The sequence below is a fragment of the Flavobacterium azizsancarii genome (genome assembly GCF_027980145.1).
Taxonomy (GTDB): Bacteria; Bacteroidota; Bacteroidia; order Flavobacteriales; family Flavobacteriaceae; genus Flavobacterium; species Flavobacterium azizsancarii.
In genome coordinates this window covers 1-57,671 of record NZ_JAMZNK010000028.1, presented here as the reverse complement: position 1 = coordinate 57,671, position 57,671 = coordinate 1, and the positions used below count along the sequence as shown (strand labels likewise).

Genomic DNA, 57,671 nt, shown 5'->3' with positions numbered 1-57,671 from the left:
CTGGATTAATTCTTTCATGACTATCGTTTTAAGTTTGTAAATTCAATTAAAGGTACATTCAAAAAAAGCCTTTTAGGTTCCAAATCTAAAAGGCTTTTTTTATTTATAAAGTCCGGACCCCAATTCGCGGGACTATGATTCCAGATAGATCTTCAGGTTTTCGATGTCGTTCTTTACGATTTTCTCAAAATAAGGGTTCAGTAGTTTTGCGGCACCTTCACCGGCAAGTCCCATAGGGGCACGATAGGAAATGGTCACTTCTATTTCGGTATTTTTTCCTTTGGCTTTGAAGAGCACCTTGCCAAAATTTTTAACCGAGGCGTCTGGTAGGGACTGCCAGCTTAGGAGTTTTTCCTTTTGATCCTTAATGATATCTGCATTCCAGGTAAGTGTGCCAATACCGGCAGGACCTTTGGCAGTCCATTCGGATTTGGTATCACTTATGGTCTTAACGGACTGCAGGTGGTTCATGAATTTAGGCAGGTTCTCCAGATTGCGCCAAAAGGCGTATACTTCGCTGATAGGCTTGTTGATTACGGCGCTAGTTCGGATATTTACATTAGAGGGTTTGTCATTTTTCAAGTGGTCCACCGCGTTGTACACCGGGCAGTACCCGCTGAGACCTCTGGCGAGCATCGCCCCACCGGAGCTGATTTTAGCCAGGCTTTTGCTTTCTTGTGAAAGTCCTTTATAGAGCAGGTACGACCCGCTGGTAATCATTAGTATTCTCTCCAATGCCGAGACATTGACCGTGCTGTTGGATGCTGATTTAGTTGCCATATCGTATGTTTTTTATCATTAATTTATTTGAGAGTGTGAAATAATATATTTTGATCTGTCTGCCCTGGATTCAGTCAGTTGCGAAATCTTCCGATTCGCTGTAATTCTCATCAAAGTTTTCTTCGGGATTCACAGTAGTGTCTTCCTGCTTTGGGTGATTAGCATTGTGGTTGTTTGTTGTATCGTATTTTTTGTTGTCGTCAGTTATCATGTCCTATTGTTTAAAATTATTAATTATCAGGTTCCGAATTATGGCGCCATGATTCAGAGTGTTTGAATCCACGACTAATTCAAAATTAAGAACAAGGGGCGTATTTGTTCTTATAGAATTTTATCTAAGAGTTCTTTAATTATCAGTGCCTTATGAGTTTTACGCTTTTATAAAACGACGGTAAAAAAACGCAAAAACCGAAATTTCTTTAAGCTTTTCCGCTTTGGGATCATGGCATTTTTTCCTTTTTCATGCGCGAGGGGATCTGGCACAGTTTTTTTCCATCAGATTTAAAGTGGTCCTATGGTATGGTGAGGCATTTTTTTTATCTCAAGGCAATGCGTTGTTTTCATTTTGGAAAGGGAAATCTCTGTGGTTTCCAAGAATTTGTCCCCTATTCGGGCAGAAAAGACAAGGTTTTTTTCTTATAATATTTGAATGAAAAGGATCTGTTTTTTTAATTGTTCTTATTTTTTATGATGGAACCCAATAGTGCTGTTCTGATTTTTAGTAGTTTTAGGGCAGTAAATAATCAGGAAAGAGACTTGTTTTGGAAGGTGAATTAACACGATCCTTTGGCCTGTGAGAAGCAAAGGCATGGAAATGCAATAGAAAAAAAACATAAAAAACGTAAAAAATAATTTTTCTTTTAGTATATTGTTTTACAGAATCACACAATACCCAATACCATGGATAAAACTATAAAGCTTAGAGTGAAAAAGGCAATTGACAACAACGGGGAGCTTAAGGTATTAAAATTAAAAGGGACTTTGATTTCCAAGGGATTTACCCACATCATTCACATTGCCGACGAGAATGAGGATTTTTACCTCAATTCATTTTCCACTTCACCCGATCATAAAAAAGAGGTGGAAGATTTCGTACAGGATTATATTTCCAGCCACGACCTGGCAGATACCATTACCCTTGTTAGTACCGCGAAATAATTACCTAAAGGGAGAATATAAAAGAAATCAAATCTACAATTCTAAACCATTACCGCATCTTAAACCATTAGGGAAATTCAATTAAGGAACACTTAAGTTCACTGCTTTTTATGGGATCAGAAAAACATATCAAACTCTCGGAGCTCAACAGAAAAATCAGTGATGCTCTCTCGGACTGCTTCAAGGGGCAGACTTTTTGGGTGGTGGCCGATATTACCAATCATTCCTATAAGGCCGACAAAAGGATCCATTACTTTGAACTGGTAGAAAAAGGGAGTACATCCAACAGCATTGTAGCCAAAATTATAGGCAAGGCCTGGGGGACGGGGTCGATGCATCTGTCTGATTTTGAAAAAAATACAGGCCAGAGCTTCACCAATAATATTAATGTGTTGGTCTTGGTTAGTGTGGATTATCATCCCCTGTTTGGACTCTCGCTGAGTGTACTGGATATCGATACCAATTTTACTTTGGGTATCCTGGAACAGCAAAGAAATGCCACCCTTAAAAGGCTGGTGCAGGAAAATGTTTTTATTTCAAAGGAAGGTGAGCAGTATAGTACCACCAACAATCAGTTAAGACTACCGGCAGTTATTCAAAAGGTGGCAGTGCTCTCGGGAATCAATTCTGCAGGTCATGAGGATTTCAGACATACCCTTGAGCACAACGATTTCGGTTATGTCTTTCAAATTGATGATTACCCGACTATCGTGCAGGGAGATAATAATGCAAAGCTCTTCCTTGGTAAACTTATTGAAATCTACACTACCGGAATACAATACGACGCCGTGGTGATCACAAGGGGCGGGGGGGCGCAGTCTGATTTTCTGATCTTTGACAATTATAATATCGGAAGGGCGGTGGCCAAGTTTCCAATTCCAGTCATCACAGGGATCGGGCATCAGAAAAACGTGAGTATAACCGACCTTATGGCCCATACCCAGACCAAGACTCCTACCAAGGCCGCTGAGTTTATCATTGCCCACAACCGCGGTTTTGAACAGAAGATCCTTTTGCTTCAGAAGAATATCGTCATTAAATCACAGCAGCTCTTTCTGGTGAATTACCAGAGCCTTTCTAGTTTAAAGAGTACTATTTCCAATAGTGCCAGGGAGCTTATTACAGGGCATAAAGATGCTCTAAATACGATTAATCAAAACACGATCAACAGCTCTAAAACCATCCTGTACCAGCAGCACAAAATGCTGCTGAGCCTGTCCCATCAAGTTTCAGCAAAGCCCAAGATTATTCTTTACAACAGGATCAACGATATTGACAATACAATCCGTAACCTGAAAACATTCACTAGTGGCTACCTTCGCAACCAGAAAGGCTATTTGGGACATTACGCTGCGAGTATTCGGATGATGTCCCCGGAGAACATCCTTAAAAAGGGCTATGCTATTGTGAAAATAAACGATCAAATCATCAGTAATGCCAATACTATAACAGTGGGGGACAACATTGATGTGATACTCTCTGATATAATTTTTAAAACCACCGTCAAGCAAAAAACAAAATACAATGGAAGAGACACTGACTTATGAAGCTGCTTACAAAGAGCTTGAAGCAATTGCAAAGGAAATAGAGAATGAAACCATTTCGGTTGATGTACTGGCCACAAAGGTTAAGAGGGCTGCCGAGCTTATTACTTTTTGCCAGACCAAACTCAAATCAACTGAAAGTGAGGTCAACAAGATTATCAGCCAGATGGAGAATCCGTCCAAATGAAAATCTCAAGAATAATAATTTAATTGTTTTGGACGTTATTTGAATATATAATCCGATACAAAATAGGATATGCAGCGCAAAGCCAGTATCCGGCCTTATATGCCTAAGACCTAAAGCCCATTAAAGATATCTTTAACGGGCTTTTATTTGTATATTATATTTATTACAATGTAATGGAATACTTTTATTTGCGTTTGTGCGGCAAGACAAGGAATACTTCTGAGGTGCTGGTAAAAATCCTTAAGATGCCACCAGGGGGACACATCTCAAGGGAATCGTTAAAATTGTGTATCCCTATGCAAGAGCTGTTTTAAAAAACCTTCGTATTACTAATTTTTGCCCATAGTTTTCAGTCCACTCAGGCGGGGATCGGTTTCAAAAGCGTTTTGTTTCTTCTTGATTCATGGACAAAAGTAAGTGAAATGAATGTTTGTTAAGTCTCAGACTACTTTAATACCTTAGAATTGTAATCATTTTTTACATGTATTCGAGCATGGCTCTCTAGCAGGGCATTAGACCGTCCGAGGTAATAAGTGAAGTGCAGATTAATTCCAAAATAAAATTAGTTTGATTTGGAAAGCCATAAAAATTGAAATGATTTTTAAATTTCCTCTTGTGCACAAAAATACAAGCAGCACAAATTCTATAAAATTACTATTAGTGGTATCCAATATTCCCAACGCACAAAATTTTTCTTGTCATAATATATGGCAATTCTGCAAAACATCTCTATTGTTCTGATGAGGTAGTAGGAAGGAATGTTTTCTCTTGTCAATGTTGCTTTGATAGAGAAAATGTACGCTTTTACAAAAAGTTATGGCCTGAATTAATACTAAGTTTGTTGATGATTGAAGATTATTTATTTAACTAAATTTTTATTAATTGTTTTTATATTACTTTTGGATATTGTAAAGCCAATCCAACATGATAAATACTGAAAACTCAGGCATTTCTGCTAAAGACTTAAAAGAAGTAACGCCGGTAAAAATTGTTTTGGCTGAGGATGATAAAGATGATCAGGAATTATTTATGGAAGCTCTTAGTGCAACAAAAATTCCTGCAGAGGTCACTACTGTAGAAAACGGGAAAGAATTGGTTGACGCCTTAAAAGAGGGGTCCGAAGGGAAACCTGATATTATTTTCATCGATATAAATATGCCCATTAAAGGGGGTAAGGAGGCATTGGCAGAAATAAAGAGCGATGAAAAGCTTAAGGAAATCCCTGCAGTTATGCTCTCCACTTCCAATCACCCTGTAGATATTGAGGATACTTTTAATAAAGGAGCAAACCTTTATATACAAAAACCGAGTTCGTTTACCGGTTTTGTTCTCATTCTCAAAAAAGTATTCATTCTCCACTGGACCAAAGCGTTACTGAATCCTGTTAAAAATATATTTTTTGTTTCTGAAAAGAATATATCTCAGAAGGATTAAATAATTAGTGTTTTTGTTTGCTTATTTTACTGAGATCTACTTTGTCAGGGAAGTCCCTTATATCTACTTTACTATCTTCGTGTCAATCTTAATATTTTTCCATCCATCATCTAAACCTTGCCCTTTAATATAGGTTACCTGATGTGATTCACCTTTCATATTATCATGGTAAATCATTTCAAAAGAAAAGGTTATTTTTTTATTAGTTTTTTTAATTACAGTAACTTTGTAATCATTAGTACTTGCGTCATTAAGGGTGAAGAAACTATCGCCAACTTTGCTGTTAAACTTTGCTCGTGTATATTCCTTACCTCTTAGATCTGGCCATGATTCCATTAATTGATTATTCTCATCGATTCGAAGATACGCTGTAGAAACAGCATCACCGCCTATTAAAGAATAGAATTTGTAGTACAATTTATTATCTATTCTTACTGTATCTTGTATTTGGGTATAATTTTGTGAATCAATTGTCCACTTATTTCCGATTTTCATCGGTAAAAAAGACCTAGCAGGTTCATTATTGATTTGTAATGTCTTGCAGGATACAAAAAGAAGAAGAAGAAGAGCAAAGTATTTCAGAATAACTTTTTTCATAATTTTGTTAGGAGATAGAGATTAAATTCGATATTATGAACTTAGAATTTGATCTATAGCTCGATAACAGCTGTATGCTGAACATAGAGTAGCATTTTTTCGTTTACTTGCAAATTTAGAAAACGAAATTGACTAATAATTGGTTATTATTAACCATTTTAAGAATGAATAGGTCGGTGTAAATTTGATAATCAGAAAAAAAAATTAAATTGTAAATTATTTCGAAAAACTTCAAGGATCAATTTGAAAAAGTATGATTCATTTCTATAGTTGAAAAGCATAAAAAAAAATGAAACAGCAAAAACTAAGAAACTATCTAGGGACATTGTTTCTCTTTATTTCGTCGATTTCTTACACGCAAAATATTGAATTACAGTTTAGAAATATTTTAGATTCAACTTATCATGCTAATCGGGATGCTGTGGGAATAATGATTCATGTGGAAGTTCCAGATCATAAAATTTCTTGGACCTATGCAACAGGATTTTCTGATCGTGATAGCAGAGAAAAAATTAATAAAGACCAACCACTTCTTATTGCAAGCAACACCAAGACCTATGTTGCTGCTTCTATCTTAAAATTGGTAGAAAATAAAAAACTGCAATTAAATCAGCCGATTAATAATCTCTTATCTAAAAAAACAAAAAAAGTATTGTTGAAAAGTGGATACAACCTCAATCAGATAACAGTACGGAATCTACTTTCTCACACTTCCGGGATCACGGATTACGTGACTGATTCTTATTTCGCTTATGTTGGGGAAAATCCCAATCATCAATGGACCAGAGATGAACAAATAGAACTTGCAATGCAAATAGCAAAGCCTCTTGAGCCTGGAAAAGCTTTCGCTTATGGCGATATTAATTATCTGTTATTATCAGAAATTATAGAAAAAGAGACGGGCAAATTGTTTTTCACTGCAATTCGGGACTTATTAGATTTCAAAAAGCTTAAAATAAATGAAACCTGGTTTGTGGATTTAGAGAAAAAGCCAGCAAACACTCTGGCTCTTGCACACCAATATTCGAAGGCTTATGGTTGGGATTCTGAGAAAATCAATCCTTCATGGGACTTGTACGGTGGTGGTGGATTAGCTTCTACGACCAAAGATTTAGCGATGTTCTTTCAGTATTTGTTTGAAGGCAAAATAATAAAAGATAAAAAAGTTTTATCCGAATTATACACCTACACTAACCCAAGGGAGTTAAATAATAATTACTGTTTGGGACTTTACAATTTTCCGTCATTTTATGGATATAAAGGCTACTACCACGGTGGATGGTGGGGAACAGATGTTATGTATATGCCGGATTTAAATACAACGATTTCTGTTTTTATTTTACTAAAGGAAAAACGAGGTATCAACCCTGAAATTAGTCATGAAATAATAGAAATAGTAAGGCAATTGGATCATAGCTAATTAACAAACAATTAAATCAGACAATGAAATATGAGAACAAAAATAGTGATTTTGATCGTGCTCTTTATTTCAGTTTCCAATTTTAAAGCTCCTAATATCAAGACAGAATTAGATGTGTTTTTTTTGTATTAGCTGAATATAAGTAATTTAATGGCAATGTTTTAATTGTAGAAAAGAGGGGAGTGTTGTACCTAAAATTCTTTTGGGTATACTGATCTTTCGAGAAAACGACAAAATAGTTCTGCGATCAAAATGTATCAAAAATCTATTGAATTTAATTAGGATAATGAAGATGGATAGAAAATTTCGGAAAAAAGAGCTAATTAAATTACTTTTTGTTCTGCACTAGTAAAGAAATAAATAGTTCTTACCCTTATCATCAATAAAAATAAATTAATGAAAATTATATTACTCCTTTCAGCCCTACTTATTTCAAATAGTATTTTTGCGCAATCAGAAAAAATTTCGGATAGTCTGCTGATGAAAATTAATGAGCAAAACACAATCTATGTCAAGGCAGTATTTAATAAAATTGACACTTTAGCCTTAAACTTTGATACGGGAATGACAGAATTGATTTTGACCAACTATACCCTAAAGAATAAGATCAAAACTTCTGTGGAACTATATGATAAATTCTACGATCTGCAGATCGGCAAAAATACGTACTCAACCAAAGTTTATGATGCAGAACTGACAGGTCACGGCACCGAGGGCAGGTTTGGCTGGGATCTATTCAAAGATAAAGTGGTGGAATTGAATTATGATAAGGATTTAATGGTCGTCCATTCAAAACTGCCAAAAAATATAGAGGGAAATAAGAAGTTTTCAAAATTAAAGATGGAATTTTATAAGGAGTATTGCTTCCTTGTCAGCAGTGAAATAAAACAAGGCAAAGCTTCTGAAAAAGATCTCTTTTTATTCGATACCGGTTATCAACGCACAGCAATGTTGGACAATGATCTCTTAGCCGAAAAGAAATTTCCTGTCCAGAATATGAAAATCATCAAAAAAGTAATCATGAGAGGCGGTCAGGGAAATGAAATTCCGGTAATCACCTCCAATTTGGAAATGTTGACCATTGGGAAGTTTAAATTAAAAAATGTTCCCGTTCAGCAAACAACGACCAGTAAACCTGTCAAAGGAAAAAACATCCATATTCTGGGAAATGAGGTTTTGAAAAGATTTAATATTTTTCTCGACTTTCAAAACAAGGTGGTTTACCTAAGGCCTAATCATTTGTTTAAAGACACTTACATTGATAGGAAATAGATTTTCAGTTTATTATATCAGACAACTACTTCAACAAATCAAGTCAAATTGCAATAAAATTCATCAGAATTTATTAGACGATAAATTTGCCGAGTCAAAAGGGATGATTACGAATCTACGTAATGAAGATTATCCAATATACGTTACAAGAGATCTTGAATTAGCGAAATCTCATGTAAGAAATAAATATGATGATGAACCCGATAAAACATTTGGTCTTATTGCAAGTTCAAAAAGTAAAATTCTTCCTAAATATGGGATGATGAATGGGTATATAGCAACCCCATCTTTTACATTTTTACAATATTATGTTTATGATACGCATTTATCCTATTGTAGAAATCTAAACAGTGTTATTACTGAATTTGCCTGTCAAGGATTAGAGTTGGATATGCCAATATTAGCTCGGATACAAATTGAGTTATAATAATGGTCGGAATGATATGGCTCCAAACAGTAAAGCAAAAGTTTCAAAAAAATTAAGAAAAAATAGTTACCGAGTACTTTAACCAGAGGTAGAGATGGGTTAATTATATTTGTTCCAAAAGAAAACTAACTAGATAGTACCTACCAATTTCTGCTAGATGCAGGATGTAAAACTTTATAAATTATGCCAAATTACCTATTCGGAGATATAGAAGGAATTGAAGAAGAAGCCACGTTACAATGGGAAAGAACTCCAATACGAACTGGGGCTGAATGTTACAGCGATGGACTGGCGACAATACGACCCCGCTATTGGCAAGTTTAATGTAATTGACCCATTAACAGAGTTGGCTCCTATGCATAATCCTTACAGGTTTGGTTTTAACAATCCTGTTTACTGGTCTGACCCATCTGGTCTGTTTGAAAACGATAAAGAAGGTCTAGCAATTTGTCCAACCTGTCCAAATACACCTGCATTTAAACCGCTAATTGATGACCCCAATAATACATATATTTATGACCCTCAAACATCAACTGCTAGTAAAGTTACAGAACTTGATGAAGTTGTTGTGCAAGGAAAATCTAAAAAAAGTAGCACACTAGATGATGCAAACTCCATTAATGATAGAATTGCAGATGGTGCTGATATTTTAGCATTAACTAATAATAAAGGTGGTTCATTTAGGTTGACTAACAATGGTAGTTATAACCCACGAAACTTTAGTTTTAAATATTATGAATCTAATTGGACTGAAGGAAGTGTTGCAAATATAAAAACGTTTAATGTAAGTAAATTAGTAAAGAAAGGTTCTATTGCAACTACGGTTGTTCTTGGAACTATAGAAGTTGGACAAGGTGTTTCTAAAGATTATGATAATTATCAAAAGACTGGATACACTAACGGCAAAAATACAGCAGTTGCATCGGGTAGTGTTGCAGGTGGCGCGGCTGGGGCGTGGGCAGGTGCGGAAGTAGGTGCTTCGGTTGGTGCAGGAATAGGTGTTTGGTTTGGTGGTGCAGGTGCGGTTCCTGGTGCAGTCATAGGTGGGATTATTGGTGGTGCAATTGGTGGATGGGGTGGTTCTGAAATAGGAAGTTCAGCAGTTGAAGAAGCTTATAAATAAAAAATATGAAACAAAAAGAAATTAAATTAAGTAAAAGAAAGTTAATTCTTCTTTTATTAGCATCTATTTGGTTTATTACTATTAGTTCTGCGTTTATTCTATATCCCGAACGCTTTATTTCATTTATCTTTTTTAATGAAAAAATAATTAAAAATATTGGATTTATAGGGCTTCCCTTTTTTGGATTAGCTTCTTTATTGTTAGTAAAAAAAATGTTTGACAATAAACCAGGATTAATTATAAATGAAAAGGGAATAACAGATAATAGTAATTCTAGTTCAATAGGTTTGATAAAATGGTCAGACATTACCGAAATTAGTTTGGGTAGAGTTATGTCAACGCAGTTTTTGTTGATTAAAGTAAGTAATCCAGAAGATTATATACAAAAGGCAAATCAAATGAAGAAATTGTTATTAAAACAAAACTTAAAAACCTATGGTACACCAATTACAATAACATCAGTAGGCTTGCAGTGTTCTTTTGAAGACTTAGAGCAAATGATTTTGGAAAGCTATAATCAGAACAGGTAATATCTGATTATATGTTTTTAAATAGTAGTGTTTTGGTAATTATGGCTGCTTGGATAGGAGATTTGCTTTTTAGAATTACTGAAGCTTTTAGAAGTTATAGTAAGCCGTTAGAATCAAGAGGGCTTTTATTGATAGATGAATTAGACCTGCATCTACATCCTAAATGGCAGAGAAAGTTATTGGACTTTATAGGTAATAAACTTCCAAATTTTCAAGTTGTTGCCACAACACATTCTCCGCTTACTGCACAGCAGGCAGATACGGGAGAATTATTTGCTTTAAAAAGAAATGATTCTAATATTGTTGAAATTATACCCTTTATCGGTTCTCCGAAATCATTATTAATTAATCAATTACTTATGACTCCTGTTTTCGGATTGGAAACGGATGAAAGTTATGAGATACAGAATGTTAAAAAGGAATACGAGGCTTTAAAATCTAAAGGAGATTCTTTAAATGAAACGGAGAAAAAAACAATGAAGATTGTTAAAAGTAAATTAAAAGATTTACCTCACAGAAATCTGCAGACTTCAACTTCGAAAGAATTAGAACTGCTTGAAAAAATTGGGTAGTGTTTTAGAGTTAGTGATACGAGATTTTAGATTTCTAACATGTTGAAATAGAGTAAATGTTATCAATAAATAATTTAAAGATGAGCAGTAATGCTCATCTTTTTTGTTTTAATATTGCCTTAAAAGAACTAAAATGAGTAAAAATATTTCCTCGTGTTCCAGAGTTAGTGATGGTGTAAATTGTCCAAGATGTAAAGAGAAAGAAGTTGTTAAAAATGGGCGAACCAAAAATAAAAAACAGCAGTACTATTGTAAAATTTGTTGTTACCGTTTTATAAAAAATTATACTTATCAAGCTTACAACTCAAGCATAAATCAAAATATCATTCAATTAACAAAAGAAGGTTTAGGAATAAGAAGTACTGCAAGAATATTAAAAATTTCAACAACAACATTATTAAGAAGAATCGTTTCAATTGCAAGAAGTATTAATCAGCCCATTATCAGCAAAGGAAAAATGTATGAAGTTGATGAAATGTGCACTTACATAAGGAATAAGCGAAATTTTATCTGGCTGGTTTATGCTCTGGAAAAGAATTCTAAAAAGGTTGTGAGTTTTAATGTTGGTAAACGAACAAATAAAACATTGATCCTTGTCCTCGATACGTTAAAATTATCAGAACCGAAAAAGATATTTACCGACAGATTAAAAAACTACAGGTATCTAATTGATGAGAAATTACACTCTGTAAAACGTTTTGGTACAAATCATATTGAAAGGAAAAATTTGACTCTCAGAACTCATCTCAAAAGACTAAACCGACGTACTATTTGCTTCAGTAAAAGTTTAGTAGTTTTTATGGCTATTTTAAAGATTTACTTTTGGACTTGATTGATAAAATGGTAAGTTTATCCTTTAAATACATATTCTCAAATTAAATATACAATATACTTAATCAGTATAAAAATGAAAAGCATTTTTTTTATCATAACCATATTTTTTTTTACTAATAATTATGGACAGATTAGGCTTTCAGCAATACAGGGGCATTGGATAAAATACAAAGTAGAAATGAAAGATGGAAGTGATCTTTTTGACAGATTTGTAGAAGATTCTGCTTATGCAGAGTATCGGATTGATCAAAATAGACTATGCATTAATTCAAGTCCAATTCATAGAACTAATGAAAGTTGTTTAGATTTTAACTTGATCAATGATTTAATGAAAACATCTCAATATGCAGGATTTATCATTGAAAAAGTAAGTAATGATTCTCTAATATTAAGTGAAAAAATTGAAGGTTTAACAGATGATAAGCTAAAAAGATTATATTTTAGTAAACAAGAAGCTGTATTGGCACAGTTTAAAGAAAAGAATAAAAACAAAAAAAATATAATCGCCTCAAAATTATTTACGCCAAAAACTAATGCGACGATTGAAATAGATTTGAATAAAGCATTTAAAAATAATTACTCAAATTTTGAATTGGTGGGGAATTTAAAAATTTATCCGGCACAAAAAAAAATAAAGACAGAAATAACATTTTCGACGCAAAATGATTCATCAAGAATAAGAACAGTAAAAAAAGTTATCGATCATTCCTTTGAAAAATGGAATCTAAAAGACTTTCAGGATTATGAATCCATTGAAATTCCATTTGTTCTGAAAAGTGAAATCACAAAAAGATATTGGGGAATTTCAGTGCTTTTTTTTACAGAGGATTTAACTGAATTTGAGAGAATCTATGGAGGAAAAATGGAGGATCTAAGAAAATCTTCGGATTACTTTAGTAAAGGATTAGTCGCTTACCAACAAAAGAGATATTCAGAGTCCATTACGTATTTTACGGAATCATATAATTTTGATCGCAAAAATATAGATGCTTTATACAATAAAGCGGCTGTATATTTTGAATCTGGGGATAAGGAAAATGCCTGTAAAGTATGGTTAGAAATTTCCATGCTGGGTCAGGTAAATGCAAAACAATTGTTTCTCGATAATTGCAATTGATAATATTAGTTAATATGGATGTACTAATAAAAAATGGAGACAAAGTTAAGGGTGCATTATAAATACACCCGTAATTTTTTTAAATCCTTCTTTGAATTCTTTTTTTCTTCTTTTGCTTAAATTGTTTTGTTACATAATCTGAAGAATATTCAGCACGTGTAATCAGATCCAATAACCTAACTAAATGAGGAATGGTAAGTATATCTTTTTGATATTGTAAATCCTCGATCAATAATTCTTTAAAGGGAAGTTTTTCATAAATCTGATTTTCTTTTTGTTCACCAGTAATCTTCAATCCGCAGCGTTCTTCAATAGCTTTGGCACTGTATTCTTTTCCTAAACTACTGCCATTAAAAACATTTTTGGTTGTATAGTCAATATAGGTAATTCCATAAAGATTACCTTCATTACTTCGTCTAAATATAGTTTGAATGCCTTCTCTTCCCAATAGCTCAGCAAATTTACCTAAAGGCATTGCTTTCTCATTAAACAAGGTCGTGTTTATCTTATTTTTTACCCTTGATTTGTCTGATAATTTTCTTATTTCATTGTTCTTAAATTTTTCTGCTAAAAATTTCAAAGTTGGTTTAAAGTAAAAATCACTGGCTTTAATTGGAACTCCAATGGGATTTCCTTGGTCATCCAGTATTCGGTACACCAATCCATTTGCTAAAAAGATCTTTGAATTCTCATTACCACGGTCAGCCAATATATTGTATTGTTTCAGTACTGTATTAAGTTCGGGAAGACTTGAGTACTTATATTCATTGATTATCTTGTTTAAAACATTTGTTAAGGCTCTTTTAGATTGAACCTTTCCATAATTAACTTTGCTTATTGAAATAGGTTGTAAATTAAATTGTTCTTTTATTTTTCGACCTTCGGCTTTTACCAATCCAAAAGTTTCTTCGATTTCCTTTCTTGCGGGTTCTGATTTTCGAATGCCTAAATGATGCATATCAATTCGTTTGCCGTCCCTTTCAATATTTACAGAGACCAAATGAACGTGCGGGTGTCCCGCATCGTGATGTTGGTAAACCAAATAAGGCTGGTTTCCAAAACCGATTTTCTCCATATAGGTATTTACAATAGACATCAGCTTTTCTTTGGAATGATTTTCTGAAGGATCAAAATTCAGGGAAATATGTACACTGTTTCGTTTGGTGTTTTCATTTAGTTCAAGCCGTTTTGTAAAACGGTTGATCTTTGCAAAATCACTTAGTTGATCACCCAGACAGATGATCTTGTTTTTCAATTACCTGCAGGAAACCCGATCCCAAATGCTTCGATGTAAAACAGAGAAACTAATTATTACCAAGCTTGGCAAACCTATTACCGTAGGCGGTATTCATGGGATGATTGATCCGCTCAGGGCTTTATTTCCAGATCGAAAACTCAATCCGCAGACCATCAGAATGAGCGTGATCTGCAACTGGCTCAATGAGAATAATATTTCTTTGGAAAAGGCTCAGGAACAGGCAGGACATAAATGGCCGGGAACTACGGAAAAATATATTAAAGTGAACAGTTCACACCAACGTGAAATGATCAATTGTTACTTTCCAAGTATCTAAAAATAGTATTTATTAAATTTGAAATTTCTTATCTTTGTACTAATGAGTAAAAATCTTTATATAATCGCAGGTTGCAATGGAGCAGGTAAAACAACTGCTTCTTTTACAATACTTCCCGAGATACTAAATTGTAAGGAGTTTGTAAATGCTGATGAAATAGCCAAAGGACTTTCGCCGTTTCAACCGGAAAAGGTGGCTTTTGAAGCGGGAAGAATAATGCTTCACAGAATAAATGAATTATTAGCGAATAACGAAGTGTTTGCCTTTGAAACAACTTTAGCAACGAAAAGCTATAAACAGAAAGTTATTACAGCTCAGGAAAAAGATTATAAAGTTGTACTTTTGTTTTTCTGGTTAAATAATGTTGACCTGGCTATTGAGAGGGTTAAGCTTCGGGTTCAGGATGGCGGGCATAATATTGAAACCGATGTTATTAAACGACGCTATAAAAATGGAATTACAAATTTATTTGATATATATTTGCCGATAGTTAATGAGGCATTGATTTTTGATAATACAGTTGGCAAGGCTGAATTGATTGCGCAAAAAACATTAGGTAACGATATTGAAGTTATACATAAAATCAAGTTCGATAAACTCAAAAATAAGGAATCATGGGAGAACACACAACAACACCGACTCAGAAGAAAATTATAGACGCAATGGATAAAGTTTATGAAAAATTGATTGAGTCTAAAAAGAAAACTAACAGCGATTTAGTTGTAATGAAGGACGGTAAAATCGTAAGAATTAAAGCTAGTTCTTTATAAAATATTATTTCAATAACAATCGAAAGCCCTCAGGAATGAGGGTTTTTTTTGTGAGATAAATTGGCTATGTTTTTATTAGGAAAATAACCGAACTAAATCTAATTTCGTATTATAGGAAAATGTAACTGGACGTTCTTTATATGGAGATTTTTTGCAAGGGGTTGTTTTATATAAAAAAGGTTTACAGAACCCTATAAGTATAAGTACAACGACAAGGAACTCCAAGACGAGATGGGGCTTGGGATGTATGATTATGGTTTTAGAATTATGACCCTGCTCTTAGTCGTTGGATGAATATTAACCCATTGGCAGAATTTTCAAGACAATGGTCTCCATATACGTATGTTATAATAATCCTGTGTTTTTTATTGACCCTGATGGAATGCTAGCTACTTACGATTGGGATGCCCATAATTCGGGAAGAAAAGGAGTTTATAAAGAAGTGTCTTTTGGAGAAGCAATGGCAAGTCACGGTATTAATGGTAACAAAAATTCTTCACCTAAACAAGAACAGTATAAAAATGGTGATTATGTTGCTGTGGTAAATGCTCCAAAAGGAGCGGGTGGTTTTGGTCATAATGCTTTATTAGTGGGTAATGACGATGCGGGATGGGTATTTATTTCAAAAGAGGGAAGAGACGAAGATGAAAATTCTAATAGTGGAAATAATCCATTGACTGGTGGTCGTGCTTTAGATGCTAGGAAAGAATCGTTTGCTACTATTAATGATTTTTTTGCTGATAGGGATTATTCCGAGTATAAGGAAGGTCTAGTAATTAAAATACAATCGTCCACAGCTGAAAAAGGAGAAAAGGAAATGACAAAACAGGCATTGAGTAAATATTCACTTATTTTTAATAATTGCGGACAAGCCGTAAATGAAACCTTAAATAAATTCGGTATAAGAACGGTTGACCCTGATAAATATAAAGTATATGGAGGTTATTCTGCAGGAGCAGCTTTATATAATGGAGTAGTTCCAAATGAGATGTACTATTCCGTAAAACAGGCAAATAAGAACGTGCCAAGAACAATATTGTCAAGAAAATGAGAAAGAAAGTTTTAATTAGTCTATGCATTATAGCGTTAATGTGTATTAGTTGTAATGAATTCAATACAGCAACACCTCATGCATCTTCAACAATTTCAAATTCAAAAGAAAATGGGTTTTATCTCTCTACAGCAAATAAATTACAAACAGGAGATTTAGATATTATTGATTCTGTATGGATTGAAAAAGTTTGGCATTATAAAGTTATAAAAGGAGAAAAAAGAAAAGTTGCATTATCTTCAAATAATCAAATTGTCTTGAAATTAAAAAAAACAAGCAAAGAGTTTAAGAATAGTGAATACTTTTTAGAATGGAAAATAGGAGAAAAACATTTTGGTAATTTAGGTTCTGGCAATGGAGTGTATATGATAAGGTACCCCCAAAATACTAAAAGAGATACTCTTCATTTTTTGTTACATCAAGCAAATGATAAGTCAACTATTGATATTGGAACATTTGTTAATGTATCAAAGTTAGTGATAAAATAGGTAATGGGTAGTGTTTCAGATTAGGTGTTTTTGCAAAATGTCAATATTGAACAAATCAGAAATAAATATTGATATGAAATTAATGCTAGGTGTTTATGATTATGATTATTATAATGTTAATAAAAATGATTGCAAATGATCCTATTTGGAAATGGATTGACATGGATTGGAATATTCAGGTCCTAAAAAATCTTATGTTATAACCGATATTGATTCTCTAAAAGGTAAAACAATAGTGGAACTTATGAGATGGGAAGAACATGTATGGGAAGTGTTTTCAGGTCCAGCTCCAGAATTTAAAGAAGAAGATATAAGAATAGTACCATTAGGTACAATATTTAGGAATTGATGATACACTGCAGCTAACTGTTAATTTGGCTGTTGGTAAGGGTTTGTGGCGAGAAAATAAAGATTCAGAATGGAATGATTGGGAATAGTAGGACTTAATGTAGACTAAGATCATTTGTAAATATTAGAAAGTTTTAAAGGATGGGCAATTGCTTAGGAGTGGCCAGAATTTCTTCCGACCACTCCTATATTTTTACACCCTTAACTTTTTTAAACCGACACTGTCTTAAAAAGTGTGTAAGGTTAAAATAACGGGATTGGCTTTTTAATTAAAGTTGAACCCTTTTTTTACTATAGTTAAGAACTGATTGAGTATTAATCCCCAATTATGGATTAGCATTGTCCATTTTTTTGTAGCTTTTCTTAAATAGTAGCTTTTGGTTTTATATCAATTTTTAATGTGCCAAAATGTTAAAATAGAATTCAGTTTTGCCACCAGGCCGGACACATTTCAAGGGGACCAATTGTGAATGCCATGTAGCAGCTGTTAAAAAAAAGCTTTGAATCACTAATTTTGGATCAAGGTTTCCATTGTACTGCCTCGGGTGGAGGTGTGCTTCCAAAGTATCGTTTTATTTCTTCATGACTCATGGGGAAAAATTAAGCAAAATGCGAATGTTTGTCAAGGCTGCAGCTACTTTAAAACACTAGAATTTCATTGATTTATCTTGCGTTTTTCAGTAGGCTGGGTTTAAAGGAATTGCTTCAATGAATTTTAGAATTCCTTTTTATCATCCGGTTTGAAACAAGCTACAGTACTTCTTTAATGTAATTAAAAGATTACGTTAAAATACTCTTTTTTATTAATATAAATACAAAAATGTGGAAAACCGTAAAGATACAATTCATTAATAGTTTAGTTTAGCGAGCACTATTGAATTCTCCAAATTTAGTGTGCTTATGAAAAAACTTTACTTTGTATTATTTCCTTTTATTTTTCCTTTTTTTACTTACTCTCAAGACATTCTTTGGGAAAAATCATATGGAGGAACCCATGCCGATTATCTTTTTGACGCTCAGCCAACAGCCGATTATGGTTTTATTTTGGCAGGAAGTTCCCTGTCTAACAAAACCGGAAATAAAACAGATGACAATCAGGGAGATTTAGATTACTGGATCTGGAAAATGGATGAAAAAGGAGATCTTGACTGGCAGAAAAGTTTTGGTGGAAGCGGTTTTGATTTACTTCAAAGTGTTAAGAATACCAGAGACGGTGGTTTTATTCTGGCAGGAACATCGAGTTCAATGGCTGGTTTTCAAAAAAAAGAGGATTGTAAAGGAATCACCGATTATTGGGTCATAAAATTGGACGCAACAGGTGGCGAACAATGGCAACGAACCATAGGAGGTTCTGGTCAGGATGAATTGCTATGCGCTTTTCAAACCAAAGACGGAGGTTATATATTAGGCGGTTCTTCAAGCTCCGGTCCTCCGGTTATCTCCAACACCAAACCAGACGGAAAATCTCTCACTACAACTAAAGCTGATTTATTTAATAAATCTGAAAAAAGCAGAGGTAACATGGATTATTGGATTGTCAAATTAGACAAGCAAGGTGATATCGAATGGCAAAAAACATACGGTGGGCAATATGCTGATGTGCTTAGAGGTATGGAACAAACTACAGATAACGGATATGTTTTAGCCGGATATTCTAATTCTCCAATTTCAGGAGATAAAACAGCAAACAATAAAGGAGTTGGAGATTTCTGGATCATTAAAATAAATGATACGGGCGAAATACAGTGGCAAAACACCTATGGAGCAGAGGGAGACGATCAGCCTTATGTCATTCATCAGACTCTCGATGGCGGCTATATTGTGGGAGGAAATTCTAACAGTAAAAATGCGCTTACAGCCATGGGCGGTATCGTTAGCAACGGAACTGATTACTGGATCCTGAAACTGGATCAGGACGGAGGAGTCTTATGGAGTAAAACCTATGATTTTGGAAAAGTAGATATTCTGACCTCTTTGGTAGAAAACAGAGACCAGACGTATCTTATAGGCGGATACGCGCAAGGAGATAATAAACGTCCCAGAGAAGGTATTGTTGGAAAAGCAATGAATGTGGTAAACAAAGAAAAAGATGGAATCAACGATTATATCGCCTTGAAAATAGATGAGAAGGGCGAAGAAATCTGGAGCAAAACAGTAGGGAGCGCCGGAGAAGATATCCTTAGAAAGTTAGTAGAGACCCGTGATGGTGGATACCTCATGGCGGGAACTTCTAATTCAAGCGCTTCAAAAGATAAAAACGGAAGTATTGGAGGTAATGATTTTTGGGTGGTAAAACTAAAAGACAAACAAAAAGTAGAGAAAGTGAAATCTAGTATCGAGGCGATTCCAAATCCTGCAACAACGTATACCAATGTGATTATAGGGTATGATTTTAAATACGGAACAGCCACTGTGGTTGATATTACAGGACGTGTTTTACAGGAATTTGCAATAGACTCCAGAACAGTGCCTGTAAACCTAAGCAGATATTCAGAAGGTATTTACATCATTAAGATCAAAACTGATGTAAAGACAGAATCTGTAAAAGTGATCAAACAAGTAAAGTAAAATGTTAGAAAATAAAAGCATGCATAATTTTAAAATAGTAAGTTTTTTACTTTTCCTCCTATTCTCATTTGGAATTTATGGACAAAGTAATAATAATAATGAACCTAAAATTATACCGCCTTCTCCTACGGCGTATGAGCTGGGGAGATACGGTCAGGCAGATGTTGGTACTTTTACCGGTACTCCCAATATAAGTGTTCCTGTGTATACCTATAAGACAAAAAATATAGCAATTCCTATTGCCTTAAATTATAATTCAAACGGCATACAGGTCGATCAGATGGAAACCAATGTAGGGCTCGGATGGAACCTGAATACAGGAGGTATTATTAACAGGATTGTCAGGGGACAGCCAGATGAAAAAAGAAATGTTCCTATCTCTACAGACGATTGTTTTTCAGATACTTTTATTGTATACATAGAGAAAAATCAGTTTAAAGATATGCAGCCCGATTTGTACTCTTATAATTTTCAGGGGCATTCAGGGCAATTTGTTTTTGATGACAATGGTAAAGCAGTATTGGTACCTCAAAACAATTTAAAAATTGAGAAACTTGCCAGTAATATTAAATCCGGATTTAAAATAACGACAGAGGACGGGGTCGAATATCAATTTTATGATATTGAGTACAGTACCTGGGAGAATGTTGAAGCGCCTCAGACCGTTGTTACAGGCTGGTATCTCACTAAGATCATTCACCCGGAAGGAGATGTTGTTAATTTTACCTATAAAGGCACCAATTATAGTTTTGTTTCAACTATTAGTGAGTCATTTGGAATAAAGGTGCAACAAGAACTAAAATGTGATCCATCATCGATGACGGCTCCATCAAATCGGATGGAGAATCATTTAATTATTATGGGGAAAATCATAGAGAGTATTAGTAGTAATGAGGCTCAGTTTGGAAGTGTTACTTTTCAACAGAGAGACAATCCTAATACGATGGGGAATTATTTACTTAGTGGAATTAAAGTGTTTGATGCAGGACAGAATATAATTGAAAAGGCTGATTTTAATTATCTTTTTACAACTAATAAAAGAATTTTTTTGAGTGAATGTATTTTTAAAGATACCTCAAAAAAATATAGTTTTGAATATGAAGCCCCTGATGACTTAGTAGCAAGATTATCAGATCAGAGAGATTTATGGGGATACTATAACGGAAAGCCCGGGACTTATCCGGATCCTGTTATCCACAAAGATCTTTATCCACAAAATAATATTGTTAAAGATGCACTTATGGGCAGATCGACGGGAGATAAACGCCCTTATGTTGATTATGCAAAAAAAGGGATTCTGAAAAAAATAGTATACCCTACAAATGGCTATAACGAATTTCAATACGAGGCAAATACAATATGGACAGATGTAACAGGCCCATTGGAACTTAAAACAGTAAATCGTTGGTTTTACAATAAAGGAAATAGCAGAAAGGAGCAGACAGAGACATTTGTATTTGAGAATAAATCAGAATATGAAACGGAAGTACAAGCAAAAGTTTCTTATGATGATTATGATTTAGTGCCGGGTGTATTTCCAGAGGGAGAATTAATTATGACTGTTACAATTGAAAATTTGACAGATCCAATGCAGAATAGTCTAAATTTTTATGCTTATCAGCACAATATACCGGTTACACGTTCCTATAAGTTTTTAAAAAATAATACCTATAGAGTTTCTCTTATATTTTCTCCGGAGCCTAAAACTACAGGAAAGGTACATTTTACTTATTGTTTAGGTGGCGGCATTGTGTCTAAAGCTAATATACCGGTCGCAGGATTAAGGATTAAAGAAATTACATCTTTTGATACCAGGCTCAATACAGCAGATGTAAAACATTACTATTATGGTAAAAAAGAAACACCAGATGTATCGAGCGGTACAGAGGGAGTTAAGATAAAATTATTGACACATACTGAACTTAGGAAAATTTGTGATGATCCGCACGTACAATTTACAACGATAATGAGTATAGCGCTCATTTTAAATGTAAATGCTAATAGCGTATATCCATTATACAAGTCAATGGGTAACAATTCTACAACTTATGAAAATGTAACTGTGAGTCATGGTGGGACTAGTTTTAAGAATGGAGGTGAAGAATTTTTTTATGATGTATCTGCAGACATGCAACCTTATTTATGTCTTAATAGCGATCTTGCTTATTTTCCCTGGATCAATTCAAGCTGGAATAATGGGTTGTTGAGAAAAAAAATAGTTTTTGATAAAAGATTAACTAATTTAAATATAGTAGAATACAATTATAAATTAGAAGATCAATATACCAGGAAAGTGCCAGGTATAGCAACTGACTATAAATATAATCCAATACTTTTTTTTACTAGTCCTGATTATAAAAATATTGAACATTTGAATATTAGTAAATACACAACTAATTCGTACTGGTTTTATCTAGAATCAGAAAAAAATACCCAATACGATTTAGAAGGCTTAAATCCTATAGTAACCCAAACAACTTATAAGTATAATAATGCGCTTCATCAAAAACTAAGTTCGCAAACCACGACGAGTTCTACAGGAGAGAATATAGAGACAAAGTATTTTTATGCTTCTGATCCTGAAATGGCATCTGAACCATTCAGAAATGAACTAGTAGCTCAAAATATGATAGGAAAAGTTCTTGATACGCAAACCCTAAAACAAGGAGCAAAATTATCAGAACAAAAAACAGTTTATGATAAAAGCGACAAAACCAGTAATTTATTATTACCGGGATTTATTTACGCCAATAAAGGAATCGAGGGTATAAACAATAGTACTGACAAAAAACTCACTTTTGACAAGTATGATGAGAAAGGGAATATCTTGCAATATACTTTAGAGGCTGGTATTCCGGTTTCTATTATTTGGGGATACAATAAAACACAACCTATTGCCAAGATAGAGAATCTTGCTTATGGCTCAATTCCTGCAGGAACAATTAACAATTTGCAGACACTCTCGAACGCTGATACTGATAATTGTATGTCCGGGAGTTGTACTGAGCAGTTATTGCGAAATGGTTTAAATGCACTTCGCACTTCTTTGCCGGATGCTTTTATTTCGACCTACACTTATAATCCCCTTGTAGGGGTAACTAGTGTAACAGATCCTAAAGGTACTGCTTCTTATTATGAGTATAATTCTTATGGCAGATTAAAATTTGTTAAAGATAAAGATTTAAATGTACTTCAAAAATATTGTTACAATTATAAAGGACAGCAAATAGATTGCAATGATAATGAGTCTACAAGTATTGTCTTGTATAGAAGTGCTGCCAGAAGCGGTTCTTTTACCAAGACCAATTGCGCTCCAGGTGGAGCAGGGGCAACTGTAGTTTATAATCAGGTAGAAGGAGTTTCTTCTTCTACTATTTCTCAGATAGATGCCGATGCAAAAGCAACAGATAAATTCAATACTGACGGGCAAATTTATGCCGATACAAATCCTTTGGTAAAATGTACTTTTTTAAATACTGCTCAAAGCAGATTAATTTCCCGAAACAACTGTGAAGCGGGAGGTAGCCCTTCGAGTGTTTGGTATACAGTTGCTGCAGGAATTTACAGCTCGGATATTTCTCAGGCTGCGGCTGATGCTCAGGCTCAAACAGAAATAGATAACAACGCACAGGCATTTGCCAATAGTGATGCCAATGCAAAATGTACTTTTTTAAATACTGCGCAAAGTAGACTAATTGCCCGAAACAACTGTGAGCCGGGAGGTTTACCTGCAAGTGTCTGGTATACAGTTGCCGCAGGAACCTACAGTTCTGATGTTTCTCAGGTAGCGGCTGATGCTCAGGCAGTTACGCAAATTGATAACAACGGACAGGCATTTGCCAATAGTGATGCCAACGCAAAATGTACTTTTTTAAATGCTGCGCAAAGTAGATTAATTGCCCGAAACAACTGTGAGCCGGGAGGTTCACCTGCAAGTGTTTGGTATACAGTTGCTGCGGGTACGTATAGCTCTGATGTTTCTCAGGCAGCGGCTGATGCTCAGGCAGTGACGCAAATTGATAACAACGCACAGGCATTTGCCAATAGTGATGCCAATGCAAAATGTAGTTTTTTAAATACGGCGCAAAGTAGATTAATTGCCAGAAACAACTGTGAGCCCGGAGGTAGCCCTTCAAGTGTTTGGTATACAGTTGCTGCAGGAATATATAGCTCTGATGTTTCACAGGCTGCCGCTGATGCTCAGGCAATAGTGCAAATCGACAACAATGGGCAGGCATTTGCCAATGATAATTCGATATGTACTTTTTATAGTACGGCATTAAGTGGATCATTTACTAAAAACAATTGTGATACCGCAGGTTATGGCTCGAGTGTACCTTTTGGCCTGGTTGCAGGAACTGCTTCTTCAAATAGTTCTCAGGCAGATGCAGATGCGCAGGCTCTAAATATTTTTAATGCTAATGGCCAGGCCAATGCAAATGCTACAGGATATTGTACGTTTTACAGTCCGGCAATGAATGGTTATTTTACTAAGGATAATTGTAGTATAGGAGGTGCGGGTTCAAATGTTTATTACAGTCAGGATTTTGGTATTGCGTATTCTCATAATTCACAAACAGAAGCAAATGCGTTAGGAAGCGCTAAGTTTTATACAGACGGACAAGCTTATGCCAATACTTATGGTGATTGCACTTTTATGAGCGCTGCATTAAGTGGTCCTTTCCAAAAAAATGATTGCCCAGTGGGAGGAGTAGGTTCTCCTGTAGATTATAGTCTGGCTATGGGAGCAGTTTCTCTAAAAACATCACAAGGAGATGTTGATGCTCAGGCTTGGAATAAATATCAAATTGAAGGTCAGGCTAATGCTAATGCTTATGGATATTGTACTTTTAAAAGTGCGACTTTAAGCGGTTCATTTACTAAGAGTAATTGTGATGCCGGAGGTTATGGCTCAGATGTAGCTTTTAGCCAGGTTGAAGGAGCTGCTTCTTCAAATAGTTCTCAGGCAGATGCAGATGCCCAAGCTCTAAACCTATTTAATGCAAATGGTCAGGCTTATGCAAATGTAGCAGGATATTGTACGTTCTACAGTCCTGCAATGATTGATCTTTTTATTAAGAATAATTGTGATGCTGGTGGTACTGGTTCTAATGTTTATTACAATCAAGGTTTTGGAGTTGCGTATTCTCATAATTCACAAGCAGAAGCAAATGTCTTAGGAAGTAATAAATTCAACGCAGATGGACAAGCTTATGCCAATGCAAATGGAGTATGTACGTTTAGAAACAGTGTTCAAAGCAGATTAATTAGCAGAAACAACTGTAGTATTGGAGGAATACCCGATAGTGTTTGGTATACTGTTGCTGCCGGAGCATATGCTTCTGATATTTCTCAAGCGGCAGCTGATGCTTCTGCTGAATTAGTGATCAATATTTATGGGCAGGCATATGCTAACGCTAATGCAGATTGTACCTTTAGAAGTACCGCTGTAAGTGGTTCATTTCAGAAAAACACCTGTGTTGGTGGGGCGGTTGGTTCTTTTGATGGATATGCTTTAGCAGAGGGAGCGGTAGTTTTAAAAACTTCTCAGGCCCATGTTAACAGTGAAGCTTTGGCTAAACTCAATGCAGAAGGACAAGCCAATGCCAATGCTAGTGGTGAGTGTTTGTTTTATAATGTGCTTATTTATAGATCGATAAGAAGGACGTATTGCCCTCGGGGAACAAACGGAACCTCTGTACTGTATAAGGTTTCTCCAAAAACATATAGCTCGTTAATCTCTCAGGCAGATGCCAATCAAAAAGCTGAAGACGAAATTGATCGACTGGGACAGCCTTATGCAGATAAAAATGGAGTATGTAACCAGGGAGAAATAGAAGAAAAATAATAAAGTTGCGGGCTTGTTATTTGTAACTGCTAATTGAGAGTTGCATAGATGCAAACGAAGTCAATGTTGTATCAATATTTAGTCTGCAATAAAAAACTATAAAGAATTTTAATCATTATGAATTCTAAAAACATAAAATGTATTTGTATGAAAAAATACATACCTATATTTATTCTGTTGCTATTGGCAAGTTCGGGTGTAACGGCCCAGACTTTCAGTGATGACAATTTCGTGTATACCGCTGCGCCTAAAAAGCCGGTGCAGGCAGGGAATTTTAATACCTTGACCAAAGACGAGATGAGCCAAAATGTGACTTATTTTGACGGATTGGGACGCCCGATACAAAGCATTGCTATTGGGCAGGGAGCAAATGGGGAAGATATCATCACTCCAATAGAATACGATGCTTTTGGAAGACAGATAAAAGAATATTTACCTTATGCCTCTTCCAATGGCGGTAACAGCTATCCAAAGATCGATCCCACTGCTGCGATATCTGCCGCACAAGGTTTTTACAGTACAGAGAAATATGAAAATACGGCAAATCCTTTTTCTGAAAAGAAACTCGAAGCCTCGCCTTTAAACAGGGTTTTAAAACAAGCGGCTCCGGGAACTTCCTGGATGATGGGCAGTGGTCATGAAATAAAACTCGATTATCAAACCAATAAATCATCGGATGCAGTAAAATTATATAAAGCAAATACAACCTGGCTAGCGGGTCAGGGTTTGTATGAAATTAGTTTTTCAGACGCTGGAACTTATGCAGAGAATGAGCTGTACAAAAACGTAACTTATGATGAAAATTCAGGTGCAAGCCTAAGTGAATCTGCAGGCTCTACAGTAGAATTTAAAAATAAAGAAGGACAAGTAGTTCTTAAAAGAACCTATGATTCAGGTGACAAACACGATACGTATTATGTGTATGATATTTACGGCAACCTTACTTATGTACTTCCTCCAAAAGTAAGCGGAACGATCAGTAATGATGTTTTAAACGGTTTGTGTTATCAATATAAATATGACAATCGCAACCGTTTGGTCGAGAAAAAATTACCTGGAAAACAATGGGAGTTTATCGTTTATGATAAACTAGATCGCCCTGTAGCCACAGGCCCTTCGTTTTCGCCTTTTAGAGACGAAACAGCAGAAGGTTGGCTCATAACCAAATATGATGCTTTTAGTCGTCCGGTTTATACGGGTTGGTACAATCAATCATCGAATTCAGTAATACGAAAATCATTGCAGGATGCTCAAAATACAGCAACTGTTTTGTTCGAGACTAAACAAACTTCTGCCACTATAGATGAAATCCCTGCAAATTACAGTAATAGTATTACCCCTATCAATTTTAGACTTCTTACGGTTAATTATTACGATAATTATGATTATCCTAATGCGCCATCAATACCTACAACTATCGAAGATCAGCCTGTTTTAGCCAACGCAAAAGGCCTGGCTACAGGAAACTGGACAAGAGTAGTTACGATAGCTTCGGCGCAATTAGGAGAAACAACAACTACAGTTTATGATGATAAAGGAAGGCCTATCCGTACAAGAATACAAAATCATTTTGATGGGTATACCAGTACAGACAGTAAACTAGATTTTACAGGAAAAGCGCTTTATACAATCACCAAACACAAAAGAACTTCAGGCGATAACGAGCTTACTATAAAAGAAGAATTTACCTATTCACCGCAAGATCGTTTACTAACCCATACCCATCAGATTAATGCAGGAATTGTACAACTCTTGACGTCAAACAGCTATGATCAATTAGGACAACTGGAGAGTAAAAATGTAGGGGACAGTGGCGGAAATGCGAGACAAAAAGTAGATTTTAGCTATAACATAAGGGGTTGGCTTACCGGTATCAACGATACGGATAATTTACAGCACGACTCAGATCCGGTAGACTTATTTGCCTTTAAAATTAATTACAACAACCAATCCGGTAACTCAGCTGTGGATGCTCTCTACAATGGAAACATAGCAGAAACATTCTGGAAAACCGCATCAGATTATGCATTGCGCTCCTACGGATACAACTATGACAACCTTAACCGACTAAAGAACGCCATTTATCGAAAACCTAACGATGCTATTCCTGTATCGGGCGCTTACAATGAAAGCTTAAGCTATGATAAGAATGGTAATATTAAATATCTACAAAGATATGGCGATAGTGATGCGCCTTCTATTGTCTTTAAGATTGATGATTTGACTTATGGTTATCTAGATGAGAATTCTAATCAATTGGTAAACGTTACAGAAGGCCTTACCGGAAATGATAATGCTGGTTTTATAGACGCCAATAAAACAGGCGATGATTATGCTTATGATGCTAATGGTAATATGATTAGTGATAAAAACAAAAACATTACTAAAATAGAGTACAACCATCTTAATTTGCCTAAGAAAATTATTTTTGGAACAACTGGTTCGATTGAGTATATTTACAATGCAGTAGGGCAGAAACTCGAGAAAATTGTAACGGATAATAGTGTTGTAAACAGTACAAATTATCTGGGTGGTTTTCAGTACAAGGATAATGTTTTAGAGTTTTTTCCAACGGCTGAAGGGTATGTTAAAAATGAGAACGGAGCCTTATCATATGTGTTTCAGTACAAAGATCATTTAGGAAACGTTCGTGTTAGTTATGCTAAAAACCCGCAAAGCCAAGTTCTTGAAATTATCGAAGAGAATAATTATTATCCATTTGGTTTAAAACATAAAGGATATAATGATTATTTACCAATTGCTAATAAGTATAAATACAATGGGAAAGAACTCCAAGACGAACTGGGGCTGAATGTTACAGCGATGGACTGGCGACAATACGACCCCGCTATTGGCAGGTTTAATGTAATTGACCCATTAACCGAGTTAGCCCCTATGCATAATCCTTACAGGTTTGGTTTTAACAATCCTGTTTATTGGTCTGACCCATCTGGTCTGTTTGAAAACGATAAAGAAGGTCTAGCAGTTTGTCCAACCTGTCCAAATACACCTGCATTTAAACCGCTAATTGATGACCCCAATAATACATATCTTTATGACCCAGAAACAAAAATTGCTAGTGAAATTACAGAACTTGAGGAAGTTGTTGTACAAGGAAAATCTAAAAAAAGTAGCACAGTAGATGATGCAAACTCCATTAATGATAGAATTGGAGATGGTGCTGATATTTTAGCATTAACTAGTAATAAAGGTGGTTCATTTAGGTTGACTAACAATGGTAGTTATAACCTACGAAACTTTAGTTTTAAATATTATAAGTCTAATTGGACTGGAGGAAGTGTTGCAAATATCAAGACGTTTAATGTAAGTAAATTAATAAAGAAAGGTTCTATTGCAACCACCGTTATTCTTGGAACTATAGAAGTTGGACAAGGAGTAGCTGGAGATTACCAAAACTACCAAAACACAGGATATACTAACGGTGAGAATACAGCAGTAGCCACAGCAAAAGTTGGGGCTGGTATTGCGGTTGGTTGGGCTGCAGGAGCTGCGACAGGAGCTGCAGTTGGAAGTTTTATTCCAATACCAATTGTTGGAACAATTGCAGGAGCCATTGTTGGAGGAGTTGCAGGATATTATGCGAGTGAAAGAGCAGGAAATTTAGTTGAAAAAGCTTATGAATAACATACAAATGAAAACAACAATAATAATAGAGAAATGAAAACAATAATAATAGAGAAAAATAAAAATTATTTCAAAAGAATTGCAATAATGCTATTGATGATTTTTGTCTTATGTGGATTGGTGAATTTTTTATGCTATCCTTCCGAACACACCTATTTTTTACTTCCAACAAAAAATACCGTAATTATATTTTCTATAGTTGGTATAATAACTTGTGCTTTGGTAATATTTTTACTCTTAAAAAGTATTTTCCGAAAAGATGTCTTCTTAAGAATTGACGAACAAGGTATATTTAATGGTTTTTTCTTATATACCAAGAAGCTTATCAAATGGGAAGAAATCAGTAAGATAGAAACAATTAAATACAACTATAACAATTACATAGCAATATTTTTAAAAGAAACTCCAAATAATGAAAAAGGTATTAGCTCACTTTTCTTTAAAATGAATGAAAAGTCTATGGGTACACCTTATATAATTACTTCTGGGGATTTAGATTGTTCTTTCGACGAATTAGAGCGATTAATCTTAGAGGGCTATAATCAGAGTAAACAAATTAAAAACTAGTACAGCATTCAATTATTAAACAACCAGACGGCTCGGATATGTTTACAATGATAGCGCAGATTTGTAATCTATGCCCACAATCAAAAAAAAATGAACTTACAGAATTAGGAAAGATAATCACAAATATTTATCGCATTACATCAAGTATATACAAAGAAAATACGAAAGTTGAAGATGCAATTGAAAACTCTCAAAGATATTTTAATGCTCCAATCTTGGTATTAAAATCAACCAATCCTATATATGTTAAATTTCTCGATGATAATTGTAATAAACTCGGAAGTGAAATAGGTAAACTGCCATTTTCAAATACAATTTTCGTTGACTTAACCAATTTTCATAAAGATAAAGACAAATGTTTAGAAAAAATTATTCTAAGATTAAATGGATATTAAAAACGAACGAAAATTATGGTTTTGCAGAATAAATCTTTAATCACATATACAAAGATAGATGTGAGTAATGGGCTTAATGCTGGATTTGTTATTGGGATGATTTAGCGTATCCGCCCGGGCAAACACATATTTCATAAGCTAATGTAAGATAGTAGTTTTGTCCGAAAGAATATTAAGATGGACAAAAAAGAATATATGTTATCTCAAGTGGAAGCTTGGAAACAAAGCGGTATTAGTCAACAGACATTTTGTGATAAAGCCGGAATCAAATTGGGTACTTTTAGCTATTGGATTAAAATAAGTAAACAGCAAGACGATTTAGCTGGTGGATTTATTGAGCTTGCCAATCCAAGTATTGATATGAAGAGTCAGTATGAAATAGTCTATCCAAATGGCGTCATACTAAAAGTTCAGAACACCGATCTTAAAGAAATCTTCTCCTTAGTAAACCTGTATTAATGTTTAGCCTGAGCAGTTCCCATACTTTCTTGCTGTATCCTCAAATTTGCGATATGAGGAAAAGTTTTGATGGCTTGTGTGGTATTGTGACTAATGAACTAGGACGGGTAGCTCATAGTGGAGAAGTTTTTATTTTTGTTAATCGCAAAAAGAATCAGATCAAACTCCTTCATTGGGAAGCAGGTGGTTTTGTGCTTTATCACAAGCGCTTAGAAGAAGGAACTTTTGCCATGGTTAATAATAATGATCTTCGAATTAGTTGGAGTGATTTAGTATTAATGATAGAGGGAATTGACATTATAAAAAGCAGTCAAAAAAAGCGATTTTCTTTGTAGATATGACTTGTAAATCCTTTGTAAATACTGGGGTTTTCCTTATATTTACGGCATGGAAATAGACCTAGAAAACTTATCAAAACAAGAACTTTTGGAGCTTATTAAAGAGCAATCCAGAACTATTTCCAAACAAGAGATAACAATCTCCAAGAAAGAAAAGGTTCTTGATAAAAAAGAGAAGTTTATTGAGCAATCTCTATTACATCTATAGACTCTTTAATTATGATAAGCAAAACAATAGCGCAGAGTTTTATGTTTTAAATGGTTCAATTTCAGAAAATTTTAATCTCCAAGCAACTCAATATAGCGCTTCTTATAAAGTGCAGAGTGAAGAGATATGAAGAGATAGTGGTTGCAATATAAATGATAGAAAGAGCCATTGGCTATCTCTAGAATTATGACACGAAAAGGTTATTAGAGTAAAATAGAAAAGACAGCCTGAATAAATAGTAGGCTGTCTTTTTTTTTAATAATAATTAACGGTTTACTTTTTTATTTTCCTGCAGTTACATTGATACCAATCTCGATATCTTTACTGATCATCCATTCTGCGGGATCAGCTTGGGATGCTCCGAATTTAATATCCCAGTCCGTGCGATTAACAGTAAATTTAGCCTGTAATGTTACAGTAGCGTCCACTATAGTAACCTTTGCCGGGAAGGTAACATTAACAGCTTTACCTTTAAGGGTAAGATTACCACTTACCGTTTTATTGGCACCTTCTACAGCATCTTTTACAGGAGAGGTTGAATTAGTAACGCTAGTAATTTTAAAGTCAGCAGTTGGATTTTTTCCAACATCAAAAAAGTCAGCGCTTTTTAAGTGAGCTTCTAATTCTGTATACTTTTTGTCTTTTTCAGTTACAGATGCAGGATCTACTTTAATAGACGTCATATCTATTACAAAATCACCTGCAGTAAGCTCATTGCCTTCCAGAGAAATTTCACCTGATTTAATGGCAAGTGTTCCCCAGCGAGGCGCAAAACCTCCTTTATGGAATGCTTTCCAGTCTACTTTAGATGTTGCTAAGTCTACTGCTAATACTTCTCCTTTTTTCTCGGCAACCTGCTTTTCTTCGCCTGTTACTGTTTCGCTTGATGATTTTTTACATGCTGTTGTAAATAAAGTAACAGCGACCAATGTTAATACACTAATTTTTTTCATTCCTTTAAGTTTTAAAAAAATTGTTAATGAATACGTCTTATTTTAATTCTCAGTTTAATAATTAAAAAGACAGCTTTACAATAATGGGGAATTTAGTGATAATTTAAGGAAAAAACTACAATCGTATTCAAATTTCGATGACTTATGAGTCAAGAAATGTAAAATATTTTTTTGTTTATAAAATAATGACATCTGTAAAGAAGTAGTAGGAGCCAGGAGAGGATAGTAGAAACCTACTTAGCATTAATGTGCTATATTTAAGAGGCTTCGTCTATAAAACGAAGCCTTTATTTCCAACTTAATAAATTTTATGCAACAGTATACAATAGTAAGCGCATTCTAGATACTAGTAGTTCATAAATTATTTGATATGAGGTAATTTTAAACCTAACTTATAAACTCCAAAGTACCGCTCGATTGCATTGGCTTTTAACTCAACATTCTTTAAATTTTCTAAACCATTCTCTTGATCGGGATACATGATCAAACAATCTATAAGTTCACCAGCAACTTTACCTAAATCTTTATAAACTTTTTGTAAGCGTGCATAGCCACTAACTTGACGAATATCTTCATCGTTACTACCATCTATATAGACCATTTTATACTTAGCATCTATTACCATTTTATACTCAAGAGAATTCAATAAAAAATCGAGCTCATTTCCAAAGTGTTTATATTGAAATTGTACTTGATGATGAAATCGGTCTTTCAATAAGCCCAGGGCATACAATTCAAATAATTTACTCATATCAATCCAAAAAGGGGGCGTTTTAATTGTAGTCTTTTCTGTATTAGAAATATTATAGCCAAATCTTTTTAAAATTAGTTTCGCTAATCGAATTGCAGGTTCATATTCTTGATAAAATGCATTTGTTTTAGTATGCTTAATTTCCTTTAAATCAATTTGACCTGAAACCTCGTGAAAAGCTGGGTTTATATAATTAAATATGTCCTGTAGATCTTTATTGTTCGTGAAATTTGAATAATTAGGTAAATATCTTTTCACGAAAGTTAATGCTTTTTTCAACAGACGATTTTCTTTGTTGTTTAAACCAAATTCATCATAGCTGCAATACGTGTAAAGCTTTTTGTTTTGTTGCAGATTGAGTTTAATCGATTTTCCCACAAGAATTTTTCCTTTTACTTTACTTTGAAGATTTTGCTCTACATTATAGTAGGACTTCTTTAACCCTTTTCGAACAATAGTTTTGATTAAGCTTAAAAATTCTGCAATCAAAAAAGGTGTTAGCAAATCTTGTTTTTGTTGAATTTCAATAGTAGGTAGATCCCATTTTACCTCAAATAGTTCGTTTATTTCCTTTGCTACATCGGTATGACGAAGAGAAGAAAAAAGCATTTTAATAAAATCCACTTCTTTGTTTGACTTATTTACTTTTGGACCTACATGCAATGCTAGTTGATTTGTTTCAATCCAATCAACACCGATGAAATATCCTATTTTAACATTATAGGAATTAAGCTCTGTTTGAGATTTTTGAATAGAAAAACATGGTATACTAGCATCTCTACCTCTATGACTTTTAATGAAAAGAGGCTCAAAAAAATCTTTAGTTAGCACAAGTTTATCATCTACGAATGATTTCTGGTCATGCTCTTTATAGGTTAGTAAATTAACACTCAAAACCAGCTATTTTTTCAATTTCATCTTTTGCTGTTTCAAGTAGCAATCCATCTTTTACATATTCATTCAAGATTGGAATTATTTCATACTTTAATCGCATTTCGAGTTCTACTTTTTGTTCTTGCGGTGTTGCTTGTTTCAAAATGAAATAACTATGTCCAAGTTGTACTTCTTTATGATCAAAATCTGAAGCTAGAAAAACCGAATTGACATTTAAACCGTTTTTTACTTGAACAAAAAGATTCGCTACACAATTAAATAATTCTTTACCTTTTTCTGAATTGATAACTTCTGCGTTTGGAAAAACATCCACAAATGCAAAACGTCTTTTTATTGCATAATCGATATGACCGACACTTCTATCTGCTGTGTTCATTGTTCCTATTATAAATAAATTATCCGGTATCGTTATGGAGTTATCACCATCAATATCATACATACTCTGCACAGGTTCATTACGATACTCTAAAGCGTAAATTAACTCTCCTAAAACAGAGGGAAGATTCGCCCTATTGATTTCATCTATAATTAAAACATAATTTTCTTTTGATCCAGCGGCTATTTTAGCAAATTCTGCGATAATTTTGTTTTTAGCTTTGTAGAAGACTTCCCCATCTTTATTTATCTCAGAAACAATACCTCTAACAAAATCTTCGTATGTATAGGAAGGATGGAATTGAATAAGTTTATATCGTTCTGGAATATCACCTCCTAAAAGTTTAAAAGTCAGTTTTTTTGCTGAATATGTTTTTCCAGTTCCTGGAGGACCTTGAAGAATAACTTGTTTTTTATATTTAATAAGATCTATAATTGCATTCATCTTGTTATATTCTTTACTATTTTGAAATTCTCCTGAGAGGATGTTTTTTACTAAATCAAAAAATGTTTTGTCCTTCAATTCAATAATGGTATTTTGAATAATTGAAGACGAGCCTACATGTTCCAAGATACCAGGAATATTTATTCCCTGCTCATTTACATCCTCCCAAGGTTGTAAATTTAGTCTTTGACCCCATTCACCTTCAAAACCATTGTCCATTGTCAAGTCCTCATAAATACATTTTGCATCTGTAAAAGTTACAATTTCGCCATCATCATTTTTTATTTTTTTATTAATTACATCCCCCAGAGTGGTCTCTATAGTGCTTTGCATTTCAGTTTCAATAAAGGTTGAATGCCCAAAAAAACTGTTATTGTTATAAAGAAGCACTTTATCACCAGGCTTTATTTTTTTAGCTGTATTAAGTGTTTGTGTTACTGTTCCTTGTCTTTGAACACTATATTGAAAATACATTACAAAACTATCATTTTCTAAATCATAGCTTATTTTTTCTTGCTCATACCCATTTACTACCCAATACTTTGTGTCTTGGTTTTCAACTACGTATTTGCACATACAAGAATCGTAAAGATCTTTAATGGTTATATTTAAAGGTTTTGCAATATTATTAGTTGCTTTTAAAATAGAAAGTGTCTTATCTTTTTGAGATTGTCCTTTTCCAATAAATGCAGTATTGTCTTTAAAACGACTTATAATGTTCTCTCCACAGTTTTTTATTGGATGTAGTTTGAGAAGTCCGTTATCAAATTGCATTTGAATATCATATGAATCAAGATTTATGGTTTCTCCAGGTAGAAAAGTCTTTATATTTCTAAAGTTCTGCGGATTTGTAAATGTTTGAGAATCTAGTAAATCTGTTTCTGAAAATAATGGTTCTACCTCCAATTCAAAAAAAGCTTTCCTTTCCCCTCCCGTTGACCTTGTCGATTTTACAATTAAATCGATTGTTAACTTAAAAAATTTAAAAGCAATTAAGTCTTTTGTTTTTAGGCCTGTATCACGACTAATAATTTCGAAATCGAGTCTAGCATTTTCGCTATCAACCATTTGCCCCCATTGAAGGGCCTTCCATAATTGAATGCGATTACCTCCAATGACAAATGCATAATCCCCAACGTTAATGCCATTAAACCATGTACTATTTTTAGGAGCCTGGTAGTAACCATCTTCTATTTGTTTTAAATCGTATTTATCAGATATTTTACCAAAGAATATTTTCATTTTCACACTTTTATTTTTTTAATTATTCCACCTCAATCATTGCGTTCATCAAATTGGCATAGAATTAATCCAAAGGATCTTTATTTTAAGCTTTGAGTTTGCTCATTATTTATTAGGAGCATCCCAGAGTTTTTTTCCTATTTTTTTACCTATTGCTGAATGATGATATATTGTAGCGCTTGTATTTATTTTGATTTTTGTTGAATGGCTAAAGTATCTAATATTTTATCAATAAAAATGTGGTAATCCGTAAAAGCAAATTAAAACTACAAGGATTTTCGAGGGAAAATGTAGATATTACTGTAGATTATTCTATTAAGTCTCTCTTATTTAAGGTATAATGCGAATTGAAATTGGCACGTTTTTTAAAACTTTTGGCTTGTTTTGGGTAACAATTATAATAAAAAACACTTCTAAATTTGTTAATTATTCTTCTGGTAATAAAATTTATCACTGGCAGACAATAATTTAAAATTTTAGGTCATGAAACTATCAGGTCGTATAAAAAGGATTGTAATAGGATGTATTTGTTTACTCTACGCCTTGCTATTTGTTTATGCTTCGGTGAGCAAGATTATGGATTTTGAAAGATTTCAGGTACAGCTTTCTCAGTCTCCTATCTTAAGTGCTTTTGCAGCTTGGATCTCCTGGGCTGTTATTGGTATTGAACTTCTTATCGCTGCACTGGTTCTTTATAGTAGAACAAGAACTATTGCTCTGTTTGCCGCACTGAGCTTGATGAGTATGTTTACAGCCTATATTTTTATTATACTTCATTTTAGCTCTTTTGTACCCTGTTCCTGTGGAGGAATTTTAGAGAAAATGACATGGGAGTCACATTTAATCTTTAATCTTTTTTTTGTACTTCTGTCTATTATTGCATTAGTACTGCAAAATCAGATTTACCAACAAGGAGTTAGGAAAATAAAGATGCAATTATATCTTGGACTTGTTTTCTTTTTAATATTAATAAGCATATTATTTATGATCATTGTGTATTTGTTCTCAGAGCAGATTATTCACCATAATAATCCATTTATAAGACGCTATCCGAAAAGTGCTGTCATATTACAAGGCACTATTGATGTGAAGTTTAATTCCTATTATTTCGCAGGTAATAGTAACCGAACTATTTATCTGGGAAACTATACAGATCCTCTGCATCTGCTATCGATCGACGAAACAGGAAGTAAAAAGACACTAAAACTTCATTTCGATCATAGAGAACTTTCATTTCGATCTATTAGAATTTTAATCAGAGATAATAATATTTATTTATTAGATGGAACCGTGCCTTGTATTTTTAGAGGTAATTTACAAAAAAGGGAAATCAATACTGAATTAAAAGGTATGCCAACCTTTACCGTAGCTCAGCCAATGGATAGCGCTACAATAGCCTTTCGCAATAATACAGGTAAAAACAAAACTACAGTACTTGGAATTTTTTACGCAGGGAATCTACCACATGTGCGATTTGCCCCGCATCTTCTTAAGAGACAGATTGATGGTATTTTTGATAGTGATGGTATGCTTATTTATAATGAAGAAATGAAACTCTTTGTGTATAATTATTTTTATCGTAATGAGTTTATTGCAGCCGATAGAAATGGTAGTCTGAAAATAACAGGGCATACTATAGATACTATAAGACACGCAAAGATAAAGGTCGCTTATCTGAAAAACAATACAGAGAGACAAATGGGAGCGCCTCCTTTAAAAGTCAATACGCTGACTACTACCAAAAACAACCTTCTTTTTGTGAATTCTAAAGTTCCAGGCAGGTATGATGATCTTAAACATTGGAGCCGATGTTCTGTGATTGATGTTTACAATCTAAAAAAAAATAGTTATGTAATGAGCTTTGTTATTTATCATAACCCGGATTTAAAGGTTCAAGATCTTTTTGTTACAGATACACACTTTTATGTAATTGCTGGTGGTGATCTGATGATTTACGATCTTGGAGATTTATTGAGAGATGAAATGAAAATTGCATTAGAGAAAATGAATGGTGCATAAAAATATACCGGCCGGTATCAGGAAAAAGATTGAAAACCTGTAGAAAAGAGTAGATCAAGTTTAATTTAAATTTATTATTATGAAAACTATATTTTTTAAAAAAATGATGCCCTTTACATTTGTGTTATTTATTGGGACAGCTGGAGCATTTCTAACCACTTCGATGCAGAAATCCAGCAATGCGGCGCCTAAAGACGGTTATGTAACTGACCAAAATAATAAGCCGTGTAATCAGCGAGTATCTTGCAGTACCAATTTTAATAGCCAACTTTGCCGAATAAGTTATCCTTCAGGGGAACAAGCTAAGGGTAAAGTGAACAACAATTGTGATGAGACTCTTTATCGTCCTAGTAATTAAACTTTCGAATAACTGAAAGTTGCAAAGCAGTTCCTAAGGGACTGCTTTGTTATTTACTGCCCTACATTGTTCCTTTTTCAATCCAGTCTGCATGTTTTTCATCCTTTAGATAGTAAGCAAACCACTGAGAGATTCTCTGTGTTAGGTCTGTTTGACTTTGTGGGTCTAAAATGGTATGGGCTTCCTGGGGATAAAGGAGCATTACATTTTTTTTACCAAGTATTCTAAGGGCGAGATAAAATTCGACGCTCTGGTGCCAGTCCACATGATTGTCTTTTTTTCCGGCATATGATAATAGGGGTGTTGTAACTTTAGGGGCATGAACTATTGGAGAGTTACGGTCATAGATATCAGGTATTTCATAAGGTGGACGTTCCATTTTTAATTGTCCGCTTTGAAAATAATTCATTGTGGGACGTCCAGTATCCCAGTTAATGGTGTAATAATAAGAGCTGATATCTGTTATGGCTGCCCCTGCTACTGCGGCTGCGTAAAGACTGGTGTGGGTAATAATATAACAAGTCTCAAATCCTCCGAAGGAATGGCCAATAATACCAATTTTATCAGGATAGACAAGGCCTCTGGCAATGATTTCTTTTGTGGCCGCCACAGTGCAGTCTAATGCAGAAGGACCCTCATTTTGTTTTTCGGAAACAATATCAGGACAAAGCACAAAATAGCCTTGGTTGGTGAGCACTGTGGGATTGTAGCCTGCTTCGTTTTCCAATGTTGGGTTAATGTACTTATAACGCTCTGAAGACTGTTTCTCGTACACATTTACAATCATTGGGTATTTTTTTTTAGGATCATAATTTACGGGATAGTATAATAGGGCCTGTAATTTACTGCCTTTCAAATTCTGGTAGGCAATAAGAGTACTCTGTCCCCAGTTGTATTGCGCCTGGTGTGGATTGCTTTGGAAAAAGACGTGCGATGTTTTTCCCTTTTGAAGCACAATCCTTGGAGAGATATTGAACTGTTCTTCACGATATATAAAACTTTTTTGGTCCTGTGAGACAAATAGTTCAGAAGTATAGGCTTCTTTGTATACTATCGGCTTCTCACCTATGGCTGCTTCCCATTTGAAATAACCTGCTTTCCCATCATCCCCCTTTGCCTCGAGCAAAAGACCTTTGTCGGCATTAAAGGTTCTGTGGGTCCATCCCTCATAATTGGAAAGGTCGTCCGAGAGAGGAGATTCAAAAATACGAAAATGTATTTTTTTCTCCCGGCCATGGGTTATTCGCCTGTAGCTATTGCCATCAGGGGTGATAATCCAGATATCATAAGTATCATAAAGCAGAATCTGTTTGTCGTAAGGCGTCCAGCCTGCAACTCTAAAATATGAATCCTGATGTAAATCACGCAGGCTATCAGGCAATGATGCGCGCAGTGACTGGGTAATGTTTAGATGAGTTTTTGATTTGAGATCGTAAATCCAGCAATCATTTTGTTTTGAGTAAGTGATATACTTTCCCCCTGGTGAGCTTCCCGGCATGGGCTCTGTGGGGGTTATGGCTTTATTTTGAAGCAAAACCTCTTTTTTACCTGTGTTTAAATCCAGGATGTAAAAATCTCGAGGACCGCTGTACTCCAGTTGAGGCTCATAAGACTGTGGATTAGAGAGAACTGCGTATTGCTGCTCACCGGCAAGCATTACACCGGGGAGAGCCTGGTTGGAAATCTGCGCCAACTCCTCTTTAAAGGGAGTCCAGACTGCCAGGTAGGTTTTTTTATTAAAGTCGCCCATCCTTTGTTGCATGGGATAAATCAATTTGTCATTGCCGTTCCAGAGTTCTACTTCAGGTCCGAAGTTAGACTTTTTGAACGAAGGATCGGGATCTGTTTTTTTGAGCAGTCCAAAAAACACTCTTTTCAGGTCCTGGCTAATGTTAAGAGGATATTGCCCAAGACTATCCAGTAGGTGCCCGGGTGGAAACCCGATCTGTTTTTCAGGATCCATACAGAAAAGCGCCTTACTTTTTGTTATGTAATAAAAAAGAGAATTTTTATTTGATCCGGAAGCCTCAGAGCCAATAAAACACAGGGCTCTGGCTGTTTTCTCCCAGGTAAGCATTTTAAAAGAATATGAACTTTTTCTTAAGATCCAATGGGGAGTAATGGGATTGGTCAGCTCGATGATGCCAAGCGAATAAGAGCCGTTCTCCATAGTTGTAAAAACTACTTTTCTCGAGCATGGGCTGATTTTAAATTGCTCTGCCCTTGCAATTCTCTGAATAATAACACCGTCTTTGTTTAGTATCAAGAGGGTCTTTCTCGCAGGAGAATTCTGTTTTGTAAGCACGATTAATTGGCCGAAGGAAATCGAGCAGGCATAACTCAGAACATGCTCTATAGTCTGCTTTGCTCCAGTGTGAAGATTCACTAGATGAAGGGCTGCATTTTTTTGGTAGAGAAAATTAGTGTTTGCTAAAAAATCGGGATTTGTCCCCGAAGGGAAAAAGTATTCTTTTTTATTTGATGTAGAGCGTAGAAAGAGCGTGTCTATACCGTTTTTATAGTGCATGGAAAAACTGCTCCAGCGTGTATCTGGAGTTGCTTTATGTAACTGTAGTTCTCCCAGGGAGTTAAAATCTTTGAAATCAAGTTGTTTTTTTTGCACCACCTGCCCCTTTAAAGGGCAGGTCACTAATGGCAAAATAAAAATAAAAAGTAAAGCTAAAACGACAGCCAAAGAAAGCGGGAGATGAATTTCTTTTTGGTTTATAGGTTTCATAGGTGGAGTTTTAAGGTTAATAACCATCGTTCTGGGGAAGCAATTTTGGATTTAACTCCAGTTCGCTTTGTGGAATGGGGAAAAAGATATCATGGGGATCCCATCCGGGTTTTACAGCTGATAGAACTTGATTTATGCGTCCGGACCGTTTAAGGTCGAAGAAACGGTGGCCGTATTCGGTAAAGAATTCCCATCTTCTCTCATCCTGGATAGCATCGAGGAGCGCCTGCTTGTCAAGGTTTTCTTTACTGTCAAGGCCAGCTCTTCTGCGCACATGGTTGAGGTCTTCTTCTGCGGCGTTTAAATCGCCCTTTTGCGCTCTTGCTTCTGCGCGAATTAGATACTGTTCGGCCAGACGCATCACGATAGGATATTCCATTGAGACAGGTGTTGTGTTGCTTATTTTATACTTGAAAGGGTAATACCATATCAAATCCCCGTTGGAAATCCCCTGGATCCAGTTCTTTTTTCGTAGATCATTTGCCGCAAAGGACTCCATAAGGCTATTGGAGAGCGATGTAGTGAGAGGAGGGGTACTAGAGAGAATAAAAGTAATAGCCTCATCGGTATTTTGACTTGGCGTGGCGGGTTGTAGTTGCCAGATGGTTTCTCTGGAATCTTTCAAAAAGGCGTTCTGGATACTCTCCAGAGTATAAAGCCCTATATCATTTATAACCACAGAAGCGCTACTGTTGGCCTTGGTCCATGATTGTGAGTAAAGATAAACTCTTGCCAGTAAACTATACACGGCAGATTTCCCGGGACGTACCCGCTCGTTATTGCTTTGAGGTGAAGATAAAAGTAGCGCAGCCTGTTGCAGATCAAGCTCAATGTGCTGGTAAATATCACTTTGGGACAGTTTAGAGACAACAGCATTGACTTTGTAGTCTGTTGTGGTGATATAGGGAATATCGCCATAGAGATTAACAAGATAAAAATGCAGCAAAGCCCGGATAAAAAGCGCCTCGCCTTCAAGTTGCTCTTTATTGGCAGAAGTTAGGCTCAGGGATGATTTGCTACCTTCCAGTATGGCATTGGCTGCATATATCTGGACGTAAGCTGCTCTCCAGTATTCTGTTATTGCGCTATTAGAAGGCAGTAGTGCATTACTGTAAAAACTCTCGGTAGTACTCAGTGGAGTTCCATACCAGGTCAGCTCATCGCTATAACAGGCTAGTTGATTGGATACCCCATAGCTCATACCACTTAGAATTCCGGTATCTCTTATGCTGGCATAAATATCGCTTAGGGCGGCATCGGCAGTATGGTAATTCTCAAAAACTGTTTTTGTTGTCAACTGTGACTTTGGAAGATCTACCTCTACAAAGGAGTCGCAGCAGTAGAGTAAAAAAGACAGTAAAAGTGGGGGGATAAGTATTGTATAGCGGCCTGAGATTATAATAGGGTTTATGGCTTTCATAATTTTATAGTTTAAAAGGTTAATTGGATCCCTGCAGTGATTATCTTTAAAGGAGGCAGGAATCCCGAACTTACAAACTCGGGATCTCCGTACTTGTATGGCGTGAAGGTGAGAAGATTCTGTCCTTGGAGTATAATTGTGCACTGCGTCCCTGTAACAGGCAAGGGAAGAGCATAGGAAAAGGAAATGTTTTTGAGTCGCACAAAAGAGGCATCCCCGATAGAGGCTGAACTCTCACTGTAGCGTGAACCGGCATCAACGGCTTGTGAATTATAACCTGTGGTGTAGATTTGATAAGGGCCCGTATCACCTGGCTGTTGCCAGCTGTATTGCATTTGCTGGGGTTGGTTGTACATTGCACCTGCGGATGATAAAGGATAATTATAATTTTTTTGTTTTACAAACTGCAGTAAAAAATCAAGTTTACATCCCTTGTAGCTCAAAGAATTCTGAAATCCCCCGAAATACTTCGGATTGAGGTCAGCTACAATCTGTTTGTCTTCAGGTGAGGAAATCTTATCATCGTTATTGAAATCGCGGAACTGGTAAAGTCCGGTTTGTGAATCAAGACCTGTATAATCATATAACAGTACAATATTCAGGGGTTTATCAATGCGGTATCTTTGGCTGTAGGTAGAGCCTTCCAGACCAGGAAAGCTAAGAAGTTTGTTTCGAGCCAGGCTCAGGTTAAGGTTGGAGGTCCACTTTAATTGGCCCGAGCTAAGATTGATAGTGCGTAGCGTGAATTCGAGTCCGGAATTCTCCACTGTTGCCCTTAGATTGGATTCAACGGACGGGAATCCCGCAGTGGCCGGCATGGGTATCCCCACAAGCTGATTAGAGGAAACATTGCGGTACCAGGCGGCAGTGAGGAAAATGCGATCAGAAAAGAATCCAGTTTCCAGGGCGAGTTCCAGTTTTTTATTGGTTTCCCATGCAAAATCAGGATTAAATAAGCCGGTAGGTTGCAATCCTGCTGTACCGCCATATAAGGCTCCTGAGATACTATAGGTATCCAAAAATTTGTAATCTCCGATCTGGTCACTTCCCGTTGTACCATAACTTAGGCGAAGTTTTCCAAAGGACAGCCATGGGCTATCCAGCAGGAAGGCTTCTTTGGAAAACAGCCAGGCAGCGCCCACTGCTCCAAAGGCTGCAAATTGGTTTCCGGGGCCAAAACGGCTTGAGCCGTCTCGTCTGGCCGTTAGGTTGAGAATATAGCGCTGTTTCCAGTTATAGTTAATCCGGCCGAAAAAAGCCTGGTATTTGTAAAGCGTTTCATTATCACTCAGTACGCGTACTGTGGAGGCAGAGGCTAAATTATAAATAAGGCTGTTAGAGGGAAAACCGCTTGCTGTCTGCACGAGTTGTCCGGTAGACTGGTTTTGAAATGTTGCGCCAGCCAAGAGGGAGAGTTTTCCTGTCCCGGTCTCTATTTCCCAACTGAGCTGGGGTTCTGCAATCCAGGAGTTCCTGTTTGTTGTATTGACCGAGAGACTCGAGTATGAGCTGTCGTAGTTAAATGCTGGATTGTATATGGTAGAGGGGGAGGTACGGGTTTCGAGATACCCCAGATCACTGTATCCAAAACTGCTTTTAATCCAGAGACCTTCAAGAAGCTCATAGGAAAGCAAAGTACTGGCCAGCAAATCATGGCTTTTCGATTCGAATTTGGCCGATAGGTTTCGAAGTGGGTTTTGCCAGGTGTTGTTTGCCCAATTCAGACTCCCGTCAATGTTGTACAGGGATGGAGCATTAGGGGCAAGGCCTCTGGAGAGACTTGTGAGATCAGAAGAAGGTTGATCGTTGTCCTGCAAGGTGTAGCCTGCGGAGAACTGTATCTTAAATTTTTTATTTTCAGACTCGTGGTTCACACTTGATTGGAAACCTGCTTTTTTATACAGAAATTCACCAGGGAAAACAGTAGTTTCAGTATGGTAATTTCCACTGAGAAGAAAAGTGGTGGAAGGTGATCCGCCTGATATGGTAGCCTGCAGGTCAGTAAAGGCAGAAGTGCCTCCAAAAAATTCCTTCTGCCAGTCGGTATAGCGTGTCTGGTCCCAGGTTCCGTTAATATCGTAGGCTGATTTTGGATAGGTAGCAATTCCATCATTATCATACGCACGGCGGCGCATGGCCAGATACTGTTCTGTATCCATGAATTTGGCAAATCTTGTTACCTTGCCTGCGCCGCTTGAAGCGTTCAAGGTGAATTTGGTTTTACCGCTTTTGCCTTTTTTTGTAGTAATCAGCACAACACCGTTAGCTCCCCTGGAGCCATAAATGGAAGTAGCATCAGCATCTTTTAAAACCTCTATACTTTCTATTTGGTCAGGATTGATTCCGTTCAGAGGGCTGGCCAGATTTGGAAACAGTGTGGAGACCTGTCCATGTCCAATGGGATCAGAAGAGTAAGGAATACCGTCAATTATATAGAGTGGCGCATTTCCTTCATCTCGCAGACTATTCTGTCCACGAATCTTGATTTCGAAGCCTCCTCCCGGCACCCCAGTGGTCTGGGTGATATTCACCCCGGCCATTCTTCCCTGCATGGTGGCCAGTACATTAGTGACGGGCTGGGTTTCGATATCCTTGGAGGTGATCCGGGAAATGCTGCCAGTACGCTCGCTTTCCTTGGTGGAATAATACCCAGCATTCACTCGGACTTCCTGAAGGGTAGTGGTGTCAAAACTAAGTTTTATATTCACTATTGTTCTTCCATTAATTGGAATCACAGCTGTTTTAAAACCTATAAAAGAAACAACTAGTGTATCGTTTGCAGAGGCCAAAAGGGAATATTGGCCAGCAAAATCAGATATGGTTGATAATTTAAGTTTGCTTTTAACAGCAATTGTAACTCCTGGCAAAGGACTTGTACCGTCGGTGATGGTGCCTTGAATTTGATGTTGTTGGAAGAAAGAAAGACTATGCCGTTCTATGGGATTTGCGGATACAGGAGGAAAAGACAAGATTAAACCCAGAAAAATTAGGCAATAAAAAGCTTTTACCTCCTTGTAAAATGAAAAATTATTCATAATATTGGAATGGTTAGTTGAAACGTCAGTTAGATTAGCTACGGTCCTCTATGTTAGTTTGGCGACAAGATAGAGGGCCATTTTTATGTATTAAGTAAATTGCTTAATGGTCATAATGAATTTGTTTTTATTTCTACATGAATAAAGGCGTTAAAAGTTAAACTTTTATTGTCCTGCGAAACCATGCAAATAAAGAAATAAAGCGCTAAGAATTTAAGAAGAGTTTTTACCTTTAATATAGAGGCGTGGGTTGTTCTCGACTTACGTAGCATTAAAGGTACTGGAACGACCCGCGCGCATGTAAGTGAGCCCACGCCAATATACAACTATATGACGTGAGCATTTACACTTATCATCTTGCGCGCTCAAAAAATTCCAGTTTTTTAATGCAAGGTTCAAAGCGAATGCTTCAAATATTTTATGTGAAGAATCGCAAAATTACATTTTTAGATGTAATTATTGTGACAAATATAACAAAATACTTTATTCGATACAAATTTGTATCGAATAAAGTGATCTTTTTTCTCAAATTTTACTTTATGAGAAAATCGAGAGAAACAGAAGTATATATAATTAATATCCAAATTGGATGTATTCTCCGTTTAGCTAGATTAAGCCAAAAATTATCTCAACATACTCTTGCTGGAAAATTAGAATATAATTCAACTATGATTGGTAGAATTGAGCGCTTTGAAAGCATAAGCGGATGGGATAAAATATTAACACTTAGTGAATACTTGAATATCAATTATTGTGAGCTTTTTGTTTTGAAAAATAGAGCAACACTATTAACAATTGTTGATAATTCCTTTAAGTTGGAAGAAAAGCTAACACAAGAAAAAATAGATTATTATAGCTTTCTAAAAAAAACAATTAATAACAAGTTTGATTTACTCGAAAAAGAAAGACTACAGGGTAAATAAAAAAAGATGCTTGGCATCTTTTTTTATTTACGCAAATTTAGCCGACATCTTATTTTAAATGGATGTGTTAGAGTTTAATAAGGAATAAAAATATAAAAATTACTTTATTAGATAATAATGAAATCATTTAAAAAGAACATTATTAGTTATCTTTGACTGAGAATTTTTAACATAAACTTCTTTTTTTTTAAAGTAATTACAAAAGAGAATCAAATAGAAGATAGTTTAATCAAAAAAATAAAAGATCTTAAATATGTTTACCGCAATGATATACGTGATAAGACTAGTTTGAAACTTAATTTTCGTGAAAAATTTGAGTCTCTTAATCGGGTGCGATTAACGGATGCTGAATTTTATCGCTTAAGAGATGAAATTGCCAGTGCAGATGTTTTTACAGCTTCTAAAATCCTTCGTGAAAGAAATACTTTTCAACGTGAAGATGGTACACCATTACAATATAGATTAGTTAATATCAAGGACTTGTGTAAAAATGAGTATAATTTGAATATATCCCATTATGTAAGTACAGCCGTTGCCAACGAAAAAATCGACTTATTAAAAGTGAATAAAAAATTAGACGATTTGAGCAAAGAACTAAAAATAGCTACCGCAAATCATAATAAGTTTCTTAAGGAATTGGGATTACTACCTATATAATTATCTATGTAATGAAATCAGAAGTTAATGAATATTTAGATTTACTTAGTGGAGGTTAATTAGAAGATTCATGATAAATGGTAAACAATTACTTTTTGTATATGTTAGTACTTTAGAATTATCAACCATAATGATTGAGGAAAATTTTAAAGTTAATATATCGGTTTGTCAGTTTTTACTGATTTTTTACTGAAAAATTAAATAAATTTAACGAGTATAGTTCGATTCATCTATATGGAGGAGATAATTATTTTATTCCTAACAAGGATAAGTTAAGTGAAAATCGTAGTATAGTTGAATAAGAGACCAAAGAAATGAATCGATTGGCAAAAGAAAGTTTTTTTGAGCTTGAAAAATTAATGAAGTATGCAAAAAAAAAAATGAATATCTATGATCTGTTGTATAAAGTACTAATTAAACCTAAGAGGTTATTTAAAATTCTATGAATCTTCCAATTTCCCAGCATCTTCAAATAGATAAATTATCATCCGTATTTTCAAGTACGTCTGCCACTTATAAATTTTATTGGTTTCTAGCGATTCTCGAATTAGTAGAAAAAGATATCTTTTATATTGAGAAAAGAAAAATATTCTCGAGGATGATTAGTAATTCATGGTATACCGTTAATTATTTTCAAGTATCTTTTGGTAAACAAGATCTTATTCAAGATGCAGTGAAAGCCATTATGAAGATTGAAAATCTTAAGATAAATGAAAATAAAAACATCATAAATTCTGTTTTAGAAAATACCCAGAAGATCGAAACTGTCAAAATATTAAATCATTTTAATAAAAATGTTCCGCATTGGTTTATTTCATCTTGGTTTTCAGGGGGGCGTAATGATACAGTGCCCCATTCTCAAAATTTTGAGCATGGGGCACTGTATCATTTGCAAAAAAGATTATATAGAAATTAATCCTATATGGATAACTTATTTACAGTCGAATTCAAAAATATTAAAAGACTTTTGTTATTGGAATTTGTCGCTTTTCCTTTAAAAAAGAAATCCAAATGTTCCAGACATTTCAAATAAAATATTTAAGACTGTTACAAGAAATTCATTGATTAAACAAACAAACGAATATTGGAAATTTGTGTTTAATGAATTGGGGACAGTAGATTGTATTTTTACGATGCAGAAAGTAATATTCTTTATTTTAATAGGGTTCTCAACTTTAGTGGTACAATTATGGTACATTTTAAAGCAAACTATCGTAAAATAAAACAAAGTATCCTTATTGAGATAACAAAACTCATGGGAGTTGTTTAATACAAACTTAATACAAATTTTGAATATACAAAGTGTTGGAAGACTATGATTTACAAATATTATTGCTGATTGTGCTTTAGGAATGTTTATAACTAAAAAGGTCAAAAAAACTAAGTGTTAAATTTAGAATTTTGACCTTTTTTCAATATCATTTTTCATTTCTGTATAGGTTTTTAACCGCCCCGATTTAATCCACTTCATTAACTTATGCCTGTAAAAATAAATACGTTTCCCTTTCTTATTAACTGGGATTTCCTTCCTACATACTTTACTATAGATTGTGGCTACTGACAGATTTAGAAGTTTTGATGCTTGTTCAACATTCAAAAGCTCATTTTTATTTTCTTCTGTAATAGATATTCTCAAAATAAGCTTTTCCAAGTGCTCTAGTTTATCATGAAGTTTGTTCATCATGATAGGTATTTGATCAAAAGTAAATGGTTTCATGGTATTGGTATTAAATCTCATGTAAAACTATGCACTGACCATATACAAGAATGATGCTGTCGTTAAAAGGAATGCTTTGGCTTTTTTTTTCTAAAGTCCAGGACTTTTAAAAGTTTGTACTTTGGTTTGGATGTCCTGTTGGGATCGGCCTAAAAAACTATTTGATTAATGATTTTGCAATGCAAAATAGAATCGGATAAATTGTATTTTATTTAAAGTGTAGAAAGGATAGCAATTAAGTTTTATGTCATTATGATTTCTAATATATACTATGATTTGAGATTCTATCGTTTATTAAGTTTTTAAACAGGACACTATGAAAACGATTAGCTTTACCTGTCAAGAATTATATGATTTGGTTTGGAAAAAAAATATGGGGCAGATCAACTCCTTATATGGTCTCTCCAGTTATGGTATTCGACAGGCTTGTACCACACTTAAAGTTCCACTGCCTCATACGAGTTATTGGATACAGCTCAAACATGGCTATAGCTGGGTTGCAAAACTCTCAGAGCCTTATGAGGGACCTGAATCAGTGGAGATTCTTAAAAAGAAGTACGAAACGAACATACCTTTGCCTATTGCTTCACCGATAGTTTTGCTAACCAAAGAAATTGAAAAGGATTCTAATGCGCCGCTGAAGGTCCCCGACAAGCTAAGTAAACCTCACAGGCTAATAACGATTACCAAAGACAGTTGGGATAAGCTTAGAAAAAACAGAAACTACAAAGACCGGGATCCTGATGTGTTTTTTTTAAATGTGGACGATGCGAATATGTCAAGAGGATTACGCTTTATGGATACACTGATAAAATTGCTTCAATATCGAGGATATGATTTTATTAAGAACCGGTATGGAGATACAGTGGCAGTGGTGGATGGAATTGAAATCGAGGTATATCTTAGGGAAGCCACCAAACGCATACCAGCCAAAGATCGGTACAGTAGTTCTGAGTTGGTTCGGACAGGCGCTTTTATTTTTCAGGTGGGAAAATATTCCGATCAGAAGGAGTGGAAAGACGGAGCGACTGTATTGGAAGAACTGCTGGCGAGAATTGTGGCTAAGCTGGAGCTCATTGCCAAGAAGAAAAAACAATGGGAGGAGGATTGTCGCATTCGCAAGATTGAGCGTGAAAAACAAGAAGCCATTGAAAGGGCTATTGTCGAGCGAAAACAAAAAGAAATTAAGGACTTTAAGGCGCTGCTTCAAGGAGCTGAACGATTTGATGAAGTGACAAAACTCCGAAATTACGTCAACGCAGTTCAAGAAAGTGCAGATCCTTTAGATGAGCAGCTCCATCAATGGATCAGCTGGGCCAGAGCGAAGATCAACTGGATGGATCCGTTGGTGACTAGCTCTGATGAAATTTTTACTCAGGAGGATCTTGAGCACTATAGAAAATGGTAAGTAGTGCTTACAACACGAAAATTAAGGTAAACTATTCTAGTAATTTCCCCTCACTTTCTTTTTTATTGATATACTTCAGTGCTTCTTTTTTAATATCATCATTTGTTTTTATCCTATTAGAAAATATCCATTCGTCTATTTCATGTTTTTTAAAATAGAGCTTTCTACCGCTTTTATAATGTGGAATATCGTTTAAGGAAGTCATTTTATAAATGGACGATCTACTCATTTTTATATACGTTGAAAGATCTTTGATATTCATTGGATGGTTTGCTGCAACAATTGGCTCAACTGTATTAAGTTTTGCAATAGCTTTTTCAATTCCATTTAGTTTTTCTAAAATAAGTTCAAAAGGATTTTCCATTTTTTATATAAAAATAGAAAAATAGAAAAATAAAAGAGGTAGCAGGGAAACTGGGTATAGCCAATAGGATGTTGTTTAGCTTTTTTAACAAAAAAACACACAACTGTTATTAAAGTTGTCATTCTCCTTATATTTTATATAACCTAATTGATTTGTGACCAATTTTGAAATCAGATACATTGCAATGATGATAATCATAAGTCTAATAGTCCATATCACTATTTTCAATTTAGTTTGACATTTCTGTTCCAAAAGCTTCATTTATATCGCTATCGGCGTATTTATCAGGATAATTGATAAAAGTAGGAGGGTGCTGGGTTACAACAATAGTTGGATTACTTGTTTTAGTTCGGAATGCTTCTTCCAAAAACAATCTACTTTCCAGATGTAGTTGATTATGATCTTCAACAGTTAGTCTTTTTTTATTTTTTAGAATTAGTCTAAAATCTGAAAGGTTTTGTTCAATGATTAATTTTTTTTAAACGGAAATGAATGTATGAGACTATGCGGTTGAGAATTCTACTCTTAGTCCATTAATGTTTTTTACAGTATTATTAAGTAAAGTTACATTGTTTCTGATTTTTTCCTCAAAAGCGTCACTTCTTTTGGAAATATCAGAATTTTAATAATCGTGATTGTCAGGAATCCAATTTATTTTGACCTCTTTACGGTTTTCCTCATTTCTTTTCCCATTGAATTTCCGTATTATTGTATTAAAATTATAATAAATGCTAATTAATTATTTCGATAATGCTAGTACAACAAAACTAGATTCAAGAGTTTTTGAAGCTATGTTACCTTATTTTAATGAAATATACGGTAACGCATCTAGTAGTCATGATTTCGGTAAAAGAGCAAAAGAGGCATTGGAATATTCTAGAAAACAAGTATCCAAATTAATTAATGCTAATGATAACGAAATAATCTTTACCTCGGGTGCTACAGAGTCCATAAATTTTGCTTTAAAAGGTTTTGTTGAAGCTAATTATGAAAAAGGAAATCATATAATCACTGTTAAAACAGAGCATAAAGCAGTGCTTTCAACTTGCGAATATTTAGAAAGTAAAGGTATTGAAGTAACTTATTTAGAGGTTGATAGCAATGGATTAATCTCAATTGATGATTTAAAAAAAGCTATAAGAACTGATACACTTCTAATTTGTGTGATGTTTGTTAATAATGAAACAGGAGTAATACAACCGATTAATGAAATTGGATTGATTGCTACTGAAAACAATATTGCTCTTTTCTGTGATGCTACTCAAGCAGTTGGTAAAATTAAGGTTGACATTGAAAAAGATAATATTGATTTATTATGTTTTAGTGGGCATAAAATTAATGGACCTAAGGGTATTGGTATATTATTCAAAAAGAGAAATATTGAATTAACTCCATTAATTCATGGTGGAGGACAAGAAAACGGTTTAAGAGCAGGTACTTATAACACCCCTTTAATTGTAGGCTTAGGAAAAGCTTGTGAAATTGCAATTCAAGAATTTAATACCAGTAATGAGGTTATTATTAAAAATAGTAGCTATTTAGTTCAAGAGTTAAAAAAAATAAAAGGCTCTATCATTATTGGAAATAAAGATTTTAGAGTTTCAAATATTGTTGATGTTATTATTCCGGGATTAAATTCGGATATATTTATATCTAGAGAAACGGATTTTGCACTAAGTAATGGTTCCGCATGCACATCGCAAATAATTGAAAGTTCACATGTTATAAAAGCAATGGGATTTACTGATTCTGAATGCCAACAGACTATTAGAATTTCTTTAAATAAAGAAATAACAGAATCGCAAATAAATAAACTAGTTAATGCTATTAAAGCTGAAATAAAAAATATTTAGTATGTTAAAAGATATTGCTTGGGTAGAAGATTGGCATTATGATACTGGTAGCGAAGACGAACCATTACAGTTTTATTTGGATGCTTTATGTAATAGTACAAGTTTCGACTTATTACTAGGTTATTTTAGTTCTTCTGCCATAAATGTTTTGTCTTTAGGTTTTGCAAATTTTATTTATAAAGGAGGTAAAATGAGAGCTGTTATCAATAATGTACTTTCTGAACAAGATAAAAATGCAATTGAAAAAGGTCAGGATAAGGAAAATTTTTCCACCATATATAATTTTAATAATATTAAAGAATTAGAATCGTCATTAGATCAATATGGTAGACACTTTTTTGAATGTTTTGCTTGGTTGATAGCAAATGATAGGATAGAAATTAAAATTATTAAACCGAAAAACAGAAGAGGTATATCACATTACAAATCAGGCGTTTTTAGTGATGGGGAAAATTCAATAGGTTTTACTTCAACATGCAATTTTAGTTACTTTGGCTTTATTGAAAACTTAGAACGTTTAGATTGTACTTTATCTTGGGAAAATGAAAGGTATTTAAACAAAATAAAAAAACAAGAAATAGATTTTGAAATTTTTTTTTCAGAAGAATCGGATCTTGTTGATTATCTTGAAATTAAAGATGTGATGGTTGCATTGAAAGATGAATTTGGTGATAAAAATATTCAGGAACTATTAATTCAAGAAAAAGATTTATTAGAAAAGCGTAATGAAATATTTCAAAAATCTAAAATTCAAAAATCTATAAAAAATGCAATAGAACATATTAATCAGTTTATAGAAATAGAAAAACAACCTAGATTTCCTTACAAAGAAGGACCAAGATCTTATCAAAAAGAGGCTTATGATAGTTGGTTTAAAAATAATAAGAAAGGTTTGTTTGCAATGGCTACAGGAACAGGTAAAACATTAACTGCTTTGAATTGTTTGTTAAACGAGTACCAAAATGAAACATCTTACAAAGCAATTATTTTAGTCCCTACTTTAGAGTTAGTAGAGCAGTGGAAAGAGGAATGTAAACAATTTAACTATACAAATATAATTACGGTTAGTAGTAAAGAGAAATGGAAAGACAAACTGTCATTTTACAATACACTTTCCAAGCTTAATGATCCATCATTTATTGTAATCGCAACATACGCTTCTTTTGTTAAAGATAAATTTCAGAGCTTTTTTAAAGACTTGCCAAAACAAACCGTTTTCATCGCAGATGAAGTCCATAATATTGGCGCTCCAAATATTTCGAAATTACTACCTAAAATTCATTTAGAAAAACGAATTGGATTATCTGCTACACCAAACAGGGTTTATGATGATACAGGAAATGCTTTAATAGATTCTTTTTTTAACGATAAAGATCCATACACATACAATTTTAGTATGCAAAAAGCAATTGAAGAAGGATATTTATGTAAATATTATTATTACCCTCATGTTGTATCACTTACCGAAGATGAGTTTGAAAAGTACAGGGAAATTTCAAAAAAACTTGCTCAGTTTATAGACTCGGTAACAAAATCATTTAAAAAATGCAAGGAGGTGGAAATTCTTCTTTTAAAACGAAAGAGAATAATTCATAAAGCGGAAAATAAACTTCCTAAGTTTAAAAGTATAATAAACGAGGAATTCCAAAAAAGAGGTAATCTTAAATATACTTTAATATATACACCAGAAGGAGTACTTGAAAATAATGATGTCATTATGGAGGATAACTATATCGAAAATGAAGAAGATATTTTTCTAATTGACCAATACACTAAAGCTATTACAGATATCGATTTTTCAATAACGGCTAGAAAATTTACTTCGAAAACAGAAAACAGAAAAAGTGTTATAAAACAATTTTCAGAAAGTGATCTGCACGTTTTAACATCGATGAAATGTCTAGATGAAGGAGTTGATGTACCTCGAGCTGAATTGGCTATTTTTTGTGCTAGCACAGGAAATCCTAGACAATTTATACAGCGAAGAGGTAGAGTTTTACGAAAGTCTAAAGGGAAACAATTTGCCTATATCCATGATTTAGTAGTGATTCCAAAATTTAATATGGATAAAAATGACGAAACATTTAATATTGAAAGGTCCTTTATTCTAAATGAAATGAAAAGAGTTGAAAACTTTTTTTCACTGGCAATTAATAAAGCTGAAGTATATGAAAAGCTCTCTGAAATCTGCATGCACTATAACATTAGCCTCTACGACATAAATAATGAAAATTAAAAACTTATAAAATGAACAAAAATAAAATTTTCAAAAAATTTATAAGTCATGAACTTATAAAAGATAAATATCAACTAGAAGAAAGGGATATACCTAATAATATAACAAGAGCATTAGTGTCAGAAATCCCAATCGTAAAAACTATAGCCATATTAGTTGATGAGTTGGAAAATAACCAAGGAATTAATGATATAACCCTGTATAACAAAATTAGTATTTACCTAAATCAAAATGTTTAGCGATGAGAATTAAACAAATAGTATTAACCAATTATCAAAGCTATTATGGAAAGAATATCTTTGATTTTGTAGAAGGAGTGAACATCATACATGGAGCAAATGGACATGGTAAAACCAAATTTTTTGAAGCAATTGAATGGATCTTTAATGATTTTGATACTAATTTAGAAGGACTGATAAGTCAAAAAGCTTTACATAATGAAATTAAAGAAGGCATAGAAGTTACTGTCTCTATAAGGATGACTGTAAGTCAAGGCAATGAGACCAAAACCATTGAAAAATCATTTATAGCTAAAAAAATTAATGAAAGTATAAATATCACTAAGCCTAGTTTAATTGGAATTAGAGAAGAATTAACAGGCGAAAGATATCAAGTAGATGTTCCAAAAGAGTTGAGAAGTGAAATATTTGATGAGCGTATTAGGAGATATAGTATGTTTAAAGGAGAAACAGATTTAAAAGTATTTGAAAGCAAAGATGCACTTTCTACACTTATAGAAATGTTTTCTGATGCTACCTACTTAAAAAACTACATACCTAAAGCTGAATATTTCGTAGGACGTGCAGAAAATGCAGTAACTGCGGCAGGGCGAAAAAACTTAAGAGAAGAAAGACAATATGCTATTTTAAGTGAGGAAATTATAAACCTTAGAAAAGACATATCCGACAAGGAAAAAGAAAAGCATCAACATGAGATAAATATTGAGAAAATAAATTCTTCAATACTAAAATATGAGAATATAATTGATAATGCCGAAGCATATCAAACACTTTCTGAGAGAATTAGGATAAAAGAAGAAGAAATAAGTAAATTACAAGTTCGCGTTCGAGAATGTGAAAACTACACACAAGATTTATTTGATAAAAGCTGGATTTTAACAAATTACAAATCCGTATTTGAAGAATTTAAAACTAAAATTGCTAATGTATCTAAAACTAAAAGAAAGTTAGAAAATGAGTTTCAGCAAAAAATAGGTGAAAAGAAAGCTGTAGAAAATCTAAAAAATGGAATTATACCACTACCTATAGGTGCACCTACTAGATCTCACATGGAAGAAATGATAGAAGCTGAACTATGTAAAGTTTGTAATAGAGAAGCAGCTAAAGGATCAGAAGCTTATGAATTTATGAATAGAAGACTTGAGGAATATATTGAAGCTGTAGAAAAAGATATGGTCGAAAAAAAGCAACTTTTCAAAAACAATTATATTAATTCTCTTATCAAAATATCAGACTCCAATGATGAAAATATTTCTAATCTCATAAAGATGGAGTCTAAAATATCTGATAATTTTGAATTTGTAGAAAGTAGAAAAACAGATATTAATAAAAAAATAGATGAGAGAGAAAAAGAAGAAGCTGAAAGAGCAAAAGTAATTGGTGGTTCAAAAATAGATGTAGGAAGTGCTGCTACAATATTGAGAGATTTTAAAGGCCTAAATACTAGTATAAAAGACGAGCAAGCAAGCCTGAGAAGTTTAACTAATATTATAAAATCTAAAAAAGATAAGTTAACTGAGTTCCAAGATGAAAAAAACAAAATAGATTTAGTAAATGTTGCTGGTTACTTAATGAAAACTCAAGAACTTTTAAATGATATTTTAACAATCACTGTTGAAACTACAGAAAAAGAATTTAACAATTTAGTAATAGATCTCGAAAAACAAGCTAATGAAATTTTCCAATCTACTAATGAAGGATCTTATACGGGGAAATTAAAATTATACAAATCAAAAACAGGAAATCAGAATCAAGTTGAGTTTAAAGTTTTAGACAACTTTAATAATCCCTTTGCTCTAAATGGTGCTCAAGAGGTACTTGCTCATACTTCTTTACTCTTAGCTATTTCAAAAATGGTAAAGAATGAAGCTAACGAAAGTTATCCTCTAATTTTGGACGCCCCACTTTCTACCTTTGATAGCAACAAATATCCAGCATTCTTTAATTCCTTTAGAGAAAACACAGATCAATGTATAATTCTTGTCAAAGACTTTATTAAAGAAGATGAAAATAAAAAAATAAGCATTGACAGTCGTTTTTATCAAGATGATATTTTAAAAGATAAGTCCTTTTGGGTTAAGCTTGACGAAAACTCGATCGTAAATCAAATTGAAACTACTAACTCTGTTGTAATAGAATTATAAATTATGGACAAATTATTCGACGAGTGGAAAAAATCCACACCCAAATATGATAAAAATCTAGAACATCTTTTTAAGTCATTAACTAGAAAAGGAGGAGGAGCGGAAACGGATAGAGAAGATAAAGGGAAAATTTTTAGTAATAATTATGAATTGTACATCTACGCATTTTTCTTAGGATTATACAGTAACAAATATGAAGAATTACCAGAATCTGCAGAATTGATTGATTTTAGTCATGCTATACAGAATTGGGGAAGCACAAAGAGTGCTTTAAGAAGTGACTTCACAAACATACAAGAGTATCTTTTTATGGCTGTAATTGCAAAAACGGAAGGCATTGAAGATGATTTAATAGAGCTAGACAAAGGAAAAAAAACAGTTGAAGCCATTAAGAAAAGTTTGCATATTACCATGCAAAATTATACAAATGGAGGCTTAATTCTTTTAGAGAAAAAAATACAAGAAGAAAATTTAGATATCACTGTGGCAACAAGTATGCTTAATCTTATCTTAAGTTGTAAACAGTTGATAAGTAGTTAGATATTCCGACGAAAGTACCCCACGATTCCGCGACAATGGTCGCCACTTATTCCGACGCAAAGTACGCCAGTCAAATCGTCCTTTATCATCACTTAGTAAAGATGATA

Annotated in this window: 49 protein-coding genes (1 of these 49 running past the window's edge); 35 read left to right on the top strand and 14 right to left on the bottom strand. The window is 34.3% G+C overall.

Features of this window, described 5'->3' with window-relative positions:
• The 3 genes from NJT12_RS15965 to NJT12_RS15955 form a co-directional block, all read right to left on the bottom strand.
• Positions 1-18, bottom strand: the beginning of a protein-coding gene (locus tag NJT12_RS15965; RefSeq protein ID WP_271336924.1) for a hypothetical protein. The gene continues 216 nt to the left of window position 1, outside the view; 18 of the gene's 234 nt are visible here — the first part of the coding sequence; its start codon is at positions 16-18; its stop codon lies off the left edge, out of view.
• A gap of 114 nt (positions 19-132) precedes the next feature.
• Positions 133-780 (bottom strand): SRPBCC family protein, encoded by a 648-nt coding sequence (locus NJT12_RS15960; RefSeq protein WP_271336923.1) that lies wholly within the window; start codon positions 778-780, stop codon positions 133-135.
• Between the two features lie 70 nt (positions 781-850).
• Complete coding sequence (locus NJT12_RS15955) at positions 851-991, bottom strand: hypothetical protein (protein WP_271336922.1); 141 nt, start codon at positions 989-991, stop codon at positions 851-853.
• A 689-nt stretch (positions 992-1,680) separates the two neighbouring features.
• Here NJT12_RS15955 and NJT12_RS15950 point away from each other — a divergent pair.
• The 4 genes from NJT12_RS15950 to NJT12_RS15935 all read left to right on the top strand — a co-directional run bounded on the left by NJT12_RS15950 (position 1,681) and on the right by NJT12_RS15935 (position 5,103).
• Positions 1,681-1,938 carry a hypothetical protein gene (locus NJT12_RS15950; protein WP_271336920.1) on the top strand — a complete coding sequence of 86 codons (258 nt, stop codon included), beginning with the start codon at positions 1,681-1,683 and terminating at the stop codon, positions 1,936-1,938.
• Positions 1,939-2,048: 110 nt separating this feature from the next.
• Positions 2,049-3,485 (top strand): exodeoxyribonuclease VII large subunit, encoded by a 1,437-nt coding sequence (gene xseA, locus NJT12_RS15945; protein WP_271336919.1) that lies wholly within the window; start codon positions 2,049-2,051, stop codon positions 3,483-3,485.
• The gene (gene xseB, locus NJT12_RS15940) at positions 3,463-3,669 is read left to right on the top strand and encodes an exodeoxyribonuclease VII small subunit (protein ID WP_271336918.1); all 207 of its coding nucleotides are present in this window, start codon (positions 3,463-3,465) and stop codon (positions 3,667-3,669) included. Before xseA ends, xseB begins: the two co-directional genes overlap by 23 nt.
• Before the next feature lie 924 nt (positions 3,670-4,593).
• Positions 4,594-5,103 (top strand): response regulator, encoded by a 510-nt coding sequence (locus NJT12_RS15935; protein WP_271336917.1) that lies wholly within the window; start codon positions 4,594-4,596, stop codon positions 5,101-5,103.
• Positions 5,104-5,166: 63 nt separating this feature from the next.
• Here NJT12_RS15935 and NJT12_RS15930 read toward each other — a convergent pair whose 3' ends face one another.
• Positions 5,167-5,700, bottom strand: a complete 534-nt coding sequence (locus tag NJT12_RS15930; protein WP_271336916.1) for a hypothetical protein — start codon at positions 5,698-5,700, stop codon at positions 5,167-5,169.
• 289 nt (positions 5,701-5,989) lie between these two features.
• Between NJT12_RS15930 and NJT12_RS15925 the strand changes: the two genes are divergently transcribed.
• From NJT12_RS15925 to NJT12_RS15890, 8 genes are all read left to right on the top strand, one after another.
• A complete protein-coding gene (locus tag NJT12_RS15925; protein ID WP_271336915.1) occupies positions 5,990-7,120 on the top strand; it encodes a serine hydrolase domain-containing protein in 1,131 nt (376 codons plus the stop codon).
• 396 nt (positions 7,121-7,516) lie between these two features.
• Positions 7,517-8,392: a pepsin/retropepsin-like aspartic protease family protein gene (locus NJT12_RS15920; RefSeq protein WP_271336914.1), complete on the top strand. Its 876-nt coding sequence runs from the start codon at positions 7,517-7,519 to the stop codon at positions 8,390-8,392.
• Positions 8,379-8,819, top strand: a complete 441-nt coding sequence (locus tag NJT12_RS15915) for a DNA/RNA helicase domain-containing protein (protein WP_271336913.1) — start codon at positions 8,379-8,381, stop codon at positions 8,817-8,819. Before NJT12_RS15920 ends, NJT12_RS15915 begins: the two co-directional genes overlap by 14 nt.
• A gap of 217 nt (positions 8,820-9,036) precedes the next feature.
• Positions 9,037-9,942, top strand: coding sequence for an RHS repeat-associated core domain-containing protein (locus NJT12_RS15910; protein ID WP_271336912.1), 906 nt, complete (start codon positions 9,037-9,039; stop codon positions 9,940-9,942).
• Between the two features lie 5 nt (positions 9,943-9,947).
• Positions 9,948-10,472 (top strand): STM3941 family protein, encoded by a 525-nt coding sequence (locus NJT12_RS15905; protein WP_271336911.1) that lies wholly within the window; start codon positions 9,948-9,950, stop codon positions 10,470-10,472.
• Between the two features lie 11 nt (positions 10,473-10,483).
• Positions 10,484-11,044: an AAA family ATPase gene (locus tag NJT12_RS15900; protein ID WP_271336910.1), complete on the top strand. Its 561-nt coding sequence runs from the start codon at positions 10,484-10,486 to the stop codon at positions 11,042-11,044.
• Between the two features lie 133 nt (positions 11,045-11,177).
• Positions 11,178-11,876, top strand: a complete 699-nt coding sequence (locus NJT12_RS15895; protein ID WP_271336909.1) for an IS1 family transposase — start codon at positions 11,178-11,180, stop codon at positions 11,874-11,876.
• Positions 11,877-11,951: 75 nt separating this feature from the next.
• Positions 11,952-12,995, top strand: coding sequence for a tetratricopeptide repeat protein (locus NJT12_RS15890; RefSeq protein WP_271336908.1), 1,044 nt, complete (start codon positions 11,952-11,954; stop codon positions 12,993-12,995).
• 79 nt (positions 12,996-13,074) lie between these two features.
• On the opposite strand, the gene NJT12_RS15885 is transcribed toward NJT12_RS15890, so the two are convergent.
• Positions 13,075-14,250 (bottom strand): relaxase/mobilization nuclease domain-containing protein, encoded by a 1,176-nt coding sequence (locus NJT12_RS15885; protein WP_271336907.1) that lies wholly within the window; start codon positions 14,248-14,250, stop codon positions 13,075-13,077.
• A gap of 25 nt (positions 14,251-14,275) precedes the next feature.
• Here NJT12_RS15885 and NJT12_RS15880 point away from each other — a divergent pair, with 25 nt between their 5' ends.
• The 12 genes from NJT12_RS15880 (at position 14,276) to NJT12_RS15825 (ending at position 31,254) form a co-directional block, all read left to right on the top strand.
• A complete protein-coding gene (locus tag NJT12_RS15880; protein WP_271336906.1) occupies positions 14,276-14,569 on the top strand; it encodes a site-specific integrase in 294 nt (97 codons plus the stop codon).
• A 42-nt stretch (positions 14,570-14,611) separates the two neighbouring features.
• Positions 14,612-15,226 (top strand): ATPase, encoded by a 615-nt coding sequence (locus NJT12_RS15875; protein ID WP_271336905.1) that lies wholly within the window; start codon positions 14,612-14,614, stop codon positions 15,224-15,226.
• 438 nt (positions 15,227-15,664) lie between these two features.
• Positions 15,665-16,390 (top strand): hypothetical protein, encoded by a 726-nt coding sequence (locus NJT12_RS15870; RefSeq protein ID WP_271336904.1) that lies wholly within the window; start codon positions 15,665-15,667, stop codon positions 16,388-16,390.
• Positions 16,387-16,878: a hypothetical protein gene (locus NJT12_RS15865; protein ID WP_271336903.1), complete on the top strand. Its 492-nt coding sequence runs from the start codon at positions 16,387-16,389 to the stop codon at positions 16,876-16,878. Before NJT12_RS15870 ends, NJT12_RS15865 begins: the two co-directional genes overlap by 4 nt.
• Positions 16,879-18,126: 1,248 nt before the next feature.
• Positions 18,127-19,794 (top strand): T9SS type A sorting domain-containing protein, encoded by a 1,668-nt coding sequence (locus NJT12_RS15860; protein ID WP_271336902.1) that lies wholly within the window; start codon positions 18,127-18,129, stop codon positions 19,792-19,794.
• Between the two features lies 1 nt (position 19,795).
• A complete protein-coding gene (locus tag NJT12_RS15855) occupies positions 19,796-25,642 on the top strand; it encodes a DUF5977 domain-containing protein (RefSeq protein ID WP_271336901.1) in 5,847 nt (1,948 codons plus the stop codon).
• A gap of 147 nt (positions 25,643-25,789) precedes the next feature.
• A complete protein-coding gene (locus NJT12_RS15850) occupies positions 25,790-29,287 on the top strand; it encodes a DUF6443 domain-containing protein (protein WP_271336900.1) in 3,498 nt (1,165 codons plus the stop codon).
• A gap of 33 nt (positions 29,288-29,320) precedes the next feature.
• On the top strand, positions 29,321-29,854 hold the full coding sequence (locus tag NJT12_RS15845; RefSeq protein WP_271336899.1) for an STM3941 family protein: 534 nt from the start codon (positions 29,321-29,323) through the stop codon (positions 29,852-29,854).
• A gap of 38 nt (positions 29,855-29,892) precedes the next feature.
• Positions 29,893-30,249, top strand: coding sequence for a hypothetical protein (locus NJT12_RS15840; protein WP_271336898.1), 357 nt, complete (start codon positions 29,893-29,895; stop codon positions 30,247-30,249).
• Positions 30,250-30,426: 177 nt separating this feature from the next.
• Entirely contained in the window at positions 30,427-30,708 is a 282-nt protein-coding gene (gene tnpA, locus NJT12_RS15835; protein ID WP_271336897.1) for an IS66 family insertion sequence element accessory protein TnpA, read from the top strand.
• Positions 30,708-31,043 (top strand): IS66 family insertion sequence element accessory protein TnpB, encoded by a 336-nt coding sequence (tnpB, locus tag NJT12_RS15830; protein ID WP_271336896.1) that lies wholly within the window; start codon positions 30,708-30,710, stop codon positions 31,041-31,043. The genes tnpA and tnpB overlap by 1 nt, the downstream gene beginning before the upstream one ends.
• Before the next feature lie 52 nt (positions 31,044-31,095).
• The gene (locus NJT12_RS15825; protein WP_271336895.1) at positions 31,096-31,254 is read left to right on the top strand and encodes a hypothetical protein; all 159 of its coding nucleotides are present in this window, start codon (positions 31,096-31,098) and stop codon (positions 31,252-31,254) included.
• 281 nt (positions 31,255-31,535) lie between these two features.
• Here NJT12_RS15825 and NJT12_RS15820 read toward each other — a convergent pair whose 3' ends face one another.
• The 3 genes from NJT12_RS15820 to NJT12_RS15810 all read right to left on the bottom strand — a co-directional run bounded on the left by NJT12_RS15820 (position 31,536) and on the right by NJT12_RS15810 (position 35,914).
• Positions 31,536-32,207 (bottom strand): YceI family protein, encoded by a 672-nt coding sequence (locus NJT12_RS15820; protein ID WP_271336894.1) that lies wholly within the window; start codon positions 32,205-32,207, stop codon positions 31,536-31,538.
• A 361-nt stretch (positions 32,208-32,568) separates the two neighbouring features.
• Positions 32,569-33,852: a 5-methylcytosine restriction system specificity protein McrC gene (locus tag NJT12_RS15815; RefSeq protein WP_271336893.1), complete on the bottom strand. Its 1,284-nt coding sequence runs from the start codon at positions 33,850-33,852 to the stop codon at positions 32,569-32,571.
• A complete protein-coding gene (locus NJT12_RS15810; RefSeq protein ID WP_271336892.1) occupies positions 33,842-35,914 on the bottom strand; it encodes an McrB family protein in 2,073 nt (690 codons plus the stop codon). The genes NJT12_RS15815 and NJT12_RS15810 overlap by 11 nt, the downstream gene beginning before the upstream one ends.
• A gap of 483 nt (positions 35,915-36,397) precedes the next feature.
• On the opposite strand from NJT12_RS15810, the gene NJT12_RS15805 reads away from it, so the two are divergent.
• On the top strand, positions 36,398-37,933 hold the full coding sequence (locus NJT12_RS15805) for a DoxX family protein (RefSeq protein WP_271336891.1): 1,536 nt from the start codon (positions 36,398-36,400) through the stop codon (positions 37,931-37,933).
• A 79-nt stretch (positions 37,934-38,012) separates the two neighbouring features.
• Positions 38,013-38,291: a hypothetical protein gene (locus tag NJT12_RS15800; RefSeq protein WP_271336890.1), complete on the top strand. Its 279-nt coding sequence runs from the start codon at positions 38,013-38,015 to the stop codon at positions 38,289-38,291.
• A 61-nt stretch (positions 38,292-38,352) separates the two neighbouring features.
• On the opposite strand, the gene NJT12_RS15795 is transcribed toward NJT12_RS15800, so the two are convergent.
• Genes NJT12_RS15795 through NJT12_RS15785 form a run of 3 tightly spaced genes read right to left on the bottom strand, consistent with a single transcriptional unit; the run spans position 38,353 to position 45,483 of the window.
• Positions 38,353-41,028 (bottom strand): S9 family peptidase, encoded by a 2,676-nt coding sequence (locus NJT12_RS15795; protein WP_271336889.1) that lies wholly within the window; start codon positions 41,026-41,028, stop codon positions 38,353-38,355.
• Positions 41,029-41,044: 16 nt separating this feature from the next.
• The gene (locus NJT12_RS15790; protein ID WP_271336888.1) at positions 41,045-42,448 is read right to left on the bottom strand and encodes a RagB/SusD family nutrient uptake outer membrane protein; all 1,404 of its coding nucleotides are present in this window, start codon (positions 42,446-42,448) and stop codon (positions 41,045-41,047) included.
• An 11-nt stretch (positions 42,449-42,459) separates the two neighbouring features.
• Positions 42,460-45,483, bottom strand: a complete 3,024-nt coding sequence (locus NJT12_RS15785; RefSeq protein WP_271336887.1) for a SusC/RagA family TonB-linked outer membrane protein — start codon at positions 45,481-45,483, stop codon at positions 42,460-42,462.
• Positions 45,484-46,022: 539 nt separating this feature from the next.
• On the opposite strand from NJT12_RS15785, the gene NJT12_RS15780 reads away from it, so the two are divergent.
• The 3 genes from NJT12_RS15780 to NJT12_RS15770 all read left to right on the top strand — a co-directional run bounded on the left by NJT12_RS15780 (position 46,023) and on the right by NJT12_RS15770 (position 47,979).
• Entirely contained in the window at positions 46,023-46,406 is a 384-nt protein-coding gene (locus tag NJT12_RS15780) for a helix-turn-helix domain-containing protein (protein ID WP_271336886.1), read from the top strand.
• A gap of 156 nt (positions 46,407-46,562) precedes the next feature.
• Complete coding sequence (locus NJT12_RS15775) at positions 46,563-47,063, top strand: type I restriction endonuclease (protein ID WP_479687003.1); 501 nt, start codon at positions 46,563-46,565, stop codon at positions 47,061-47,063.
• Positions 47,064-47,505: 442 nt separating this feature from the next.
• Positions 47,506-47,979 (top strand): hypothetical protein, encoded by a 474-nt coding sequence (locus NJT12_RS15770; RefSeq protein ID WP_271336884.1) that lies wholly within the window; start codon positions 47,506-47,508, stop codon positions 47,977-47,979.
• 477 nt (positions 47,980-48,456) lie between these two features.
• On the opposite strand, the gene NJT12_RS15765 is transcribed toward NJT12_RS15770, so the two are convergent.
• Complete coding sequence (locus tag NJT12_RS15765) at positions 48,457-48,780, bottom strand: helix-turn-helix domain-containing protein (RefSeq protein ID WP_271336882.1); 324 nt, start codon at positions 48,778-48,780, stop codon at positions 48,457-48,459.
• 316 nt (positions 48,781-49,096) lie between these two features.
• On the opposite strand from NJT12_RS15765, the gene NJT12_RS15760 reads away from it, so the two are divergent.
• On the top strand, positions 49,097-50,188 hold the full coding sequence (locus tag NJT12_RS15760; RefSeq protein ID WP_271336881.1) for a hypothetical protein: 1,092 nt from the start codon (positions 49,097-49,099) through the stop codon (positions 50,186-50,188).
• A gap of 31 nt (positions 50,189-50,219) precedes the next feature.
• Here NJT12_RS15760 and NJT12_RS15755 read toward each other — a convergent pair whose 3' ends face one another.
• Both NJT12_RS15755 and NJT12_RS15750 read right to left on the bottom strand, forming a co-directional pair.
• Positions 50,220-50,552 carry a helix-turn-helix domain-containing protein gene (locus NJT12_RS15755; protein ID WP_271336880.1) on the bottom strand — a complete coding sequence of 111 codons (333 nt, stop codon included), beginning with the start codon at positions 50,550-50,552 and terminating at the stop codon, positions 50,220-50,222.
• 229 nt (positions 50,553-50,781) lie between these two features.
• The gene (locus NJT12_RS15750) at positions 50,782-50,919 is read right to left on the bottom strand and encodes a hypothetical protein (RefSeq protein WP_271336879.1); all 138 of its coding nucleotides are present in this window, start codon (positions 50,917-50,919) and stop codon (positions 50,782-50,784) included.
• A 361-nt stretch (positions 50,920-51,280) separates the two neighbouring features.
• Between NJT12_RS15750 and NJT12_RS15745 the strand changes: the two genes are divergently transcribed.
• From NJT12_RS15745 to NJT12_RS15725, 5 genes are read left to right on the top strand one after another with little or no spacing between them, the layout of a single operon-like run.
• Positions 51,281-52,405 (top strand): cysteine desulfurase family protein, encoded by a 1,125-nt coding sequence (locus tag NJT12_RS15745; protein WP_271336877.1) that lies wholly within the window; start codon positions 51,281-51,283, stop codon positions 52,403-52,405.
• Between the two features lies 1 nt (position 52,406).
• On the top strand, positions 52,407-54,641 hold the full coding sequence (locus NJT12_RS15740) for a DEAD/DEAH box helicase family protein (RefSeq protein WP_271336876.1): 2,235 nt from the start codon (positions 52,407-52,409) through the stop codon (positions 54,639-54,641).
• A gap of 11 nt (positions 54,642-54,652) precedes the next feature.
• Entirely contained in the window at positions 54,653-54,880 is a 228-nt protein-coding gene (locus NJT12_RS15735) for a hypothetical protein (protein ID WP_271336875.1), read from the top strand.
• A gap of 2 nt (positions 54,881-54,882) precedes the next feature.
• Entirely contained in the window at positions 54,883-57,024 is a 2,142-nt protein-coding gene (locus NJT12_RS15730) for an AAA family ATPase (protein WP_271336874.1), read from the top strand.
• A 3-nt stretch (positions 57,025-57,027) separates the two neighbouring features.
• Positions 57,028-57,564 (top strand): hypothetical protein, encoded by a 537-nt coding sequence (locus NJT12_RS15725; protein WP_271336873.1) that lies wholly within the window; start codon positions 57,028-57,030, stop codon positions 57,562-57,564.
• Positions 57,565-57,671 lie beyond the last annotated feature (107 nt).

Excerpts from the sequence above, each read along its gene's own strand:
- NJT12_RS15960 (WP_271336923.1), bottom strand. The coding sequence starts at position 780 with ATGGCAACTAAATCAGCATCCAACAGCACGGTCAATGTCTCGGCATTG.
- NJT12_RS15955 (WP_271336922.1), bottom strand. The coding sequence starts at position 991 with ATGATAACTGACGACAACAAAAAATACGATACAACAAACAACCACAAT.
- NJT12_RS15950 (WP_271336920.1), top strand. The coding sequence starts at position 1,681 with ATGGATAAAACTATAAAGCTTAGAGTGAAAAAGGCAATTGACAACAAC.
- xseA (WP_271336919.1), top strand. The coding sequence starts at position 2,049 with ATGGGATCAGAAAAACATATCAAACTCTCGGAGCTCAACAGAAAAATC.
- xseB (WP_271336918.1), top strand. The coding sequence starts at position 3,463 with ATGGAAGAGACACTGACTTATGAAGCTGCTTACAAAGAGCTTGAAGCA.
- NJT12_RS15935 (WP_271336917.1), top strand. The coding sequence starts at position 4,594 with ATGATAAATACTGAAAACTCAGGCATTTCTGCTAAAGACTTAAAAGAA.
- NJT12_RS15930 (WP_271336916.1), bottom strand. The coding sequence starts at position 5,700 with ATGAAAAAAGTTATTCTGAAATACTTTGCTCTTCTTCTTCTTCTTTTT.
- NJT12_RS15925 (WP_271336915.1), top strand. The coding sequence starts at position 5,990 with ATGAAACAGCAAAAACTAAGAAACTATCTAGGGACATTGTTTCTCTTT.
- NJT12_RS15920 (WP_271336914.1), top strand. The coding sequence starts at position 7,517 with ATGAAAATTATATTACTCCTTTCAGCCCTACTTATTTCAAATAGTATT.
- NJT12_RS15905 (WP_271336911.1), top strand. The coding sequence starts at position 9,948 with ATGAAACAAAAAGAAATTAAATTAAGTAAAAGAAAGTTAATTCTTCTT.
- NJT12_RS15900 (WP_271336910.1), top strand. The coding sequence starts at position 10,484 with ATGTTTTTAAATAGTAGTGTTTTGGTAATTATGGCTGCTTGGATAGGA.
- NJT12_RS15895 (WP_271336909.1), top strand. The coding sequence starts at position 11,178 with ATGAGTAAAAATATTTCCTCGTGTTCCAGAGTTAGTGATGGTGTAAAT.
- NJT12_RS15890 (WP_271336908.1), top strand. The coding sequence starts at position 11,952 with ATGAAAAGCATTTTTTTTATCATAACCATATTTTTTTTTACTAATAAT.
- NJT12_RS15880 (WP_271336906.1), top strand. The coding sequence starts at position 14,276 with ATGCTTCGATGTAAAACAGAGAAACTAATTATTACCAAGCTTGGCAAA.
- NJT12_RS15875 (WP_271336905.1), top strand. The coding sequence starts at position 14,612 with ATGAGTAAAAATCTTTATATAATCGCAGGTTGCAATGGAGCAGGTAAA.
- NJT12_RS15870 (WP_271336904.1), top strand. The coding sequence starts at position 15,665 with ATGGTCTCCATATACGTATGTTATAATAATCCTGTGTTTTTTATTGAC.
- NJT12_RS15865 (WP_271336903.1), top strand. The coding sequence starts at position 16,387 with ATGAGAAAGAAAGTTTTAATTAGTCTATGCATTATAGCGTTAATGTGT.
- NJT12_RS15860 (WP_271336902.1), top strand. The coding sequence starts at position 18,127 with ATGAAAAAACTTTACTTTGTATTATTTCCTTTTATTTTTCCTTTTTTT.
- NJT12_RS15855 (WP_271336901.1), top strand. The coding sequence starts at position 19,796 with ATGTTAGAAAATAAAAGCATGCATAATTTTAAAATAGTAAGTTTTTTA.
- NJT12_RS15850 (WP_271336900.1), top strand. The coding sequence starts at position 25,790 with ATGAAAAAATACATACCTATATTTATTCTGTTGCTATTGGCAAGTTCG.
- NJT12_RS15845 (WP_271336899.1), top strand. The coding sequence starts at position 29,321 with ATGAAAACAATAATAATAGAGAAAAATAAAAATTATTTCAAAAGAATT.
- NJT12_RS15840 (WP_271336898.1), top strand. The coding sequence starts at position 29,893 with ATGTTTACAATGATAGCGCAGATTTGTAATCTATGCCCACAATCAAAA.
- tnpA (WP_271336897.1), top strand. The coding sequence starts at position 30,427 with ATGGACAAAAAAGAATATATGTTATCTCAAGTGGAAGCTTGGAAACAA.
- tnpB (WP_271336896.1), top strand. The coding sequence starts at position 30,708 with ATGTTTAGCCTGAGCAGTTCCCATACTTTCTTGCTGTATCCTCAAATT.
- NJT12_RS15825 (WP_271336895.1), top strand. The coding sequence starts at position 31,096 with ATGGAAATAGACCTAGAAAACTTATCAAAACAAGAACTTTTGGAGCTT.
- NJT12_RS15820 (WP_271336894.1), bottom strand. The coding sequence starts at position 32,207 with ATGAAAAAAATTAGTGTATTAACATTGGTCGCTGTTACTTTATTTACA.
- NJT12_RS15810 (WP_271336892.1), bottom strand. The coding sequence starts at position 35,914 with ATGAAAATATTCTTTGGTAAAATATCTGATAAATACGATTTAAAACAA.
- NJT12_RS15805 (WP_271336891.1), top strand. The coding sequence starts at position 36,398 with ATGAAACTATCAGGTCGTATAAAAAGGATTGTAATAGGATGTATTTGT.
- NJT12_RS15800 (WP_271336890.1), top strand. The coding sequence starts at position 38,013 with ATGAAAACTATATTTTTTAAAAAAATGATGCCCTTTACATTTGTGTTA.
- NJT12_RS15795 (WP_271336889.1), bottom strand. The coding sequence starts at position 41,028 with ATGAAACCTATAAACCAAAAAGAAATTCATCTCCCGCTTTCTTTGGCT.
- NJT12_RS15790 (WP_271336888.1), bottom strand. The coding sequence starts at position 42,448 with ATGAAAGCCATAAACCCTATTATAATCTCAGGCCGCTATACAATACTT.
- NJT12_RS15785 (WP_271336887.1), bottom strand. The coding sequence starts at position 45,483 with ATGAATAATTTTTCATTTTACAAGGAGGTAAAAGCTTTTTATTGCCTA.
- NJT12_RS15780 (WP_271336886.1), top strand. The coding sequence starts at position 46,023 with ATGAGAAAATCGAGAGAAACAGAAGTATATATAATTAATATCCAAATT.
- NJT12_RS15770 (WP_271336884.1), top strand. The coding sequence starts at position 47,506 with ATGAATCTTCCAATTTCCCAGCATCTTCAAATAGATAAATTATCATCC.
- NJT12_RS15765 (WP_271336882.1), bottom strand. The coding sequence starts at position 48,780 with ATGAAACCATTTACTTTTGATCAAATACCTATCATGATGAACAAACTT.
- NJT12_RS15760 (WP_271336881.1), top strand. The coding sequence starts at position 49,097 with ATGAAAACGATTAGCTTTACCTGTCAAGAATTATATGATTTGGTTTGG.
- NJT12_RS15755 (WP_271336880.1), bottom strand. The coding sequence starts at position 50,552 with ATGGAAAATCCTTTTGAACTTATTTTAGAAAAACTAAATGGAATTGAA.
- NJT12_RS15745 (WP_271336877.1), top strand. The coding sequence starts at position 51,281 with ATGCTAATTAATTATTTCGATAATGCTAGTACAACAAAACTAGATTCA.
- NJT12_RS15740 (WP_271336876.1), top strand. The coding sequence starts at position 52,407 with ATGTTAAAAGATATTGCTTGGGTAGAAGATTGGCATTATGATACTGGT.
- NJT12_RS15735 (WP_271336875.1), top strand. The coding sequence starts at position 54,653 with ATGAACAAAAATAAAATTTTCAAAAAATTTATAAGTCATGAACTTATA.
- NJT12_RS15730 (WP_271336874.1), top strand. The coding sequence starts at position 54,883 with ATGAGAATTAAACAAATAGTATTAACCAATTATCAAAGCTATTATGGA.
- NJT12_RS15725 (WP_271336873.1), top strand. The coding sequence starts at position 57,028 with ATGGACAAATTATTCGACGAGTGGAAAAAATCCACACCCAAATATGAT.